This is a genomic window from Neobacillus niacini (assembly GCF_000759675.1).
Taxonomy (GTDB): Bacteria; Bacillota; Bacilli; order Bacillales; family Cytobacillaceae; genus Neobacillus; species Neobacillus niacini_A.
Map to the genome: position 1 here is coordinate 115344 of NZ_BAWM01000004.1, position 57671 is coordinate 173014.

Annotated in this window: 54 protein-coding genes and 1 other annotated feature (2 of these 55 cut by a window edge); of the genes, 1 reads left to right on the forward strand and 53 read right to left on the reverse strand. The window is 38.3% G+C overall.

Annotation, left to right across the window (positions count from 1 at the left end; genetic code table 11):
* The 9 genes from fmt to TR08_RS01660 form a co-directional block, all read right to left on the reverse strand.
* Window positions 1-775: the 5' portion of a methionyl-tRNA formyltransferase gene (gene fmt, locus TR08_RS01620; RefSeq protein WP_045515318.1), read on the reverse strand. The gene continues 170 nt to the left of window position 1, outside the view; only the first 775 of its 945 coding nucleotides appear in the window; its start codon is at window positions 773-775; its stop codon lies off the left edge, out of view.
* Window positions 772-1257, reverse strand: coding sequence for a peptide deformylase (def, locus tag TR08_RS01625; RefSeq protein WP_045515320.1), 486 nt, complete (start codon window positions 1255-1257; stop codon window positions 772-774). Before def ends, fmt begins: the two co-directional genes overlap by 4 nt.
* 118 nt (window positions 1258-1375) lie before the next feature.
* Window positions 1376-3787 carry a primosomal protein N' gene (gene priA / locus TR08_RS01630; RefSeq protein ID WP_045515322.1) on the reverse strand — a complete coding sequence of 804 codons (2412 nt, stop codon included), beginning with the start codon at window positions 3785-3787 and terminating at the stop codon, window positions 1376-1378.
* A complete protein-coding gene (coaBC, locus tag TR08_RS01635; protein ID WP_045515324.1) occupies window positions 3774-4991 on the reverse strand; it encodes a bifunctional phosphopantothenoylcysteine decarboxylase/phosphopantothenate--cysteine ligase CoaBC in 1218 nt (405 codons plus the stop codon). Before coaBC ends, priA begins: the two co-directional genes overlap by 14 nt.
* A gap of 164 nt (window positions 4992-5155) precedes the next feature.
* Complete coding sequence (gene rpoZ, locus TR08_RS01640; RefSeq protein ID WP_045515326.1) at window positions 5156-5401, reverse strand: DNA-directed RNA polymerase subunit omega; 246 nt, start codon at window positions 5399-5401, stop codon at window positions 5156-5158.
* Entirely contained in the window at window positions 5402-6016 is a 615-nt protein-coding gene (gmk, locus tag TR08_RS01645; protein ID WP_045515328.1) for a guanylate kinase, read from the reverse strand.
* An 11-nt stretch (window positions 6017-6027) separates the two neighbouring features.
* Window positions 6028-6291: an extracellular matrix/biofilm regulator RemA gene (remA, locus tag TR08_RS01650; RefSeq protein ID WP_045515330.1), complete on the reverse strand. Its 264-nt coding sequence runs from the start codon at window positions 6289-6291 to the stop codon at window positions 6028-6030.
* A gap of 59 nt (window positions 6292-6350) precedes the next feature.
* On the reverse strand, window positions 6351-7226 hold the full coding sequence (locus TR08_RS01655; RefSeq protein ID WP_045515332.1) for a YicC/YloC family endoribonuclease: 876 nt from the start codon (window positions 7224-7226) through the stop codon (window positions 6351-6353).
* A 123-nt stretch (window positions 7227-7349) separates the two neighbouring features.
* Window positions 7350-10028, reverse strand: coding sequence for a calcium-translocating P-type ATPase, SERCA-type (locus TR08_RS01660; RefSeq protein WP_045515334.1), 2679 nt, complete (start codon window positions 10026-10028; stop codon window positions 7350-7352).
* Between the two features lie 191 nt (window positions 10029-10219).
* On the opposite strand from TR08_RS01660, the gene TR08_RS01665 reads away from it, so the two are divergent.
* Window positions 10220-11929, forward strand: a complete 1710-nt coding sequence (locus TR08_RS01665; protein WP_045515336.1) for an Rqc2 family fibronectin-binding protein — start codon at window positions 10220-10222, stop codon at window positions 11927-11929.
* 31 nt (window positions 11930-11960) lie between these two features.
* Here the strand turns inward: TR08_RS01665 and pyrE are convergent, their stop codons facing one another.
* The 44 genes from pyrE to TR08_RS01890 all read right to left on the reverse strand — a co-directional run.
* On the reverse strand, window positions 11961-12593 hold the full coding sequence (gene pyrE, locus TR08_RS01670; protein ID WP_045515339.1) for an orotate phosphoribosyltransferase: 633 nt from the start codon (window positions 12591-12593) through the stop codon (window positions 11961-11963).
* Window positions 12590-13306 carry an orotidine-5'-phosphate decarboxylase gene (gene pyrF / locus TR08_RS01675; RefSeq protein ID WP_045515341.1) on the reverse strand — a complete coding sequence of 239 codons (717 nt, stop codon included), beginning with the start codon at window positions 13304-13306 and terminating at the stop codon, window positions 12590-12592. Before pyrF ends, pyrE begins: the two co-directional genes overlap by 4 nt.
* Window positions 13278-14219 (reverse strand): dihydroorotate dehydrogenase, encoded by a 942-nt coding sequence (locus TR08_RS01680; RefSeq protein ID WP_045515343.1) that lies wholly within the window; start codon window positions 14217-14219, stop codon window positions 13278-13280. Before TR08_RS01680 ends, pyrF begins: the two co-directional genes overlap by 29 nt.
* Entirely contained in the window at window positions 14216-14989 is a 774-nt protein-coding gene (locus TR08_RS01685; RefSeq protein WP_045515345.1) for a dihydroorotate dehydrogenase electron transfer subunit, read from the reverse strand. The genes TR08_RS01680 and TR08_RS01685 overlap by 4 nt, the downstream gene beginning before the upstream one ends.
* Window positions 14986-18192, reverse strand: a complete 3207-nt coding sequence (gene carB, locus TR08_RS01690; protein WP_045515347.1) for a carbamoyl-phosphate synthase large subunit — start codon at window positions 18190-18192, stop codon at window positions 14986-14988. The genes TR08_RS01685 and carB overlap by 4 nt, the downstream gene beginning before the upstream one ends.
* Complete coding sequence (locus TR08_RS01695) at window positions 18185-19276, reverse strand: carbamoyl phosphate synthase small subunit (RefSeq protein WP_045515349.1); 1092 nt, start codon at window positions 19274-19276, stop codon at window positions 18185-18187. The genes carB and TR08_RS01695 overlap by 8 nt, the downstream gene beginning before the upstream one ends.
* Before the next feature lie 4 nt (window positions 19277-19280).
* Window positions 19281-20558 (reverse strand): dihydroorotase, encoded by a 1278-nt coding sequence (locus TR08_RS01700; protein ID WP_045515351.1) that lies wholly within the window; start codon window positions 20556-20558, stop codon window positions 19281-19283.
* Window positions 20518-21462 carry an aspartate carbamoyltransferase catalytic subunit gene (locus TR08_RS01705; protein WP_045515353.1) on the reverse strand — a complete coding sequence of 315 codons (945 nt, stop codon included), beginning with the start codon at window positions 21460-21462 and terminating at the stop codon, window positions 20518-20520. Before TR08_RS01705 ends, TR08_RS01700 begins: the two co-directional genes overlap by 41 nt.
* Window positions 21463-21625: 163 nt before the next feature.
* Window positions 21626-22936, reverse strand: coding sequence for a solute carrier family 23 protein (locus TR08_RS01710; RefSeq protein ID WP_045515354.1), 1311 nt, complete (start codon window positions 22934-22936; stop codon window positions 21626-21628).
* 165 nt (window positions 22937-23101) lie between these two features.
* Complete coding sequence (pyrR, locus tag TR08_RS01715; protein WP_045515355.1) at window positions 23102-23644, reverse strand: bifunctional pyr operon transcriptional regulator/uracil phosphoribosyltransferase PyrR; 543 nt, start codon at window positions 23642-23644, stop codon at window positions 23102-23104.
* A gap of 176 nt (window positions 23645-23820) precedes the next feature.
* The gene (locus tag TR08_RS01720) at window positions 23821-24732 is read right to left on the reverse strand and encodes an RluA family pseudouridine synthase (protein ID WP_045515356.1); all 912 of its coding nucleotides are present in this window, start codon (window positions 24730-24732) and stop codon (window positions 23821-23823) included.
* A complete protein-coding gene (gene lspA / locus TR08_RS01725; protein ID WP_045515357.1) occupies window positions 24704-25195 on the reverse strand; it encodes a signal peptidase II in 492 nt (163 codons plus the stop codon). Before lspA ends, TR08_RS01720 begins: the two co-directional genes overlap by 29 nt.
* Window positions 25196-25274: 79 nt before the next feature.
* Complete coding sequence (locus TR08_RS01730) at window positions 25275-25571, reverse strand: hypothetical protein (protein WP_045515358.1); 297 nt, start codon at window positions 25569-25571, stop codon at window positions 25275-25277.
* Window positions 25572-26022: 451 nt separating this feature from the next.
* Window positions 26023-28794: an isoleucine--tRNA ligase gene (gene ileS, locus TR08_RS01735; RefSeq protein WP_045515359.1), complete on the reverse strand. Its 2772-nt coding sequence runs from the start codon at window positions 28792-28794 to the stop codon at window positions 26023-26025.
* A gap of 74 nt (window positions 28795-28868) precedes the next feature.
* Window positions 28869-29108: a binding site (T-box leader), on the reverse strand.
* Window positions 29109-29158: 50 nt separating this feature from the next.
* Window positions 29159-29674, reverse strand: coding sequence for a DivIVA domain-containing protein (locus TR08_RS01740; RefSeq protein WP_045515360.1), 516 nt, complete (start codon window positions 29672-29674; stop codon window positions 29159-29161).
* A 95-nt stretch (window positions 29675-29769) separates the two neighbouring features.
* The gene (locus TR08_RS01745) at window positions 29770-30543 is read right to left on the reverse strand and encodes a YlmH family RNA-binding protein (RefSeq protein ID WP_045515361.1); all 774 of its coding nucleotides are present in this window, start codon (window positions 30541-30543) and stop codon (window positions 29770-29772) included.
* A gap of 29 nt (window positions 30544-30572) precedes the next feature.
* On the reverse strand, window positions 30573-30836 hold the full coding sequence (locus TR08_RS01750) for a YggT family protein (RefSeq protein WP_045515362.1): 264 nt from the start codon (window positions 30834-30836) through the stop codon (window positions 30573-30575).
* 6 nt (window positions 30837-30842) lie between these two features.
* Entirely contained in the window at window positions 30843-31280 is a 438-nt protein-coding gene (locus tag TR08_RS01755; protein WP_045515363.1) for a cell division protein SepF, read from the reverse strand.
* On the reverse strand, window positions 31277-31969 hold the full coding sequence (locus TR08_RS01760) for a YggS family pyridoxal phosphate-dependent enzyme (protein WP_045515364.1): 693 nt from the start codon (window positions 31967-31969) through the stop codon (window positions 31277-31279). The genes TR08_RS01755 and TR08_RS01760 overlap by 4 nt, the downstream gene beginning before the upstream one ends.
* Window positions 31966-32790: a peptidoglycan editing factor PgeF gene (gene pgeF, locus TR08_RS01765; RefSeq protein ID WP_045515365.1), complete on the reverse strand. Its 825-nt coding sequence runs from the start codon at window positions 32788-32790 to the stop codon at window positions 31966-31968. The genes TR08_RS01760 and pgeF overlap by 4 nt, the downstream gene beginning before the upstream one ends.
* 69 nt (window positions 32791-32859) lie before the next feature.
* Window positions 32860-33129 carry a YlmC/YmxH family sporulation protein gene (locus tag TR08_RS01770; protein WP_045515366.1) on the reverse strand — a complete coding sequence of 90 codons (270 nt, stop codon included), beginning with the start codon at window positions 33127-33129 and terminating at the stop codon, window positions 32860-32862.
* Between the two features lie 103 nt (window positions 33130-33232).
* Window positions 33233-34012 (reverse strand): RNA polymerase sporulation sigma factor SigG, encoded by a 780-nt coding sequence (gene sigG, locus TR08_RS01775; RefSeq protein ID WP_045515367.1) that lies wholly within the window; start codon window positions 34010-34012, stop codon window positions 33233-33235.
* A 318-nt stretch (window positions 34013-34330) separates the two neighbouring features.
* Window positions 34331-35050 carry an RNA polymerase sporulation sigma factor SigE gene (gene sigE / locus TR08_RS01785; protein WP_045515369.1) on the reverse strand — a complete coding sequence of 240 codons (720 nt, stop codon included), beginning with the start codon at window positions 35048-35050 and terminating at the stop codon, window positions 34331-34333.
* Between the two features lie 45 nt (window positions 35051-35095).
* A complete protein-coding gene (gene spoIIGA / locus TR08_RS01790) occupies window positions 35096-36034 on the reverse strand; it encodes a sigma-E processing peptidase SpoIIGA (protein WP_045515370.1) in 939 nt (312 codons plus the stop codon).
* 236 nt (window positions 36035-36270) lie between these two features.
* Window positions 36271-37407, reverse strand: coding sequence for a cell division protein FtsZ (gene ftsZ, locus TR08_RS01795; RefSeq protein WP_045515371.1), 1137 nt, complete (start codon window positions 37405-37407; stop codon window positions 36271-36273).
* A 42-nt stretch (window positions 37408-37449) separates the two neighbouring features.
* Window positions 37450-38736 (reverse strand): cell division protein FtsA, encoded by a 1287-nt coding sequence (gene ftsA / locus TR08_RS01800; protein ID WP_045515372.1) that lies wholly within the window; start codon window positions 38734-38736, stop codon window positions 37450-37452.
* 135 nt (window positions 38737-38871) lie between these two features.
* A complete protein-coding gene (locus TR08_RS01805) occupies window positions 38872-39225 on the reverse strand; it encodes a small basic family protein (protein WP_045515373.1) in 354 nt (117 codons plus the stop codon).
* Entirely contained in the window at window positions 39225-39962 is a 738-nt protein-coding gene (locus tag TR08_RS01810; protein ID WP_045515374.1) for a DUF881 domain-containing protein, read from the reverse strand. The genes TR08_RS01805 and TR08_RS01810 overlap by 1 nt, the downstream gene beginning before the upstream one ends.
* A 52-nt stretch (window positions 39963-40014) precedes the next feature.
* Entirely contained in the window at window positions 40015-40722 is a 708-nt protein-coding gene (locus tag TR08_RS01815; protein WP_238579060.1) for a DUF881 domain-containing protein, read from the reverse strand.
* Window positions 40703-41503, reverse strand: coding sequence for a cell division protein FtsQ/DivIB (locus TR08_RS01820; protein WP_045515376.1), 801 nt, complete (start codon window positions 41501-41503; stop codon window positions 40703-40705). Before TR08_RS01820 ends, TR08_RS01815 begins: the two co-directional genes overlap by 20 nt.
* A 192-nt stretch (window positions 41504-41695) precedes the next feature.
* The gene (murB, locus tag TR08_RS01825) at window positions 41696-42604 is read right to left on the reverse strand and encodes a UDP-N-acetylmuramate dehydrogenase (protein WP_045515377.1); all 909 of its coding nucleotides are present in this window, start codon (window positions 42602-42604) and stop codon (window positions 41696-41698) included.
* A 63-nt stretch (window positions 42605-42667) separates the two neighbouring features.
* Complete coding sequence (gene murG / locus TR08_RS01830; protein WP_045515378.1) at window positions 42668-43771, reverse strand: undecaprenyldiphospho-muramoylpentapeptide beta-N-acetylglucosaminyltransferase; 1104 nt, start codon at window positions 43769-43771, stop codon at window positions 42668-42670.
* 154 nt (window positions 43772-43925) lie between these two features.
* On the reverse strand, window positions 43926-45026 hold the full coding sequence (gene spoVE, locus TR08_RS01835) for a stage V sporulation protein E (RefSeq protein ID WP_045515379.1): 1101 nt from the start codon (window positions 45024-45026) through the stop codon (window positions 43926-43928).
* 230 nt (window positions 45027-45256) lie between these two features.
* Entirely contained in the window at window positions 45257-46609 is a 1353-nt protein-coding gene (gene murD / locus TR08_RS01840) for a UDP-N-acetylmuramoyl-L-alanine--D-glutamate ligase (RefSeq protein WP_045515380.1), read from the reverse strand.
* A complete protein-coding gene (mraY, locus tag TR08_RS01845; RefSeq protein ID WP_045515381.1) occupies window positions 46610-47584 on the reverse strand; it encodes a phospho-N-acetylmuramoyl-pentapeptide-transferase in 975 nt (324 codons plus the stop codon).
* A gap of 1 nt (window position 47585) precedes the next feature.
* Window positions 47586-48041, reverse strand: coding sequence for a hypothetical protein (locus tag TR08_RS01850; RefSeq protein ID WP_045515382.1), 456 nt, complete (start codon window positions 48039-48041; stop codon window positions 47586-47588).
* 2 nt (window positions 48042-48043) lie between these two features.
* On the reverse strand, window positions 48044-49504 hold the full coding sequence (locus TR08_RS01855) for a UDP-N-acetylmuramoyl-L-alanyl-D-glutamate--2,6-diaminopimelate ligase (RefSeq protein WP_045515515.1): 1461 nt from the start codon (window positions 49502-49504) through the stop codon (window positions 48044-48046).
* 196 nt (window positions 49505-49700) lie between these two features.
* Complete coding sequence (locus TR08_RS01860) at window positions 49701-51620, reverse strand: stage V sporulation protein D (RefSeq protein ID WP_045515383.1); 1920 nt, start codon at window positions 51618-51620, stop codon at window positions 49701-49703.
* Window positions 51621-51709: 89 nt separating this feature from the next.
* The gene (locus tag TR08_RS01865; RefSeq protein WP_045515384.1) at window positions 51710-53941 is read right to left on the reverse strand and encodes a penicillin-binding transpeptidase domain-containing protein; all 2232 of its coding nucleotides are present in this window, start codon (window positions 53939-53941) and stop codon (window positions 51710-51712) included.
* Window positions 53938-54297 (reverse strand): cell division protein FtsL, encoded by a 360-nt coding sequence (ftsL, locus tag TR08_RS01870; RefSeq protein WP_045515385.1) that lies wholly within the window; start codon window positions 54295-54297, stop codon window positions 53938-53940. The genes TR08_RS01865 and ftsL overlap by 4 nt, the downstream gene beginning before the upstream one ends.
* Window positions 54298-54333: 36 nt before the next feature.
* Entirely contained in the window at window positions 54334-55266 is a 933-nt protein-coding gene (gene rsmH / locus TR08_RS01875) for a 16S rRNA (cytosine(1402)-N(4))-methyltransferase RsmH (RefSeq protein WP_045515386.1), read from the reverse strand.
* A gap of 60 nt (window positions 55267-55326) precedes the next feature.
* Complete coding sequence (gene mraZ, locus TR08_RS01880) at window positions 55327-55758, reverse strand: division/cell wall cluster transcriptional repressor MraZ (RefSeq protein ID WP_045515387.1); 432 nt, start codon at window positions 55756-55758, stop codon at window positions 55327-55329.
* Window positions 55759-55908: 150 nt separating this feature from the next.
* Complete coding sequence (bshC, locus tag TR08_RS01885) at window positions 55909-57543, reverse strand: bacillithiol biosynthesis cysteine-adding enzyme BshC (RefSeq protein ID WP_045515388.1); 1635 nt, start codon at window positions 57541-57543, stop codon at window positions 55909-55911.
* Window positions 57544-57622: 79 nt separating this feature from the next.
* On the reverse strand, window positions 57623-57671 hold the end of the coding sequence (locus tag TR08_RS01890) for a DUF3397 domain-containing protein (RefSeq protein WP_045515389.1). 344 nt of this gene lie beyond the right edge of the window; the window shows 49 of its 393 coding nt (coding positions 345-393); the start codon falls outside the window, past its right edge; the stop codon is at window positions 57623-57625.

A 57671-nucleotide genomic window follows, 5' to 3' on the forward strand; every position in this document is an offset into this window, starting at 1 on the left:
GCACCTCACTTTTGTTACCTGTAACCTTTTCTGAGCGCCAGATCTTTACAGTTTGACCATCAAGGGTTGTAAAAGCAACCGGCCATGGATTTAATCCACGAATATGATTATAGATTTCTTCACCTGTTTTGGACCAATCTATTTTTTCTTGCTCTCGTTTAATATTATAAGCAAATGTTGCTTTGTCATTATCCTGTGGAATAGGCGTTAAATTTCCATCTAGCAGCTTTGGCAGGGTTTCGGATAACAAGTCTGCACCAGCCTTGCTTAGCTTTGTATGAAGAGTGCCAACATTGTCTTCTTCGGTAATCTCTACCTCGACTTGTGTTAATATATCACCTGCGTCAAGCTTTTCTACCATATACATAATGGTAATCCCTGTTTTGTTTTTGCCTTGGATTAGGGCATAATGAATGGGTGCTCCACCCCGAAGTTCCGGAAGAAGAGAGGCATGGACATTAATACAACCATGTGTGGGAGCTTCTAATATTTCTTTCGGCAATATTTGTCCAAAAGCAGCTGTAATGATTAAGTCTGGGCTCAGAGAAAGGATCTTTTCCATTTCATCTTTTTGACGAATTTTTTCAGGTTGATAGACAGGGATTCCATGCTTCAATGCTTCGACTTTCACAGGCGGGGGTGTTAGCACTTTCTTTCTGCCTACAGGTCTATCTGGCTGGGTAACCACTCCTATAACCTCATAACCGTCATCTATAATTCTTCGTAACACGGGTACTGAAAAGTCTGGAGTACCCATAAAAACGATTCTCGTCATTCACTTTCTACTCCTTTTAACTCATTTTCTTCGAGATATCGGTTTACCTTCGAGGTGAATAATATCCCGTCTAAATGATCAATTTCATGTTGTATCGCCCGAGCGAGAAATTCCTCCGCTTCGAGCGTATATTTTTTTCCTTTGCGATCAAATGCCTCAATCATTACATAATTTGGTCTGGTAACTTCTCCAAAAAGGTCTGGGAAGCTTAAACACCCTTCTGTACCCGTTTGCTCTCCAGATGTTTTTAAGATGCGAGGGTTAATCATCTCAATCGTACCTAATTCATCATCAATATCAACGATAGCAATTCTTTCATCTATCCCAATTTGTGGGGCAGCTAGTCCAACACCATCGTATTCAATCATGGTGTCATACATATCATCCAGCAATTTTGCAAGTTTTCTGTCAAACTTCACAACTTGTCTGCATTTTTTTTCAAGTACCTCTGCTGGGTACGTAACGATTTTTTGTATAGCCAAAGGTGTTCCTCCATCTAAATCGTAGTCGTCCGATTTTTTTATCTTTATTAGTAATTACTATACATTTTCACCCAAATTACTATATCATAACCTTTTATATCAACGATATTTGCTTAACTTACATTAAAATAAACGGGTTCACATCAATAGAAACAAGTAATCCGCTCTTCGGGTCTGCTTGATACTGGTCGAGTATCGCTTTTAATGTCTTATTAAGCTCTGGTTCACGCTTATATTTTATTAGGCAATGATAGCGGTATCGATTATTGATCCTTGGGATGGGTGAGGCAGCAGGTCCTAAAACTACTGCACGATTTGATATGCGAGATCGGACAAAAGCTGCAATTTTTTCTGTTGCCGAAACGACAGTCATTAACTGTTCATGACTGATTGTTATTAAAGCCAAATAATAAAAGGGGGGATAATGATGTGCTTTTCTCATCATCATTTCCCTATTATAAAAGAGGTCGTAATCCTGTGTTCCAGCAAGCTCAACACTGTAATGCTCAGGAGTATAGGTTTGAATAATGACTTCCCCGGGTAATTCATGGCGCCCCGCCCTTCCGCTAACTTGTGTTAATAGCTGAAAGGTTTTTTCTGAGGAGCGGAAATCTGGTAAATGAAGCATCGTATCAGCAGAGAGAACACCAACAAGCGTGATATTTGGAAAATCCAGCCCTTTCGCAATCATTTGTGTCCCTAATAGAATATCGGCTTTCCCTTCATGAAATTCCTTTAATAGCCTCTCATGTGATCCCTTTTTCCCTGTTGTATCTACATCCATACGAATTACTTTTGCCTCAGGAAGAATTTTACCGAGTTCATCCTCTACCTTTTGTGTTCCTGTACCAAAGTAGCGGATATAATCACTTGAACACTCAGGACATTGGTTAGGAACGTAGCTCTCATATCCACAGTAATGACATTTCATTTGGTCCTTAACCTTGTGATAAGTTAATGAGATATCACAATTAGGACAATTCATCACATACCCGCAATCCCTGCACATAACAAATGAAGAGTGACCGCGTTTATTTAAAAATAAAACCGACTGCTCTTTTCTTTCAATTCTCTCTTTTAGTAATTCAAATAACTTTCTCGAAAACATTGAGCGGTTACCTGCTCTAAGTTCTTCTCGCATGTCAATAATCTCAACCGCGGGAAGTGCTCTCTTATTCATTCGATTTGGAAGAGATAATAGTTTGTATACCCCTTTTTGCGCTCTTGCAAAAGACTCAAGCGCTGGAGTAGCACTCCCTAGTACAACTGGGCAGTTATTTTTTTGTGCTCGTTCAATTGCCACATCTCTCGCATGATAACGCGGCATTTCTTCCTGCTTATAACTTGTTTCATGTTCCTCATCGATAATGATGATTCCCAGGTTTTCAAAAGGAGCAAAAATCGCTGACCTAGCACCGACAACGACCTTAACCTCTTTACGTTGAATCTTCCGCCACTCATCATATTTTTCACCAGCAGATAGCCCACTGTGCAATACTGCAACTAAATTACCAAAACGTCCCTTAAAGCGATTTACCATTTGCGGAGTAAGTGCAATTTCTGGTACAAGTACTATTGCTTCTCTGCCTTTTTCAATTACATCCTGAATGGATTGTAAGTAAATTTCCGTTTTCCCACTGCCAGTTACTCCATAAAGTAAAAAAACCTCATGGAGTTTATTTTCAATGGAATCTAGTATTGGTACAATGGCTCTTTGCTGGTCCTCTGTTAAAGGCAGTGGCTCAGTACGTGTAAAGGTCCGATTTTCATAGGGATCTCGATACACTTCCATATCCTGTTCGGAAAGAAATTTCTTTTCTACTAGCGCTTTTACTGTTGCAGAGGAAATGTTTAATTGTGCTAACAATTGTCTAAGTTCCACCTGTTCAGTATTTTTAACAAAAAACCTTAATACTTCCTTTTGTTTTTCCGCCCTTTGCGGCAGGCTATTAAGTGCTGCTTCTAAATCTGCTGAAGAAAGAAGCGGGATAACGTATTTTAATTCCTTTTTCTTTAGTCTTTCTTTCACAACATAAATGACTTCTAGATGACCTTTAGCGGCCTCACTTTGGAGGATGGGGACAAGCCCATTCTTTAATGCGTCATCCCAAAAAATGGCTTCCTGATTATTAAATGCCTCTTGAAGCTGTAAAGGTAATTCATCTAGTTTAACACCTATGGAAAGTTTTACCTTCTTTTCGTATTTCGCTTTTAAGGCAGCTGGGAGCATTGCCTGATATGCATAAATTTTAAAGCACAACGTATTTTCAGTCAGCCAATTACCAAGCTCAAGTAACTCCTGATTAAGAACAGGTTCTAAATCCATCGGTTCGATAATTTCTCGGAGTTTCTTAAATTCTGATTCTGCTTTTATCTCTGTAACAAAACCTTGAATTTTCCTTGGACCAAAGGGGACAATTACCCTCATTCCTGGCTGAATAGTCTCAAGCCAATGGGCTGGAATGAGATAATCAAACTCCCTATCCGTTTGTTTTGCAGGCACATCAACAATAACACTAGCAACTTCCATTTGGTTCCATATCCTTTGGTAATGCTGCGATTTCTTCGATAATTTTGTGAGCAACATCTAGCTTTGACATTAAAGGTAAATCTATCTTGCTTCCATCACGCTTAAAAAGCGTCACTATGTTTGTATCCATTCCAAATCCAGCACCTTCTGATTTTACATTATTGGCTACAATCATATCTGCATTTTTGGTCTTTAATTTTTTTATTGCGTATTCTTCAACATTCTCAGTTTCAGCTGCAAATCCAATTAGTATTTGGCTTCCCTTCTTTATTCCCAGCTCAAATAAAATATCTTTCGTTCTTTCGAGTTCAATCACTTTCTCCCCAGGCTGCTTTTTCATTTTATGTTCAAATGAAACTTTAGGAGTGTAATCAGCTACAGCTGCTGTTTTAATTATAATATCAGCGTCTTTATAATTCTCCATGACGGCATGATACATATCTTCCGCACTCTCAATCTTAATTAAATCCACACCTGGTGGAGGAGATAAATGGACTGGTCCAGAGATTAATATTACCCTTGCTCCCTCTTTCTTCGCTGCTTCTGCCAGAGCATATCCCATTTTCCCGGTAGAATGATTCGTGATAAAACGGACGGGGTCAATTTTTTCCCTTGTTGGACCAGCAGTAATTAAAACGTTTTTCCCGTTTAGCTTCAAAGAACTTTTATTTAAAAAATGCTGTTTTATTAAGTCGACAATTTTTTCAGGTTCCTCTAAACGTCCCTTACCTACATAGCCACAAGCTAAATAGCCCTCACTTGGTTCTATAAATTGATAATTGTAAGAGGCTAATATTGAAATGTTCTTTCTTACTGCCGGATGGTCATACATATGTACATTCATCGCTGGAGCTATCCAAACTGGCGCAGTTGCTGCAAGTAAGGTTGTTGTAATCATATTATCAGCCATACCATTTGCAAGCTTGGCTATCGTATTTGCTGTCGCAGGTGCAACTAGAATTAAATCTGCCCAATCAGCTAAATCGATGTGCGCTATCACATTCGGATTTTTTTCTTCAAAGGTATCGGTATACACTTCATTGCGGGATAACGCCTGAAAAGTTAAAGGGGAGACAAATTTTGCAGCAGAGTCACTAAGTATTACTTTTACCTTAGCACCTGCCTGGACTAGTTTGCTTGTTAATGCCGCTGCTTTATATACTGCTATTCCACCTGATACACATAATAAAATCTTTTTATCCATCGTTTTCGTATCCCCCACATCTAATCCAAAAGTATCATTTCTTTTATTATGCTAGAATCACTTTGTTTTTTCATCTTTTTCATCTTAGTTTCTATAAAAATTGTCTTTTTTTGCGATAAAAAATAAAAAGGCTGACATCCTCTGCTGTCAGACCTTTCTGATTATTACTTGCCTATATTGCTATCTTTTCCGTATATAGCACCTGTTTCCGATTTTTTTGGAACCCGATAGGTTAGTTCTCCACTGTAAATTTCCTCTAGAGCCTTCCCTACATGTTTATAGGAAACATATTTAGATAATCTCTCGTCCTTTGTTTGCTGCATAGAACGAGCACGTTTTGCTGCAACGGAAACAAGTGAGTACTTTGAGTCAATTTTGTTAAGTAATGAATCGATAGAAGGATATAACATTTATTCAACCTCCAGTAATTTTTTATATCGGTGTTCCACACGTTCTCTGCGACAATGTTCAGCGACAACGATTGCTTTCACACGTTCACATGCCAACTCTACTTGATCATTTTCTACGACGTAATCGTATAATTCCATCATTTCAATTTCTTCGCGGGCAGATAACATCCGATTGTTAATCAACTCTTCTGTTTCTGTTCCTCTGGTAACAATCCGATTCTTTAACTCGGAAAGACTTGGCGGCATTAAGAAGATAAATAAACCTTCTGGAAACTTCTCCCTTACTTGTCGTGCTCCCTTTACTTCGATTTCTAAGAAGACATCTTTCCCAGCATCTAAGGTTTCACGAACATAATCTACAGGTGTACCATAATAGTTCCCTACAAACTCAGCATACTCTAACAGTTTACCTTGTTTAATTAATTCTTCAAATTCTTCTCGGGACTTAAAAAAATAATCTACCCCATTTACTTCGCCAGGGCGAGGTGCACGTGTTGTTGCGGAAATTGAGTATTCAAAAGCCGTGTCCGGATGGGAAAATATTTCTTTTCTAACAGTTCCTTTTCCGACACCAGAGGGACCAGAAAATACGATAAGCAATCCTTTTTCCTGCATTTTCTATAATCCTACCCTTCATCAATAATTTCATCACGGTCTGCCAGTCGATGGGCAACCGTTTCAGGCTGTACCGCTGATAAAATGACATGGTCACTATCCATGACAATTACTGCACGAGTACGTCTTCCATATGTAGCATCAATTAGTGAACCTTGATCTCGGGCATCTTGGATAATCCTTTTAATCGGAGCAGATTCGGGGCTTACAATTGAAATTATCCGATTGGCAGATACGATATTTCCAAAGCCAATATTAATCAATTTAATCGACATGATTATCATCCAATCATCAATAATATATTTTGGTCGTGTCAAACACTTTCTAAACACATTTATTCAATATTTTGAACTTGTTCTTTCAGCTTCTCAAGCAAACTTTTTATCTCTACTACTTTTTTAGTAACATTTGAGTCATTTGCTTTTGAACCAATTGTATTCGCTTCCCTATTCATTTCTTGAACGAGAAAATCAAGTTTTCTGCCAATTGGCTCGTGTTCGTCTAACGTTTGCTTAAATTGCTGAATGTGGCTATTTAACCTAGTTAATTCTTCATTGATATCAATTTTATCAGCAAATATAGCTACCTCGGTTAATACACGTGTTTCATCAATTTGTCCCTGTACTAGTTCCTCTATTCTTTTCATTAATCGTTCTTTATATGCTGAGACAACTAGGGGAGCGTATTCTTTCAGTTCATCTAAATTTGTATCTAATTGTAATAAAGAAGTGAGCAGATCCTTTCTTAGCTCTTCTCCTTCAGTTAAGCGCATTTGTTTACATAGTAAAACAGCTTCTTCTGTTGCATTTAGTACTAAATTTTCCAACTCTTCATTTCCAGCATCATTTTCTTCGATATGTAAAAATTCGTTACGTGTCAATAAATCCTGAAGTAATACTTTTCCTTCAAGATTGAATTTATCACGTGCTTGTTTGATAAATAGGTAGTACTCTTCGAGCAGCTTCCAATCAACCTGAATTTTCCGAGTAACTGCACCTTCCCCTTCTATCATTATATAAACTTCAGCTCTGCCGCGACGGAGATGCTGATTCAATTTTTTCTTTATCTGATCTTCAACCTTTAATAGCTGCCTCGGCATCCGAACATTAATCTCACTAAAACGATGATTGACTGTTTTTACTTCTACATTTACAGAAAAAGAGGCTGAGGCAATCCTGCTTCTCCCAAAGCCCGTCATACTTATAACCATCAAGGACACTCCAATCTACTGAAGATGAGCGGTTAACGTACTATGTAAAGTATATTGTATTATTTCGAAAACAAACAAAAGGTAATAGAGTTATCTCTACTACCTTTTGGATTATAACATACTTTATTTTGTTTTTCTTAACAAAAATGATCCTGCTAGTAAAAAAGTTGGAATAGACGATAGACCAATAATCAAAAGCCAGTCCTTTGCTAAGATTGGTAGCGTGTGAAATATTGGTTGGAATGGCGGGTAGTATATCACTGCAACCATCAAAGCAAGCGATGAGACAACTGCCCAAACTAGGTATTGATTCCCAAATGGATTTCTTGATAGGACAGACTTTTCACTTCTACAATCAAAAACATGAATGAGCTGTGCCATAACAAGTGTTGCGAATGCGATGGTTTGTGCATAGGGCAGATTTGCAGGATTCTGATTATAAACAATCATAAAGGCTAGCAGGGTTACTATTCCAATTAGAAAACCCCTTGAGACAACTTTCCAGCCTAATCCTCGAGCAAACACTCCCTCATTTGGACTACGTGGTTTGCGCTTCATTACATCCTCTTCAGGTCTGTCAAGCCCTAGTGCCATTGCCGGCAGCCCGTCAGTTACTAAATTAACCCAGAGAATTTGAATTGGGACGAGAGGAAGAGGCAGTGCTAATAACATTGCAAACAACATAACCAATATTTCACCTACATTTGAAGCTAGTAAGTATCGGACAAATTTTCGTATATTTTCATATATATTTCGACCTTCTTCAATTGCCGATTTTATTGTCGCAAAATTATCGTCCAACAATACAAGCGAAGAAGCTTCTTTAGCCACATCTGTTCCCGTAATCCCCATTGCAACGCCAATGTCTGCAGCTTTAATGGCTGGAGCGTCATTTACTCCATCACCTGTCATCGCGACAATATGTCCTCTATTTTGTAAAGCCTTAACTATTTTCAATTTATGCTCTGGGGAAACGCGTGCAAAAACGGATACGTCATCTACTATTTCCTCAAGCCCTTCAACCGACATGGTTGATAAAGCATTTCCATCGAGAACCTTGCTTTTCTTCGTTAATATCCCGAGCTGTGCAGCAATGGCTTTAGCTGTAATGACATGATCACCCGTTATCATCACCGTTTTTATTCCGGCTTCATTACACTCCTTCACAGCGTCTTTCACTTCAGGTCTTGGCGGATCGATCATTCCTTGAACACCAATAAAGGTTAATTTCTTTTCTGCTTCCTGTTCACTTAAGATAACAGTATTAGCGGGAATTGGTTTAAAGGCAATCGCGATCGTTCTTAGTGCTTTTGAAGCAAGGTTATTAATAGCCTCTTGAACCTGCCCCTGGACATTCTGACCAAGATATTGTGTTTTGCCATCCCAGAGGATGGATTCACTCTTTCCTATAATTACATCCGGTGCACCTTTTGTTACAATAAAATTCCTGCCTTGCTTATCTTTAACATGCATACTCATCATTTTTCTTACAGAGTCAAACGGAAATTCTTTGACTATTGTAAATTCATCCAATAAATTTGTGCGATCCAACCCAGCTTTCATTCCACTAACTAGCAATGCACCCTCTGTAGGGTCTCCGTCAAGAATGTAATCCTCGTCCTTAATAACTAATTCTGAATGATTGCAGATCATCCCAAAAATAAGCATTTGCTGTAAAGCTTTCTCATCTTTTGGATGAACACGAGTATTATCACGGTAAAAATCTCCCCGCGGTTGATACCCAACCCCTTCAACTGTCCAAGTGTGACCTCCGCTCCATAAATGGGTCACCGTCATTTTGTTTTGCGTCATTGTTCCCGTTTTATCAGAACAGATAACGGATGCACAGCCAAGTGTTTCTACTGCTGGCAGTTTTCTGACTATGGCATTTTTCTTAATCATTTTTTGGACTCCAAGAGACAATGCAACCGTTACAATTGCAGGTAATCCCTCAGGAATAGCCGCAACTGCAAGGGAAACACCTGCTAAGAACATGGTATAAAGTTCATGTCCCTGTATGACTCCAATCGCAACCACAAGAACCGTTAATAATAAAGCAACCGTAATTAAAATTTTTCCCAGCTGCTCTAATCGGCGCTGTAAAGGCGTATCTTGTGTTTCGGCATTTTGGAGTAAATCAGCAATTTGTCCCATCGCTGTTTTCATCCCTGTACCAATAACTACTCCGACACCACTTCCCCTAGTGATCATCGTGCCCATAAAAGCAATGTTTTCCATATCACCAATACCAGGGTTTACTGTTTTTAAACGATTTATGTGTTTAGTGACAGGCACAGACTCACCAGTGAGGGCTGACTCTTCAATTTCTAAACTTCTCGATTCAATAATCCGTACATCGGCACCAATTCGATCTCCACTTGAAAATTTTATGATATCTCCGACGACAATTTCTTTAGAAGGGATTTTAATCCACTGTCCTGCCCGTAATACAGAGACCTGTGGTGCTGATAATTCCTTTAGTGCCTGCAGGGATTTTTCAGCTCTTCTCTCTTGAAAAAATCCAAGGAAACCATTAATAATTACTATGGCAATAATCGCAATTGCATCAATATACTCGCCCAGCAATCCTGATAATAGCGTGGCAGCTAGCAGTACTAAAACCATAAAATCTTTAAACTGACTAAAAAATAAGAGTAAAGCAGATTGCTTTTCCCCTTCCTCCAATTCATTAAGCCCATGCTGGGCAATTCGTTTCTTTACGGCTTCTGGTGATAATCCAGAAGAAAAGTCGGTATCTAAGACCTTTTCTACTTGATTTATCTCCATCTCATGGAATTTCATCCGACCATCTCACTCCCCTTAATTGTCTAAGACATACTCTAAAGAAAGCTTATTCAGCCTCGTCCCAAAAAATGCTATGATAATTAAGACGAGTTATTGATAACTGAATGAACAAGTTAAAATGAGACATACTCTAACTCTGTAAGCTATACTAAAGTGAATAAATATGTTTGTAGTAAAGGATGTTTTCCATGTCATTTGATGGTTTATTTACAAAAGCAATGGTTGATGAACTCGCGCGAACCTTAAAGGGCGGAAGAATTAATAAAGTACACCAGCCTTATAAAAATGAAGTAATCCTAACAATCCGTGCAAATGGAGTGAATCAAAAATTATTATTTTCCGCACACCCCAGCTACGCACGTGTACAGCTCACAAATGAAGCATACGAGAATCCTAGTGAACCGCCAATGTTCTGTATGCTGCTAAGAAAGCATATTGAGGGCTATATATTAGAGGATATATATCAGGTTGAAAATGATCGAATGATTATATTTGAAATTAAAGGACGAAATGAAATCGGAGATGTAAGCTACAAGCAGTTAATTATTGAAATAATGGGCAGGCACAGTAATATTGTACTGGTTGATAAAACCCGAAATATTATTCTCGACAGCGTGAAGCATGTTTCGTTTGCGGTAAACAGTCACAGAGCGATATTACCAGGTCAGCCCTATATTTATCCACCGGAACAAAATAAACAAAATCCATTCTTGGCAGTTGAAGATGATGTATTGAGAAAGATTGATTTTAATAGCGGTAAGCTTGACCGGCAAATTGTAGAGCATTTTGCTGGAACTTCACCATTATTCGCGAAAGAAGTTATTTTCCGAAGTGGCATTGCCAACCGGACAACTGTCCCACAGACGTTCATTCAAATGATACAAAGGATTCAGATTGGAGAGCTATCACCTGCTATCATGTCAACGGGGAATAAGGAAGTGTTCTACTTATTTCCACTCGCCCATATCAAAGGAGAAGTAAAAAGCTTCTCAACCTTAAGTGAGATGCTTGACCGCTTTTATTTTGGAAAGGCTGAGCGGGACAGGGTTAAACAGCAAGGAAATGATATTGAGCGGTTAATCATCAATGAAAAAGAAAAGAATGAGAAAAAAATTGAAAAGTTGGAGAGCACATTAAGAGAGGCTGAGAAAGCCGACCAGCTCCAACGCTTCGGTGAACTTTTGACAGCAAATCTCTATGCAGCCAAAAAAGGGATGAAAGAAATAGAAGTAATTGATTATTACGATGAAATGGGCGGCAAAGTTGCAATACCATTAGATCCGCGAAAAACGCCTTCAGAAAATGCCCAAAAGTATTTTTCTAAATACCAGAAAGCAAAAAACTCTGTTTCTATCGTTATCGAACAAATTGAAAAGGCACGTGAGGAAGTGATATACTTTGAAAATTTACTTCAACAGGTGCAGTCGGCGTCCCCTAAAGATATTCAAGAAATTCGCGAAGAACTCGTAGAAGGAGGGTATATCCGTGACCGCCAAAGACGAAATGCGAAAAAGATATCCAAAGCCAAGCCAATTCTTGACCACTACTTTTCATCTGATGGAACTGAAATTATTGTTGGAAAAAACAATAAGCAAAATGATTATTTGACCAATAAACTTGCTGCAAGAGATGAAATTTGGCTTCATACCAAGGACATTCCTGGCTCGCATGTTGTCATCCGAAGTAAAGAACCATCTGAAGGAACTATCAATGAAGCGGCGAAATTGGCTGCCTATTTTAGTAAAGCCCGAAACTCTAGTTCCGTACCAGTAGATTTTACAAAGGTACGGTATGTTAAGAAGCCTAGCGGTGCAAAGCCTGGTTTTGTTATCTATGATAATCAACAGACAGTATATGTAACACCTGAAGAGGAAATGGTTCTTAAACTTAAGAAATAATAAAAATGCCCCGGATTCCGGGGCGTTTGTTTTATTCGAATCTTTTACTCCAATCTGCTGGGGCTTTACTCCAGGATAGTAAACTTTCTTGATCGTCTTTGCTTATATAACCCTTTTCAATGGCTACCTCAACAAGCTTTGTAAAATCAGTCAGGGATTCGCTTTTAATCTCTTCTTGTGCGAATGCTTCCTTCCCCTTTTCCAGCTCATATGTAAAAATGGAAACCACGCCAAGCACTTCACATCCTGCTTCTCTTAGTGCTTGGACGGCTGTTATGACACTGCCTCCGGTGGATATTAAATCTTCTACCACAACAACCTTTTGACCTTTTTCCACTTTACCTTCTATCTGGTTACCTTTGCCATGACCTTTTGCCTTCGACCGGACGTAACACATTGGTACGTTTAATAATTCACTTACCCAAGCAGCATGTGGAATCCCCGCGGTTGCAGTACCAGCAATTACTTCTGCATCAGGATAGTTCTTTAGAATAATAGATTGCATCCCTTGTGCAATCTCTTTTCTTACTTCCGGATAAGAAAGAGTTAGGCGGTTGTCACAATAGATTGGTGAGCGTAATCCTGAAGTCCAGGTAAATGGTTCGTTTGGTTTCAAAGCAACTGCATTGATAGATAATAATTTTTCTGCTATTAATTTTTTCATACTTGAGCACTCCTCCATGCTTCCATCCATTTTTCATAGCTCTTCACTGGATTATTTGACCTAGTGATGGAGCGACCTACAACAATCGACGTAACACCCGCATTTCTTGCAAATTCAGGTGTGGCAATCCGTTTTTGATCTCCTGAATTGTCTTCCTCCATCCTTATACCAGGGGTAACCGTGTAAAAGGTCTCACCCAGTGCTTCCCGAATAGATAACGCCTCCCATGCAGAGCAAACGACTCCATCTAAACCTGATTCTTTTGCTAATGAGGCATAATGAAGAACGGATTGTTCAAGAGAGGCTGAGATAAGCTGCTCTTTAATCATTTGCTCTTCGGATGTGCTTGTTAATTGTGTAACTGCTATACAGGCTGGGCGCTTACGTCCTGCAGCCGTACCTTCATCTAAACCTTCTATAGCCGCAGACATCATCTCTCTGCCGCCGGCAGCGTGCACGTTTACAAGGTCGCATTCTAGTCTTGCAAGACCCTTCATCGCACTTTTCACAGTATTCGGAATGTCATGAAGCTTTAAATCTAAGAAAATTCGATGACCATTCTCTTTTAAATAATGAACGATTTCAGGACCTTCCTGATAAAATAGCTCCATCCCAACTTTTACAAAAAGCTGCTTACCGTTAAAAGGTTGTAAAAATTTCTCAACTTCATTACGATTTGCAAAATCAAGCGCGATGATGAGTGAGTTGTCCATTTTCCCGCCAGCTCCTTCCCCTGCATTCACTGATGTGTTCAAAACCTAATTGATCTAAAAGTAAAGGTAATTCTTCGATGATGGTTGGACACACGAAAGGATCCACAAAATTTGCTGTACCTACTGCAACCGCACTTGCCCCAGCATAAAAGAATTCAATAACATCTTCAGCAGACTCAATTCCACCCATCCCAATAATAGGGATATTTACAGCTTGACTTACCTCATAAATCATTCGTAAGGCAACCGGTTTAATCGCTGGTCCAGATAGCCCCCCAGTACGGTTGGATAAAATCGGCTTACCTGTTTTAATATCCAGTCTCATTCCAACAAGCGTATTAATCATGGTTAACCCATCAGCCCCGCCATCTTCTACTGCTTTTGCCATTTCCACAATATTAGTTACGTTTGGCGATAGCTTAACATATACCGGTACCTCAGATACATCCTTCACTTTGCGCGTTAACTGCTTTGCCACTTCAGGGATCGTACCAAAAGCGATACCCCCTGTTTTAACATTGGGGCAGGAAATATTTAATTCTAATGCATGGACATTGGGAGCTTTAGAGATGCTTCGAGCAACCTCAACATAGTCCTCTTCAAGCGAACCTGCGACATTTGCAATAATTGGTACATCAAACTGAGATAACCACGGCAATTCATTGCTCATCACCTTTTCTAATCCGGGATTTTGAAGACCAATGGCATTCAACATCCCTGCTGATGTCTCTGCCACCCTCGGGGTTGGATTCCCGAATCTGGGTTCTACCGTTGTTGCTTTAATCATAATAGCACCGAGTTTGCTCAAATCATAGAATTGGCTATACTCCTTGCCAAAACCAAAGCAACCGGAAGCAGGCATGATTGGGTTTTTTAATGTTAAACCAGGTAACTCCAGGTTCAATTTGCTCATAGTACTACCTCCCCGGCACGGAATACCGGACCATCACTGCAAACTTTTTTATAAGATATATCAACTAGCTCATTGCTGGTTTTGCATACACATGCAAAACATGCCCCGACCCCGCAGCCCATTCTTTCTTCTAAGGATAAAAACACCTTTTTATGAGAATACCCTTTTTCAATTGCTTTTAGCATAGGGGTTGGTCCGCAGGTGTATAGACAATCAAAATCTAATTCGTTGATAACATCTGTTACATAGCCTTTTTTCCCGTACGAACCATCAACAGTTGTAATATAGGTCTCACCATTTTTCAAGAATTCTTTTTCATAAAATACTGCAGAAACTGTTTGGAACCCATGGACATGGATCACCTTAACTCCTTTAGCAATAAGCTGATTAGAGAGCTCATATAGAGGAGGGACCCCAATCCCTCCGCCAACCAATAAAGCTGTATCCCCTGTACTCACTTCATTGACAGGAAACCCATTTCCTAAGGGACCGAGTATATCTAACAGCATCCCCTGACTTTTTTCAGCCAGGAGTGTAGTCCCTTTCCCTTCTTTTCGATAGATCATGGTAAATTGTGAATTCAATCTATTAAAGGATGAAATACTTATTGGTCTTCGTAAGAGCGGATCCAGTGCCTTGTCAATTCGAATATGCACGAACTGACCAGGTGCGGTTATCTCATTCACTAAATCAGCTTCAACCGTTAATTCAAAAATATCTTTTGCAATCTCTTCTTGGGAGATGATTTTACATAATTCTTTTCTTATCATGCAAAAACAGCCTCCTTTTCCTCGGCAGCCATGGCTTCAGCTGAAAAATTCATTGACTCTATCACTTTCAGAATGGCATCTGCTGTATCTAATGACGTTAGACATGGAACTCCATTTTCAACTGCTTCACGACGGATTCTAAAGCCATCACGTTCTGGCTGTTTTCCCTTTGTAAGTGTGTTGATTATGAATTGAGCTTCCCCATTATGAATCACATCGAGCAATGTTTTTCCTTCTGAGCCAATCTTTCCAATTACTTTAACTCGGAGACCAGCAGACTCTAGTACGGCCGCTGTACCACCCGTTGCCATAAGTCGGTAGCCGTTTGCTGCAAATCGTTTCGCAAGCTTCAATGATTCTTGTTTGTCTTTATCTGCTACTGTAAACAAGACAGTACCAAATTTTTGAATTTTCATACCAGAAGCTACTAAACCTTTGTAAAGTGCTTTTTCCAGCGTACAATCTTTTCCCATTACCTCGCCAGTTGATTTCATTTCAGGACCGAGTGTTATATCAACATTTCTTAACTTAGCAAAAGAGAAGACTGGAACTTTTACATAAACACCTTTCTTTTCAGGAACAATTCCTGGTGTGTATCCCTGTTCAGTTATGGAAACACCCAAGATCGCTTTTGTGGCAATTTTAGCCATTGGAACATTGGTTATTTTGCTTAAAAACGGAACAGTACGACTGGAACGTGGATTTACTTCAAGGACATATACTTGACCCTTTGATAATACATACTGAATATTTAACAGACCTACGATGTTCAGACCTTTAGCCATTTTTTCTGTGTATTCAACTAGCGTTTGTTTCACACTATCTGATAAAGTTTGTGGCGGATAGACGGCAATCGAATCCCCAGAATGGACCCCTGCACGTTCAATATGTTCCATAATTCCAGGTATCAACACATTTTCACCGTCACAAATGGCGTCCACTTCAATTTCCTGACCCGTTAAGTAGCGGTCTATTAACACAGGATGTTCAGGATTGATTTTAACGGCATTTTCCATATAATGAAGCAGTTCTTCTTGGCGATAAACAATTTCCATCGCTCTGCCGCCGAGTACATAAGATGGGCGAACAAGGACAGGGTAGCCAATTTCATTTGCAATCCCAATTGCTTCTGCTACCGATAATGCTGTTTTTCCTAACGGCTGTGGAATATTTAGTTTTTCAAGAGCTTGTTCAAATTTATCCCTATTTTCGGCACGATCTAAATCCTCTAAGCTTGTTCCAAGAATTTTTACTCCATTTTCTGCTAATTTTGCAGCTAGATTAATCGCTGTCTGTCCGCCGAATTGAACAACGACACCAATAGGATTTTCTAGATCGATAATACTCATGACATCCTCAATCGTTAAAGGTTCGAAATAAAGTTTATCGGAGATACTGAAATCCGTCGAAACCGTTTCTGGATTGTTATTGATAATAATTGCTTCATATCCTGCTTCTTTAATCGCTTTAACAGAATGAACGGTTGCGTAATCAAATTCAATCCCCTGCCCGATGCGAATGGGACCAGAGCCGAGAACGATAACACTTTTTCTATCAGTTACAATCGATTCATTTTCTTCCTCATAGGTTCCATAATAATAAGGTGTTTCTGACTCAAATTCAGCTGCACACGTATCCACCATTTTATAAACTGGAATCAGCCCATAATCTTTGCGCAGGCTGTAAATATCCGCTTCCTTTTGTTCCCAAAGTTCGGCAATCTTTTTATCAGAAAAGCCCTTTTGTTTGGCTTCCTTAAGAACTTCCATATTCATTGAATTAGCAGTTAGTTTTGTTTCTAAGTCAATGATTCCCTGAAACTTGTGTAAGAAAAATAAGTCAATTTGGCTCCATTGGTGAATGGTTTCAACTGTTATACCTCGCTTAATTGCTTCTGCGATGTAAAAGAGTCTTTCATCTCCAGCTTTGCAAATTCGTTTTTCTAGTAATTCATTACTAATATCCGCTGCACCATTTAACTCGAAATGGTGTACACCAGCTTCTAGCGAGCGAATTGCTTTTAATAAAGATTCCTCAAATGTACGGCCAATCGCCATCACTTCACCCGTTGCTTTCATTTGCGTTCCAAGTGATCGGTTCCCTGATTCAAATTTATCAAATGGCCACCTAGGGATCTTGGTAACGATGTAATCAAGAGCAGGTTCGAAGCTAGCGTACGTTTTCCCTGTTACAGGGTTAAGCATTTCATCTAATGTTAAGCCTACTGCAATTTTTGCTGCAAGTTTAGCAATCGGATAACCTGTTGCTTTTGAAGCAAGAGCCGAAGAACGGCTTACCCTTGGATTCACTTCGATTATATAGTAGTTAAAGCTATATGGGTCTAGTGCAAGCTGAACATTACAGCCGCCTTCTATTCCAAGTGAACGAATAATTTTAAGTGAAACATTTCTTAATAACTGATATTCTCTGTCACTTAATGTTTGACTAGGTGCCACTACAATCGAGTCACCTGTATGAACACCAACAGGATCAATGTTTTCCATATTACATACAACAATCGCATTGTCATTTCCATCACGCATTACTTCGTATTCGATTTCTTTATAACCGGCAATACTTTTCTCAAGCAAGCATTGATTGACCGGACTGCTTTTTAAACCACTTGTTACAATTTCGTTAAGCTCTTCTGAATTATGGCAGATCCCGCCGCCAGTCCCGCCAAGCGTATAAGCAGGACGTACAATGACTGGGAATCCTATTTTTTCAACGAATGCATATGCTTCAGCTAATTCATGGATAATTTCACTATCTGGAACAGGCTCTTTAAGTTCATTCATGAGACTTCGAAATAAGTCACGGTCCTCGGCTTGTTTAATCGCTGATAATTTCGTTCCTAGGATCTCGACCTCACACTCATCCAACACTCCGGAATTTGCTAATTCAACAGCAAGATTAAGACCTGTTTGACCGCCAAGAGTTGCCAAAAGTGCATCAGGTCGTTCTTTACGAATGATTCTACTTACGAATTCTTCTGTTAATGGCTCAATATAGACAGCATCTGCAATCTCTGTATCTGTCATGATAGTCGCTGGATTTGAGTTAACAAGTATTACGCGATAACCTTCTTCTTTAAGTGCAATACAAGCCTGGGTGCCTGCATAATCAAATTCTGCTGCCTGGCCGATGACAATTGGTCCTGAACCAATGACTAAAATGGAGTTTATATCTGTACGTTTAGGCATGTTGTGTAACCTCCTGTTTTTCAGACTCGATCATTGCAAGAAACTGATCGAATAAATGGTTTGCGTCTTCAGGTCCTGGTGAAGCCTCTGGATGGTATTGAACAGTAAAGGCAGGATAATCTAAATGCTTTAAGCCCTCTATTGTTCCATCATTTAAAGCGATATGACTAACAACAAGTCTTGTATCCTGTAATGACTTGTCATCAACCGTAAAACTATGGTTTTGTGCCGTTATTGCAATTTTCCCAGTTGTTAAATCTTTAACAGGGTGGTTTGAGCCGCGATGACCGAATTTCATTTTGATAGTATTGGCTCCACATGCCAGCGCAAATAATTGGTGTCCAAGACATATTCCAAATAAAGGTACCATGCCTAAAACTTGCTTAATCATATGGATGGCCTCAGGAACATCCTTGGGGTCCCCAGGTCCATTAGAAAGCATAATTCCGTCTGGCCGTAATTGAAGGATTTCATCTGCGGTTGTATGATAGGGAACCACCACAACATCACAATTCCGTTTATTTAATTCTCTTAGAATGCCGTGCTTCATTCCGAAATCAACGAGTACAATTCTTTTTCCACGCCCTGGACTTGGGTAAGAATTTTTTGTAGAGACTTTTCTGACTTGATCAATTGGAAGCTTTGTCTGCCTTAGCTTACTAATTACTTCATTTGGATCACTTTCAATCGAGCAGATTGCGCCTTTTAATGTCCCAAACTTACGGATAATCCTCGTTAATTTACGTGTATCAATACCTGCAATTCCAGGAATTTTTTTCATTTTAAAATATTCATCTATCGTAAATTCACTTCTCCAATTGGAAGGGAATTCTGTTGCATCTTTCACAATAAAGCCTTTCACAGCCGGGTTAATCGTTTCAAAATCGTCTCGGTTAATCCCGTAATTACCAATCAATGGATAAGTCAACATAACAATTTGACCGCAATAGGATGGATCAGAAAGTATTTCTTGATAGCCCGTCATTCCTGTATTAAAGACGACTTCTCCAATAGTATCCATGTGACTTCCAAACCCTTCACCGATAAAAATCGTTCCATCTTCTAAAATTAGCTGTGCTTTCATGCTGTTACACTTCCTTTTCCCATACTATTTTGCCGCTCGCGATTGTCAATTGCGGCCAGCCCTTACAAGCCCAGCCTGCAAATGGAGTATTTTTTCCTTTAGATAAATATTCTTGTGGGTCAATGACTCTTTCTTCCTGCAAGTCCAAAAGAACAATGTCTGCAGGAGCTCCTACTTCAATGGTTCCAAATGGAAGTGAAAAGCTGTCTGCCGGCTTTTTCGTCAAAAACTCAATTAACTGTTCTAGTGTCATAATGTTCTTTAAGACGAAATGTGTATAAAGCAATGGGAATGCTGTTTCCAAACCGACAATTCCAAAAGGAGCAAGCTCCATTCCCTCACCTTTTTCTTCACTTGTATGCGGTGCATGATCGGTTGCAATAAAATCAAGTGTTCCGTCTAACAGTCCTTCAATTAACGCATCCCGATCAGAAGAATCGCGAAGCGGTGGATTCATTTTATAATTGGGATCAAGTCCTGGGATATCATCTTGTGTCAATATTAAGTGGTGTGGTGTTACTTCCGCAGTGACATTAATTCCCGCTCTCTTTGCATCACGTATCACACGGACCGATTCTTTGGTACTAACATGGCAAACATGATAATGGCACCCTGCTGCCTCAGCAAGTAATACATCCCTGGCTATCTGGACAGACTCACAAACGGATGGAATTCCGTTTAATCCATTCCTCTCCGAAAAAGACCCTTCATGCACACAACCCTTATTTATTAATGTGTCTTCTTCACAATGGGCAACAATGGCTACATTCTCTTCAGCTGCCTTACGCATTGCTTTTAACATCATCTCAGCAGACTGAACGCCGACACCGTCATCAGTAAATGCAAATGCTCCTGCATTTTTTAACGCTTCAAAGTCTGTTAAGTCTTTTCCAAGTTGTCTTACTGTGATTGATGCATAAGGTAAAACCCTTACGTTTGCTGTTTCTTCGATTCGTTTCTGCACCCATTCCATTTGTTCTTTAGAATCTGGAACTGGTCTTGTATTCGGCATTGCTGCTAAGGTTGTATATCCACCTCTAGCGGCAGCGAGTGTACCCGTCGCAATCGTTTCTTTTTTCTCGCCGCCGGGCTCGCGGAGATGGACATGTAAGTCGATAAATCCTGGTGATACCAATGTCCCTGTTGCGTCAATTTTTCGATCTACATTAGCTTCCATTTGATTCTCTATTTTTGTGATGATTCCATCTTCTATTAAAATATCCCCTTGTTTACTTTGGCCATTAGATGCTATGTAACTGGCGTTCTGAATAAGTAGTTTCATTCTCATACACTCCTTTTATGCTTTCTAGTGACCTCTTTAAGACAGCCATTCTTACATATACTCCATTTTCCATTTGCTTAAAAATTCTTGACCGTTTACATTCGACTAAGCTATCAGCTATCTCAACATTTCGATTTACTGGTGCGGGGTGCATAATTATACTACGAGACTTCATGTTCTGTTCTCTTTCCAAGGTTAGACCAAACTGTCTATGATAATCTGCTGCTGTATAGCTTCCCTTCTTTTGGTGGCGTTCATGCTGAACACGAAGTAGCATGACTACATCAGCCTCGACTACTGCTTCATCAATTGGTCTAAATCTGGCTGCACTTAGACTATGTTGATCAAACCATTCCTCTGGACCAGAGAAAATAACATCTGCTCCTAATCTTGTGAGTGTATCTGCATTCGAACGTGCTACTCTACTATGCCTTATGTCACCTATGATGGCAATTTTCAAACCTGTAAACCCACCAAACTCCTGATAGATAGTTAAAAGGTCTAGAAGTGATTGTGTAGGATGATGACCGCACCCATCTCCTCCATTAATAACTGGTATCGAAATTTTTCCAACAAGTTCATCAAAGTAACGATCTTGCCCATGGCGTATAACAATGGTATTAACGCCAATAGATTCAAGTGTTTTTACCGTATCGTAAAGTGTTTCTCCTTTTTGTACACTTGAGGTTTGGACTTCAAATGGAATAACATTTAAACCTAATCTTCTTTCTGCCACTTCAAAACTTGATTTCGTTCTTGTACTTGCTTCAAAAAATAAGTTTGCTGCAAATAATTGCTCTCCTGATCGCCATTTCATTCCTTCAGCAAAATTCTGTGCATCTGTTAAAATTTGATAAATCTCTTCAACTTTTAACTCATTTGTGGTTAGCAAGTGATTTAACATGCTATTCCCCCATCTCTCAATTTGGTAAAAAAAGACCCTGATTTAAGGAAATCAGGGTGCAATAAAATCTAACAAAGTCCATAAATGTGCAGACACATTACAATGGCACTCAGTATTACACCCTTATAGCCTCTCTGGACTACTTTTAAAAGGTTGATTACTCTTATGCAGTTTTTTGATTATCTTTTTCTACTGTTTGGTTAAACATATCTTCACTTACTGGCTCTCTGCCAGGAAGGATTAGGTGTAGAAGAACGCCGGCTATTGCAGCAAATGCCATTCCTTGAATTTGAAAGGATTCTGAAACTTTTATAAATGCTCCGCCAATTCCGATGACAAGAATGACCGATGATATCACCAAGTTACGATTATTACCAAAATCAATTTTACTGTCAACGAGCATCCGTAAACCTGATGAAGCAATAATTCCAAAGAGCAGGATGGAAACCCCACCCATTACAGGCGTTGGGATTGTACTGATTAATGCCGTTATTTTTCCGATAAATCCAAAGATAGTAGCAAGAACTGCCGCACCCGCAATGACATAGACACTGTATACTCGAGTTATTGCTAGGACACCGATATTCTCTCCATAAGTTGTTTTTGGTGGTCCGCCAATCAATGCAGAAATAATAGTTGCTGCTCCATCCCCTAAAATGGAGCGGTGTAAACCTGGTTCTTTAATGTAATCTCGCCCAACAACTTTACTTAGTACAAGCTGGTGTCCAATATGCTCTGAAAGAGTAACAATCGCGACTGGTACCATTAGAAGTGCTAAGTCCCAAGTTATTTTAACCTCGTAGCTTACAAATGGAATGATGAATTCAGGCATTTCAAACCAACTTGCTTCCAACACTGGCTTAAAATCAACAATCCCGATTGCAAAAGAGTAAAGATAGCCGACAACTATACCTGCCAGAATTGGGATTATGCTTAACATTCCGCGCATGTAGATGGTACAAATAATGGTTGCTGCTAATGTTACCAAAGCCGCAGAGAAATGTATCAAGCTATATTCACCTGCTGGATTATTCATTGCCATACTAACAGCTGTACCAGCAAGTGCTAAGCCGATAACAATTATGACTGGACCGACAACGATTGGAGGTAGCAAATTCATTATCCAGCGATGACCTGCTTTACTAATCACTAGAGCTACAATTCCGTAAACCAGACCTGCTAGGAAGGAGCCAATCATTGCGCCGCCTGGACCAGCTGTTGCTTTTGCTGCAATGACTGGAGCAATAAAAGCAAACGAGGAACCAAGGTACGCGGGTACCTGCCATTTTGTTATCATTAGGAAAGCGAGTGTTCCTAAACCACTTGATATCAATGCAATTGCCGGGCTTAATCCTACAAGATAAGGAACAAGAATGGTCGCTCCAAACATTGCAAATAAATGCTGTAAGCTTAAAGTGAGCCATTGTGCAGGATTGGGAATCTCTTTCACGTCTAAGATTGGTTTATTGTTCAATTGTTTCTCCCCCACAATCTTTTTATTTATTAGTGCGCATTTTTCTCAAAAAAAATCCCTCTTTGTCCATGAGTGTACAAAGAGGGTATAGAAATGCCGTAATAACCGAGCCGGCAAGTTCCCCCCTTTTCAGCCTCACAGGACTGTATTTAAAAGGGTTACTATTTACTTTTCAAAGATACTTACTTGGTCAAGCTTATCGACTTCTAGTAATTCAACTACTACCTTTTCACTGCTTGAAGTTGGAATGTTTTTACCAACATAATCTGCTCTGATAGGAAGTTCACGGTGTCCACGGTCAACCAGAACAGCAAGTTGTATTGAAGAGGGACGACCTAGATCCATAATAGCGTCCAGCCCTGCTCTAACAGTTCGACCTGTATATAAAACATCATCAACGAGAATAACTTTTTTATCTTTCATTTCGACTGGAATATCTGATCCCTTAACGAGTGGTTCTTGATCTTCTGTTTTCTTAGTTAAATCATCCCGATATAAGGTTATGTCCAATTCGCCAACAGGTATCGGTTTACCTTCAATCTCTTCGATTTTGGCAGCAAGTCTCTCCGCAATGAATATTCCCCTGGTCCTGATACCTACAAGTACACAATCCTCAATCCCTTTATTTTTTTCAATGAGTTGGTGCGCGATTCTAGTTAATGCCCTTCCAATTGCTTGTGCGTCTAATAATACTGCTTTTTGGTTCATTATTTACACCCGCCTATTATAATAAAAAAACCTCTCACCTTGAGGTGAGAGGTACAAGAGTTAATTAGTTTGGGCATAGGTATCCCAACCAATTTATCCGTTTCCTTCTCAGCCTCACTGGACTGATTTAAAGGCATATTCAACTGTTGTTATCGTACTTTAATTCGACAAATATGTCAATGATTATTTCGCAATTGCTCTAATACCTCATCAAATTCTTTTGGTAATGGAGCTTCGAATTCTAGGTATTCGTTGGTTCTAGGGTGGTTAAATCCTAGAATTCCAGCATGTAATGCCTGTCCATTTATATCCAATGTTTTTTTCGGACCATACTTGGGGTCACCTGCAAGCGGATAGCCAATGTATTTCATATGAACACGAATTTGGTGTGTCCTGCCGGTCTCCAGTTGACACTCCACAAAGGTAAAATCCTTTAACCGTTCAATAACATGGAAATGGGTAACAGCATGCTTCCCATTATCCACGACGGTCATACTTTGCCGATCCTTTGTATCTCTTCCAAGCGGTGCATCAATCGTTCCAAAATCGTGCGGTATCACTCCATGTACAATAGCTCTATACTTACGAGTAACGGTCTTTTCCACTAATTGGTTAACAAGCTTTTCGTGGGCCATGTCATTTTTAGCAACCATTAATAGACCAGATGTATCTTTATCAATGCGATGAACGATACCAGGTCTTAGAACACCATTTATTCCTGATAGATCTTTACAATGGGCCATTAAACCATTAACAAGTGTCCCTGTTAAATGTCCAGGTGCTGGATGAACCACCATTCCGCTTGGTTTATTAACCACTAAAACATCCTTATCCTCGAAATAAATATCTAAATCCATATCCTCTGGAATTACGTCAAGCAACTCTGGGTCTGGAATACTAATCTCGATTTCATCATTTAAACTGCATTTATAATTTGTTTTGATTGTTTGTCCATTTACCAGGACATTTCCTTCTTTAATCCATTGCTGAACCTGTGTTCTTGACCATTCTTCATCTAAAGTTGAAATAACCTTATCAATTCGATCGCCTTTTTGTTGTTCAAGAATGGTGTGTACCATTTTCTCCATATGATTTCTCCTTTGTTTCACGCTCATCACGTAGCATTTGAATCATTAATAATACTACGCCAATGACTAAAGCCGAATCCGCAATATTAAAAACTGGGAAGTTATAATTGAAAATATACGTATGAATAAAATCAACAACTTCTTTACGAAGCAAACGGTCGATAAAATTTCCTATTGCTCCGCCTAGCATAAATGCTAAGGAAACACCTAACAGCCACTTACCTTTTGCTTCTTTTTGAATGTAATAAATGATCGCAATAATTACTATAGCGGTAATCACATAGAAGAACCACATCTGTCCTTGCAGGATCCCCCATGCTGCTCCCCGATTTCGGTGAGAAGTAATATACAAAAAATCCTCAATTATTGGGATACTTTCACCAAGATACATTTTTGTGACGATCAACCATTTCGTCACTTGGTCTAATAAAATAATAAAAATTGCGATTAAATAATAAAACACTAAGGAATACCCCCATCTCACGCGTTGACTTTACTCCTTAGCATTTTAGCATAATCTTCAGCGAAACGACAATGTAACGTTAGAAAAACGTAGAATTAATTGGTTTTCTATAAAAATGCTCCAAAATTTCTGTATCCCTAGATGACTTTATCGTTGGCATTATTTTCAAAAGATTATCGGGTAATGGTTCACCAGAAGTTTCACACTGCCCAAAATTACCCTCTTCTAACTTTTGAATGGCAGTAGAAATATCCGCCAGTTCATCCTCTAATATCGTGATTATCCAATCATTTTTTTGCTTATTTTTCAATGATCTTAAAATTTCTAATTGTGTTTTACGGAGTTCCCAAAACAGCTGTTCCTGCATTGCATTCATAGTTGTAACCTCCGTTAAGTCATTTCTTATATTATCTCTCCATAAATCGTACCGACTCGGGAAAACATTTGACATCAACAACAACAATTAACTGAAAAGGTTAAAAAATGAAAAAACCCCATGAATTTATCATGGGGAATTCCTTTTAAATATAGGAAAGTATTTTGAACTTAGTTTACTGTCTAGCGCAAGCGGACCTAGCGGCTAGTGTCCTTCGCTCTCCGCCCTACGCTAAGTAAAGCACGAATGCGCCTACGGCTCTTCGTGTTTCCTTTATCTCAGTTGGAGCGCTCCACAAGGAACGCTTCGGCAGCGTAAACTTCGCACGAAGGAAAAGCGTTAGCTTTTACGAGGAGGCCATACGCCGCTGACCACTAAGGAAAGCTCCTTAGAGTAATCATCGCAGGAACAAGCTGTACTTTAGCTTGTTCCGAGGGCGCTTGCTCTTTTCTTATGCTAAGTGTGTATAGTTTCCTTTAACCACTTCTGCACAACGTGGGCAAAGTGTAGGGTGCTCTGAATCTTTACCGACTTCAGGTGTCACAACCCAGCATCGTTCACATGTTTCACCTTCGGCTTTGGTAACAACAATAGCAGCTGTATCCAATTTAATTGCATTTTCAGGTGCTTGATCATAGCTTCCTGCGACTTCAAATCCAGAGATGATAAATAATTGTTGCACATTCTCATAAATAGAGTCTAACAAGTTTTTCGTATTATCATTCACATATAAGGAAACCTTTGCAGTTAATGACTTACCTATAACCTTTTGATTTCTAGCTTCTTCTAGTGCTTTTAAAACATCATCACGAAGCTTCATGAATGAAGTCCATTTTTCTTCTAAAGCAACTGCATTATTTAGTTCCTGGTATTCTGGCATATCTGTTAATTGAACACTTTCTTCCGTAACAGCAGGAATGAATTTCCATACCTCGTCTGCAGTATGCGAAAGAATTGGTGAAACTAATTTTGTTAATGCCAGCAGCGATTCATATAAAACCGTTTGAATTGCACGACGCTCATGATTATCAACGGCTTCAATATATAAAACGTCCTTAGCAAAATCAAGATAGAATGCACTTAAATCAAGGGTACAGAAATTATTTACCGCATGATAAATTCCGGCAAACTCGTAATTTTCATAAGCATTTCTTACAGATTTAATCAGTTTATTCAGTTTCACAAGCATAAACTGATCAACTTCACGTAAGTTTTCATATGCTACCTTGTCAGTGGCAGGATCGAAGTCCGCTAAATTTCCTAATAAGAAACGGAAAGTGTTGCGGATTTTCCGATATACTTCTGCAACTTGTTTGAGAATAGCGTCTGATACACGAACATCTGCCTGATAATCAACCGAAGCAACCCAAAGTCGTAAAATATCCGCGCCTAATTGTTTCATAACCTTCTCAGGTAAAACAACATTTCCTAAGGACTTACTCATCTTTCTTCCATCACCGTCTAAGGCAAATCCATGGCTTAGGACACCTTTATAAGGAGCTTTCCCTGTTACTGCAACGGCAGTAGATAGTGAAGAGTTAAACCAGCCTCGATATTGGTCTGATCCTTCTAGATATAAATCAGCTGGTCGGACTAAATCCTCTCTTTCTAAAAGCACAGCTTGGTGCGATGATCCGGAATCAAACCACACGTCCATGATATCTGTTTCTTTTGTAAATAATCCATTCGGACTTCCTGGATGTGTAAATCCTTCTGGCAGAAGGTCCTTTGCTTCACGCTCGAACCAAATATTTGAACCAAGTTCCCTAAACAAACCTGAAACATGTTCAATCGTTTCATCTGTTATGATTTCCTCACCATTTTCAGCATAGAATACTGGAATAGGAACTCCCCAGACCCGCTGACGTGAAATACACCAATCCCCACGGTCACGGACCATATTAAATAGTCGGGTTTCACCCCAAGCTGGTACCCATTTTGTTTCTTTAACCGCTTGAAGCAGGTCATTTCGGAAGTCTTTTATTGATGCGAACCATTGAGCTGTGGCTCTAAAAATAACTGGCTTTTTTGTTCTCCAATCATGTGGATAGGAGTGAGTAATAAACGAAAGCTTTAAGAGAGCTCCTGCTTCTTCTAATGCTTGAGAAATTGGCTTGTTTGCCGCATCATAAAATAATCCTTCAAAACCTGGTGCTTCACTAGTCATTACACCTTTATCATCAACAGGGCAAAGTACTTCAAGTCCATACTTTTGGCCAACATGGAAGTCATCCTCCCCGTGTCCAGGTGCTGTATGAACGCACCCTGTTCCAGCATCAGTTGTAACATGTTCACCTAGCATTACTAAGGAGTCACGGTCATATAATGGGTGTGCTGCAAGGATATTCTCTAATTCATTTCCTTTTACCTTTTGAATAACAGCCGCATCTTCCCAGCCTATTTCCTTCGTTACTGCTTCAAGAAGGGCTTCTGCTACTAAGTATTTGTTTCCGTTCACTGCAACTACTACATAAGTTAGGTCTGGGTGTACCGAAATTCCTAAGTTAGCTGGAATCGTCCAAGGTGTAGTCGTCCAGATGACAATTTGAACATCTGTATCAAGAACCCTTTTTCCATCCTTAACTTTAAATCCTACATAAATGGAAGGTGATTTTTTATCCTGATATTCAATTTCAGCTTCAGCAAGAGCTGATTCGCTTGAAGGGGACCAATATACAGGTTTAAGACCTTTATAGATATAGCCTTTTTTCGCCATTTCTCCAAAGACTTTAATCTGTTGCGCTTCATATTCGGGCTTAAGCGTAATATATGGGTTTTCCCAATCACCACGAACTCCGATACGTTTAAATTGTTCACGCTGATTGCTAACTTGTTCAAGGGCATATTTTGTACAAAGCTGACGGAATTCAGCTACCGTCATCTCTTTACGTTTTACTCCTTTATTTGTCAAAGCCTGCTCAATTGGCAAACCATGTGTATCCCAGCCTGGAACATAAGGTGCATGATAGCCGCTCATCGACTTAAAGCGTACAATAAAGTCTTTTAATACTTTGTTTAGTGCGTGACCCATATGAATATCACCATTGGCATATGGAGGTCCATCATGAAGCACAAACATTGGACGCCCGGCAGTACGCTCCTGAACTTTTTTGTAAATATTCATTTCATCCCACTTAGCCTGAATATCAGGCTCTCTTTGTGGAAGATTGCCACGCATTGGAAATTCAGTTTTTGGCATTAATAACGTATCTTTATATTCCATTTTCTTATTCCTCCTGTAATACTCATCATAAACAGAATTGCCAATAGACAAATAAAAAAACCCTCTCATCCCATAAAAGGGACGAGAAGGTTTTATTCCCGCGGTACCACCCTGATAAATAGTCCAAAAATCTACTATCCTCTTTAAGATTCGTAACGTGAATAACCCGCCATAACTTAATCTTCTTTAGAAAAGAGTTTCAGTCTGGGACTCAAGGGTGATCTTCCAATTTCTCACTTTTCCCAGGCTTCCACCATCCCCGGTTCGCTAACAAAAGTTTTGAAAAATTGTACTGTCCCTCTCATTGTCATTACCATTCTTTATTTACCTATTAAAAAATTATATGCGAAATAATACCAATTCGTCAAGCTAAGGAATCTTCCTCTTGATGTATCTTAAGTTCAGTTGCATCAACCTCATACTCTAATAAATGATCCCAGTCATCCGTATTTAGCATATCTAGCTGGGCTTCAATCAACATTTTAAAACGAGTACGGAATACTTTTGATTGCTTCTTCAAATCCTCGATCTCCAGAGCAATTTTTCTAGCTTTAGATAGCGACTCATTTACAATACGATCGGCATTCTTTTCTGCTTCCTTTATTATAAGCTTGGCTTCTTTTTGTGCATTGCGTTTTACATCCTCACCAGCTTCTTGAGCAATAACAATAGATTTGTTTAGGGTTTCTTCAATATTTACAAAGTGACCTAGACGGTCCTTCATTTCATTTAGACGTTCTTCCATTTCTTTCTTTTCACGAAGGACTAATTCATAATCCTTAATGACTTGATCTAAAAATTCATTTACCTCGTCTTCATCGTAACCACGAAAACCTTTATTAAATTCCTTATTGTGAATATCTAACGGCGTTAACGGCATGTTGCCACCTCCAAGAATCTTTCTTCTGTATGTATTAAGTATATAAAGCAAATATTCGACAATGTTTTCGAAATTCCTGCAAAAAAAAATAAAATTTATTTTTGCTTTCCGACAACCATTCGCCACTTATCCTTTTTTGTTCTTCCTTCAATAGACAAAATTTTCACTCTGCCATAGCCTCTTAATGAAAACAAATCACCTTCCGCACATTCAAAAGAATGATTTTCAATCGATGTCCAGTTCACCTTTACCAATCCTTGTTGAATGAATAGCTGTGATTTTTGCCTGGATATATGATGAATCCCAGAAATAATCGTATCGAGCCGTAAAGAGGACACTGTGATGTCCTGCTCCATCCATAAATTATCTGCCGTAATTGCTTCATCAAGAGCTAACTCTTTTAATCGTATAGAGGCCCTGCCAATTGATTCTAGATTATTTTTAATATAGTCACTGATTTCCGCAGCAGAAAAAAATTGAACTCGTCCATTTTTCATTACTATGTCGCCAAATTTCCCACGTTTTAATCCAAGGGACATGAGTGAACCTAGAACTTGGGGGTGTTCGATCGAAACAAACTTAATAGGATACTCGATTTCAAAGAGATTAATTTGAAATTCCTCTTCCGTTGGTATCAGGTAATCCGGCATGATGAGTGCTCTTTTTCTTTCACTTCCAGAAACCCCGCCAAAAAGCTGATATTTTAAATTTCCATTCTCACCTATTAGGACCTTTAAAATATGCTGCTCTCTTGGATCAAGAAAATCCGTAAGTTTAGATGTATAGCTGGAATCAACATAATCCTTCCAATGTAATACTTGATCAATAAATTCCCGTTCCTCCGGGCGAAAATGCTGATAAATATTCATGTTAAACTCCTCAGGCCTATTAGACTAAATTACGAAATTAAGGTTTGCAAAACCCTTAAGCCTTGCGGGGCAAAAGATAATACAAAAAACGCAGCTAAAGGAGAAAGGTCCATCATACCAATTGGTGGAATAATTTTTCTAAAAGGTTCTAGAAATGGTTCACATAGCTTACCAAGAATTGTCCCAATCTGCGAGTCTCTCATATTCGGGAACCAGGATAATAGGATATAAATGATGAGCATCCATTTATAAATTCCAAGTAATTGGACCAAAAAGTTAAAAATCATATCCATTTCTTTTTACCACCTCGTATCTAGATATTCTTGTTCCTTCACTAATTCAGAAATATTGCCAGAAATCTCAACATTATCAGGAGTACATAAAAATATACTGGACCCTATTTTTTGAATGTCTCCACCTAATGCATAGACAGCTCCACTCAAAAAATCGACAATTTGTCTTCCTTCTTCGTGACCAATTCGCTGAAGATTTACGACAACAGCTCGCCGGTTTTTTAAATGGTCGGTAATGTCTTGGGCTTCTGCATATACTCTTGGTTCTACTAAAATTACTTTTGAGGCCTTTTGGATACTCTGCAAACTTACAACATTTTGAGGTTTCAATGGCTGTTGTTTTTGAGGCTTTATGGGTTCGACCTTTTCAAATTCATCCTGAGTATTATCATCGTAGTCCTCATCTAAAAAGAAAAATGTTTTTAATTTCGATTTAATCGTCATCTTTTCTCCTCCTCACCAGCCACACCGACAAGTGCATTTCCAATTCTAATCATTGTTGCTCCCTCTTCTATAGCTATTTCAAAATCGTTTGACATCCCCATAGAAAGCTCTGTACAAGGGGCATAATCAAGATTACAATTCTTTATTTGTTGACGGAGCTCTTTTAGCTTTCGAAAACAGTTTCGAAGTTGTTCTTCATCATCCGTTAACGGGGCCATCGTCATTAAACCTTCAATACTAATGTTTTCATACGGGCGAAGGTCTTTGATAAAATTTAATACCTCTTCAGGAGCTAGTCCATGCTTTGATTCTTCCTGTGAAACATTCACTTGGACTAGGCATTTAATCTTTTTCACTGCACGTTTACTAATTTCCTCTGCTAGTGAAATTCGATCTAAAGAGTGAATATATTCTACCTTATCAATAATATTTTTAACTTTGCGTGTCTGCAGGGTGCCAATAAAATGCCATACGGGCATGTCCCCTAATACTTCCCACTTTTTTAAAAGTCCATCATCTCGGTTTTCACCTAGATTTATTATACCAGCTGTGAGCGCCTCATTTGCTCTTTCAATACTGACATATTTGGTAACGGCAATCAGTTTCACTTCATCAGGAGTCCGATTTACCCTTTGACATGCATTGCTTATTTGCTGACTGATATGTATGAGATTTTCTGCAACCTTCATTCGGAGGTCTCCTTCCATCCTATATAACTTAACATCCTTCCTGTTTTACCTTGGTCACGGCGATGAGAAAAAAATTCAGACTGGTCACAACTTGAGCATAGTTTAGAAATTTGAATGTTTTTTTCAGGGACCCCGCTCTTAAGAAGAATCATTTTATTCAGTTCTCGCAAGTCTAATGTATATTGACCAGCTTTTATTGTATTATATGGTTTTTTTTCGACATCTTCTAGTGTATTTTCTACAAAGTTAATTACATAATCATTAACAATATAACATTTTTCACATATGGACGGACCTATAGCTACAAAAATTTGATTAGGAGCGATTCCTTCCTCTCTCCATTTCTCTACCATTTTCCGTGCTATTTCATTTACTGTTCCCTTCCAGCCTGCATGTGCAGCACCAATCATCCTGTGATCAGGAGAAATAAAAAAAAGAGGGACACAATCTGCATAGCAAAGAGTTAATAAAATTCCCTCTTCATTCGTATAAAAGCCATCGGTCCCCTTAAAAGCATTGTCATAGGTATCTGCACCTGTACCACGGTCAGCTTTGGTAATTTTCCTAATTACAGTATCATGGGTCTGTTCAGCGCCTACCCAATGATTTAGTGGAAATTGGATAAGGTTAGCCAACTTGTTCCTGTTAGAACAAACAGCTTCCACCTGATCTCCAACATGAAAGCCCATATTTAGATTTTCAAAAACTCCTATGCTGCTGCCGCCTTTTTTGGTGGTTAATCCAGCAACAAGCCCCGGATTCATTTCCATCCAGTTTCTAATTGAGAAATATGATTGATTATGATGTGCAAAGGGTTCCATACTCAACCTCGTTTGTTTTTTTCTAGTTTACCATGAATCGTTTAATTGGTCACCGTAAGAAGATGATAACTATACTTCCATTTCTTCCGCAGACTTTTCTTCAATAGTCTTGAATCTTACCAATATTACATCCTGACCAATTTTAATAATATTTCTCCACGGAATAACGATATCTTCTTCCCGTCCAAAAAAACCTAAAACTTTACCGTTACCAGTAACGATAACCGCTTCAATTTTACCTGTGGAAAGATTAATTTCAATATCACCAATGTTTCCAAGCTTTTTGCCATCAGACACATTTACAACATCTTTAATCTGAAATTCAGAAATTTTCACCATCTCTCTCACTCCCACCATTTTGATACTAATGAAAATATATGATTTGATTGGTCAATTTATCTGTATTTAATAGAAAAAATAAAACTGCCCCTAAAGGGCAGCTTTAACTTTGAATATTTTTATTCATTTGTTTGATGGCAGCTTTTTCTAGCCGAGAAACCTGCGCTTGTGAAATCCCGATTTCGTCGGCTACTTCCATTTGCGTTTTGCCCTGGAAGAATCGTTTTCTTAAAATTAACTTTTCTCGCTCATTTAATCGGCGCATACCTTCTTTTAATGCAATTTCTTCAATCCAGTGAATATCTTTATTTCGTTCATCACTTAATTGGTCCATCACATAAATAGGATCGCCGCCATCGTTATAGATTGGTTCAAACAAGGACACTGGATCTTGGATAGCATCTAATGCAAATACTATTTCTTCGTGAGGGACTTCTAATACTTTTGCAATCTCCTCAGCAGTTGGTTCCCGTGAAGTTTCACTCATTAATCGTTCCCTTACTTGTAGCGCCTTATAAGCGATATCTCTTAAGGACCTCGAAACGCGAATTGGATTATTATCGCGCAGGTACCTTCGTATTTCGCCGATAATCATTGGTACGGCATAAGTGGAAAACTTAACGTTTTGACTTAAATCAAAGTTATCAATCGATTTCATAAGCCCAATACAGCCAACCTGAAACAGATCATCAACAAACTCGCCACGATTGTTAAACCGCTGAATAACACTAAGAACGAGTCGTAAATTTCCGTTGACGAGTTTTTCTCGTGCTGTAATATCGCCCTCTTGCATTTGCTTGAAGAGTAATCTCATTTCTTCATTTTTTAATACAGGAAGTTTTGATGTATCTACGCCACAAATTTCAACTTTATTTCGAGTCAATCCCTTTTCCCTCCTCATAGGAGTTGCTGTACAAAAAACAGTATCTCCTTGAGCAGGAAAAATATGCACTTGTACTTTCTAAGGAATAGCCCTGAAATTGTCGAAAAATACGATTATGACTTTAGTTTCAAAGGTCTTTCAGCATGAAAAAAATTCTTTTTTTTCCATTGTCCAGCTCCAGCGCCTAGCCCCTCGAGTCATAAGCCAATCGCTTCGGAAGGCAAAGAGCGCCTTTGTCAGCGCTCGTCTTATGCTTGTCGTGGCTGGGAAAAAATGAACTGCTTTTTTCCTTGAACCAGGCGCTTCCGCTTTTCTTCATCAAACCATTTTATTAAATTCTTTTCTTAATCTTTTAATAATTCTTTTTTCCAACCTGGATATATACGATTGAGAAATCCCAAGCATATCGGCTACATCCTTCTGTGTTTTTTCTTCACCATTGGTTAGACCGAAGCGCAGCTCCATGATTTGCTTTTCCCTATCCGTTAATTGGTGCAATGCCTTGGTTAATAATTTTCTGTCTACATTTGCTTCTAAATCCTTCGTAATAATATCATCATCTGTTCCTAATACATCAGATAATAATAATTCATTTCCGTCCCAATCGATATTTAATGGTTCATCAAAGGAAACTTCAGATCTTATTTTATTGTTTCTGCGCAGGTACATGAGGATTTCATTTTCAATACATCTGGATGCATATGTAGCCAGCTTAATTTTTTTCTCAGGATTAAACGTATTGACCGCTTTAATTAAACCAATGGTTCCAATACTAATTAAGTCCTCAATGTTAATTCCAGTATTTTCAAATTTCCTAGCAATGTAGACAACAAGTCTCAAATTACGTTCTATTAATATCGATCTAGCTGCCTTATCACCACCTGGAAGCTTATTTAAAAGCAGCTCTTCTTCATCCTTACTTAAAGGAGGCGGTAAGGCTTCGCTGCCGCCAATATAATAAACTTCATCACTTTTAATTCCTAATTTGATTAGTATCTTATACCAGTAGTAGGATAAGCGAAGTCTCCATTTTTTCACGCAAGTTCCTCCTTCTAAAATATGTTTTTTACGAGTATAGTATTATTAGCTTACTTTCACCGAATCACTATGTTGTTTTGGTCCGGTGAGCATTTTGGGATGAACAATGCATTGAAAGGCATCATCGGCAGATAATTGCTGCACAGTAAACGAAACTAGACCTTTTTCGCATAAATAACTCTCTCCTTTTGTATCAATAATAATTGAGTCTGGCTTAACAGCAACAATGAGCTGATGCTCTTGTCCTACCACCCGGCAAGGGACAATCCTTAGCCTATTTTGCCAATCGACCGGAAACTCTACATTTCCGAGAATCAGAGATTCTGAATCGGTTGCCATTTTTATTATCGGTTCGGCCATGCCTTCTATCATATTCTTAATGGAGACAAACATAACAGGAAGTTTTGATAATGGATCATAAAGCTGATTTCCGCTGTCGACAAGCCCCTTAAAAGTAAAAGATTCAGTATTTATTTTTAAGGTGACATTAACAATCTGATCAAATTGAATCTTGGTCATTTCCATACTCTCAATATTCCTTTTTGAGAAATGCCAAGCAATTGGAAAACCTAGCAAAACAAAAAGCCAGCTGATTGGATCACCAAACCCCGTAACACTTGCAATCATTACTTTTGTTGACATTTGAGAATCAAATTGGACAAAATAATGAGCTCCTATTAATGCTCCTCCTATAAGAAATGTGGTTACATAAAGAGTCATTAATGCCTTAATGAAAAATGATAATCGTTTATAACCAAACACAATTAAAACCATTACGACCGAAAAGAGAAGCTTCGAAATCGGATGATTAGAAATGGTATGTAATGGTGTAAACGAAAATAATATGATTAATGAACCAATAAAACCGCCTGCTAATACCCTCCATATCCGAATTTGTCTTTTTAAAAAAATGGCTGATAGATACAGGAGAAGGCTATCAAATAACAGATTAAGGGCCCAAATAACATCTAAATATACAGACAACCAGCTTCCCCCTTTTAATGTCAAAAGCATTTAGTAGCTCTATGGATTATACATAAGGGTGTATTAGCATTCTTTTCTATTATTCTGTTTAGGAAAAAGTATAACCTACTTTATGGGCTAAAGTGTGTCACTTTCTGTAATGAAAAAACAGAAATTTTCACTATTAACAACGTATTTTGTCTAATTAAATTTAAACAAAAAAGACATGGTCCAAATGGACCATGCCTTTTTTGTTATTATCTTCTACGGTTCCTGTTACGTAGGAATGTAGGAATATCTAATGTTTCCTCTTGAGGAGCATTGTTCTGACGAACAGGTTCTTGTGGAGCTTCTTCTCGTTTTTGCTCTCTCTTTACCGTTCCCATTTGGGGTTTTGCTTGTCCAAACGCTGGGCGAGTAGTTGGCTTTGGTTGGATTACTTCCTCATTAAAGCCCGTTGCAATAACTGTAACAATGATTTCATCTTTATGATTTTCATTAATTACAGATCCAAAAATCATATTTACTTCCTGATCGGATGCAGTCGCTACAATATCAGCAGCTTCTTGAACTTCATATAGACTCAAGTTACTGCCACCAGTAATATTCATCAGGACCCCTTGTGCACCATCAATAGAAGTTTCTAACAATGGAGAACTAATTGCTTTCTTAGCTGCTTCAGTTGCACGGTTTTCACCAGTTGCCATACCAATTCCCATTAACGCTGATCCTTTGTTTGACATAATTGTCTTCACATCTGCAAAGTCCAGGTTAATAAGACCAGGTACCGCAATTAAGTCAGAAATACCCTGAACCCCTTGACGAAGCACATTGTCAGCTTCACGGAAAGCCTCAAGCATCGGTGTACTTTTATCTACAATTTCAAGAAGGCGGTCATTCGGGATCACAATCAATGTATCCACTGCCTCTTTCATTGCACCAATACCTCCTGCGGCTTGGTTAGAACGCTTTTTACCTTCAAAAGTAAACGGACGTGTTACAACACCTACAGTTAAAGCTCCTAAATCACGGGCAATTTGTGCAATAACAGGAGCCGCTCCTGTGCCTGTTCCGCCGCCCATACCAGCAGTTACAAATACCATATCCGCACCACGTAGTGCGTCTTCTAATTGCTCTTTACTCTCTTCTGCCGCTTTCTTACCCACTTCAGGATTAGCCCCTGCACCAAGACCTCTTGTTAATTTTGACCCAATTTGCATTTTCACTTCTGCTTTTGAAAGGTTTAGTGCTTGTGCATCGGTATTAACCGCTATAAATTCTACTCCTTGAACACCATGTTCGATCATTCGATTTACCGCGTTGTTTCCGCCGCCGCCTACCCCAATTACTTTTATTGTAGCAAGAGAATCTAAATTTGTATCAAACTCTAACATGACAAATCCTCCTAATTCGTCGATATTCCTTTTCGTGTTTGCCTATTCGAAAAAGAGACCAAGGAATTTTTTTACTTTTGATGACATCTTATCTTCCGGATGTTTTTCTGCTTTTGCTTTTGGCTGTTGTTGTTGTTTTTGAATTTTCTTCTCGATTGGTTCAGAAACAGGTGCTGAAGCGACGAAGGTCCCACCTGGTAATCTAGCATTCTTGTATGCATATTTAATTAAACCAACCGCAGTTGTATATTGAGGCTCTCTTACTCCAATATAATTGGGAACGGCTTTCCGAACTGGACTTTGAAAAATCGATTGAGCTAGTTCTAATACGCCTTGCATATTTGCGGTGCCACCTGTAAATACAAACCCTCCAGGTAAATCATTTATACCTAAACGTTTCAGTTCATGAGCAATCAATTCAAAAATTTCTTCCATTCGAGCTTCTATTATTTCAGAAACATATAATTGATTAAATTGTTGATGTTGATCACTTCCGATAATTGGCACACTAAAGAACTCATCTTCTGAGGCATCATCGTAAAATGCATGTCCATATTTTACTTTGATTTTTTCAGCATCCTCGGTTGATGTGTGTAATACCTTAGAAAGATCATTAGTAATTAGGTCTCCGCCTACTGGTATTACACTTGTTTCTGCCAAAAATCCTTGTTCAAAATAAGCAATGGTTGTTGAACCGCCACCTAAGTCGATTAAAGCAACCCCTAAGTTTTTCTCATCTTTTGATAGTGCATACTCTCCAGCTGCAAGCGGCTGTAGAATAATATCGGTGATTTCTAATCCAGCACGCTCAACACATCGCAAAGTATTCGTAATAATTGCATTGGACCCCGTAATAAGTGTCCCTTCTACTTCCAAACGGACTCCTATCATACCACAAGGGTTATTAATTTCATCCTTACCATCAAGGATAAATTGTTTTCTGATAACCCCGATAATTTCTCTATCTTGAGGGATAGATACAACTTGGGCCTCTTCTATAACACGTCTCACATCTTCATTCGTGATTTCACGGTTTTGACTGGAAACTCCTACAATTCCTCGACATGGCTCAAGAGCAACCTGATTGCCTGAAATTCCAACAATCACTTGTCTTATTTCCATTCCAATCATTCTTTCAGCTTCTTCAATAGCACGTTTAATTGAATGAACGGTATCATTGATGTCAATGATAGATCCCTTACGTAATCCTTCAGACTTTACGTTCCCAACACCAATTATATTTATAGAGTCGTTGACAATTTCACCAATGATTACTTTTACACTGGATGTACCGATGTCAAGACTTACGTATATTTCATTGCTGTTCATTCTTTGGCACCTCCTTAGCATTCCTTCAGTCGAACAACAATTTTTTTCACAAGATATAATAATAAGTACACACCTATATCTTATAAAATTATTCGTCACAACTAAATAATTCCCTTTAAAAAAATCAATTTTTTTCTAATTTTTATTTTTGTTAGTTGACCATTTTGTCAATAATATTCTTCTAATTACGGCTATATTTTGAAATAAGCGAACACCAAAGGCAAAAACAGCTGCTAAATACAAGTCTACACCAAGATGAACACCTAGAAAAGCTAAACTTGCGGCAAGTAAAATATTAAAAAAGAATCCAGAAACAAAGACTTTTTCATCATATATATTTTGCATGTGCGCCCTTATACCGCCAAATAAGGTATCAAGAGCTGCCAAAACAGCAATAGATAGATAATTCGAATACTCTTCAGGAATCCTAATATCAGTTAATAGTCCCAGAAAGATTCCGACAATTAATCCTAATAGCGGAAGCCACATTATGTATTCCCTCCTTCATTCGCCTTCAATGACTCTAAATATCGAATCCGAATAGGATTATCATATGCTGGAATGGAAATTTCAGGATTTGGTTCCGAAACAGTAAGCTTGAGGTTTTCGATGAAAAATTCTTCCGTAGCTTTCGACGCTTTCATCTGATTATATAATTTTTCTGCCGTATCTATATGATCAACGGCAACTATAACTTCAATTGGTAACCTTGACAATGCGTGACCATCAATTTTTGTTTCATTGTTAATATCCCTAATGACAGTTGTATTAATAATTCGCTGCCCATCAACAGATACATATTTGGCATTATACATATTCAATTCATTTAATAACCTTTTTAGAAGTTCAGGTGACACCGATGTCGATATCTCTGCCCCTACTTGAATTTCCTCAAGTATTGGTTCAATCCTTAATATTAAACCGGGAGCTGTTACTTTTGTCATTCCTGCCTCAATCTTCAATTCTTGGATGGTATCAAGTAATGCCTGTTCCTTACTTCGCTTCTGCTTTGACTCATAGGCAAGTAATTTTTCTTCAATCGAACGAATTTCACTCAATAATTCAGATTGTAATTCTTTCTCTTGCAGTACTGCCTCGCGAAGCTGCCATAAATCACGAGTATCACGTTCAACAGGTTTTTTTACTGTTTGAAATTGGATAGCAATCATAAAACCTATCACTGCAGATATAGCAATAAAACTGATATTTTTTTTATGCTTGTCCACTTTTTTCACCTTACCTTGTATTTTTATCTTCACGTGGACATATTTGAATTTCTTATGATTGTCCTAAAATTGGATTTAGGATTATTTCGCTCTTTTTTTCTAAACTAAAGACAATATTATCGTTAACGAGTTGATCTTTCACACCACCGGTAAGGTTCAATGCAGAGGCTAATACCTCTGGTTCGCCAATAGCTGTAATCACAAATGGCGCTGGATGTTGAATGCCATCAACCGTAATAACGGGTCCGTTACATATAATATAGGAATGGCTTGTTAATCGCTGACCATTGATGGCAATGGCTGCAGCACCTGAGATATAAAGCTCATTAATAACTTTAAATACATGGTATTCATGTACGAGATAGTTATTAATATTGTCTTCCTTCGGGTCATACGCACCATCTGAAAGCTGGACCATCACCCCTTGTCCCTTAACCTTAACCTTACCTAAGAACATCCGGTATTTTTCTGCGTCTTCAGCAAGGGTTACAAAGGCTTCCGCTTCTTTTGAAAGATCTTTTTCGTTTTCTAGGACCTTATCTTGCTTTTGGTTTAATTCCTTTTGCAGCTTACGATTTAATTCCTCTAATTCAATCAGTTGATTTCGAAGGTCTATTGTTTTTTCCCATTGTTTACTCGTTAAATTTGTATTTTTTTGATTAATTTCTTTTTGAGTAAAATGATAGGAAAATGCAATCATAAACCCAAGAACAAGGCATACTAGGGATAAAATAACATGCTTACCCTTCACCTTTATCATTCTCAATTTCCAATTCCTCCGATTCGTTCGCTTCCAATTCATAGGCCTTAAAATATGAACCTACCTCTAAATCGATAATACCCTTAATGCTCGGATCTAATTGACTTATGATCGAAGGATAATGTATCATTTTTTCCGAAAAACTTCGTAATGTGGCACTTACTTCAAAACCATCGTTCATAAATAAAGAAATATGATACTGGTCTGTTTTTTTCGGAGTATAGTGTATTTCAGAGATAGCATTAAGAACCTCAACCGGAAGTTCTTCAAGTGCTTTAACCATTTCTTTAAGGATAGCATCCTCTTTAAATTTGAAAAGGATTGGTGCACTAACAGGTATTTCAGAGACTTCCCTATCCTTAAGGACCTTTCCATTTTCCATTACTGGAAAATAGATGTTATCTGATTCAAGATAGGCAATTTTATTACGTTCTTGGACCTCTATCATTACAGTATTTGGCCACTTTATTGTTACTTCTGCTTGTTTAATAACATTCATCTTTTGGAGATTTAACGCAATCGTATCTTTCTTTACACTCCAAATATTTGTTTTTTTAGATATCTCAGTGATTTTAATAATCTCATCTGTGGACAGCAATTCATTTCCTTTAATGGTAATCTTTTTTACATGACTTAATGGCGATTGTACATAAGCGACAACGGCGATCATGGTAAAGAACAAAAATAGAAGAAAAATAAGCCTTCTGTTAGCTTTACGCCGTCTTTGCTCTTTAAGCTTTGGAATTCGATCCTCAAGAGCGACAATCTTACCTTTATCCATACACTTCCCTCCATTAAGAATAACGCTTAGCATGTCCTAAAAGAAAACCTATTAAATACTACCCGCTTTTCTTCGCCTAAAAGCAAAACAACGGCACGAAAAATCATGCCGTCATTCTTTTTCTCAGTTTTTTTCCATATTTATAATGAGTAATTATAACACAAATATTGTAATTAGTACGACTAATTCGTTTTACTTTCGCCCAATAATTTCTACCTCAGTTTCTATTTTAATTCCATATAAATTTAGAATTTTATCTTTAATATACTGAATTAAATCTAGAACATCCTTGGCAGTTGCATTACCGGCATTTACAATGAAATTTCCGTGCATATCTGATATTTTCGCACCGCCAATTTGAAAACCTTTTAAACCAGCATCCTCAATTAATTTACCAGCATAGTTTGGCAGCGGGTTCCGAAAAATACTTCCTGCACATGGAAAATTCCATGGCTGCGTTTCTTTGCGATAATCTTTATTTTTTTGCATCTGTGAAACAATGGCAGTCCTATCACCTTTTATTAGCTGGAATTCTGCTTCTAAAACGATACCTGGACGCTTCTTTTGAAGGACTGATGTCCTATATGTGAACTCCATTTCATCCTTGGACAACCATTCAATCGCTCCATCTTCAAACAAAATGTGAGCCTTTGTTAATATCTTACTGATATCTGAACCATGTGCTCCTGCATTCATATATACGGCGCCGCCAACTGACCCAGGGATACCACTAGCAAATTCAAGTCCTGACAATCCTTTTTTGGATATCAAGGTAGATAAGCTTACTAAAGAATGACCACCGCCAACCGTAATCGTTGATTCATTTATGGATAGATGGTCTAAACCAGAGCCTAATTTAATGACGACACCCTCAATCCCTTTATCAGAAACAAGTAAATTCGATCCTCTGCCAATTGCCCTCCATGGGATTTGCCGCTCCTTAATAAAGGTCATTACTTTTTGGATATTTTCCAAAGAAGATGGCTCAATAAAAATGTCAGCAGGACCTCCAATTTTCATCGTAGTATGCTGGGACAGCAGTTCATTTCTTTTCACTTTGCCAATATTTAAATCTTGAAATTCTGTTAATAATCCGTCCATTCCTATCACCCTATCTTTCAAAACAAACGTATAGTTTTAGTTTATGCTAAAAACCTCTTTGGGCTACTTTTGTTTTCCTTTTACTTGCTGTTTCATAAGTTTATATAGTCTTTGAGCAGAGTCGGGAACTCCTAATTTCTTTGCTTTTATTTTCATCATCTTTAAGTTTTCATCATCTAACAAAATTTTGTCTATATGCTGAATGAGACTTTTGCTGTTTAAATCTTTTTCGAGGAGTAATTCTGCTGCACCGTGATCACTTAGTGATCTAGCATTTTTTTCTTGATGATTATTTGTAACATACGGACTTGGGACGAGAATACTTGGAATTCCTAATGATGTAATCTCAGCAAGCGTCGTTGCTCCAGCTCTTGAAACAACTAAGTCAATTCCTGAAAGAACCTCAGGCATGTTATGAATAAAGGGCTTAATCACTACGTTTTTCGGATTCCCAACAAGTTCAACTTCATTTTGCACGTCATCAAAATGTACATCACCAGTAATATAAAGTACTTGATAAGGTTTTTCACCAAATTCCGAAAGCGCCTTAACAACAGAATCATTTATAGGTCTCGCACCACGGCTGCCTCCGAAAATTAGAACTGCCGGCATGGTAGTACTTAAACCTGCTGACAGTCTTCCTCTGATTCCATCTTTACCATTTACTTCCGAAGCTCGAGGATTTCCAGTAAACACCACTTTCTCTTTTGGAAAATAGTCCCTTGCTTCCTCGAAACAAATTGCAATCCTGTCTACGTATCTGCTTAAGAATTTGTTTGTCAGCCCAGGTACACTATTCTGCTCGTGGACAATCGTTGGGATATTTAATTTAGCAGCCGCATACACAACGGGACCACAAACATAACCACCTGTTCCAATTACAATATCAGGTTTGAATTCTTTTAACATTTTTTTACTGTCCCTAGCACCTTTTAAAAATCTTAAAATTGTTTTGATATTATCCAAGGATAATTTTCTTTTGAATCCGGTAATATGGATGGATTTAAAAGGAATCTTTTCCCGAGGAACAATTGTACCTTCCAACCCGGTCTTTGTCCCTATGTATAAAAACTCAGCATCTTTGTTTTCTTTTTGTATTTCTCTTATGAGAGCAAGAGCTGGATAAATATGGCCTCCAGTTCCCCCGCCACTTACAACTATTTTCATATGTCCACCCCAAATTAAAAAATGCTTTAAGCTAATTTCTTATCCTATCTTACTATAAAATTAACAGAAGATAAGGATTGAAAAAAGAATGTTATCTAATTGTAAACTAACGAATGAAATAAATAAAAAGACCCTGCCTCAGGAACAGGGTAATTTAATATCTAGAATAACGGCTTATATTTAAAAGAACTCCTATTGCCATCAACATTAATGTTAGAGAAGATCCACCATAACTTAGGAACGGCAGGGTGATTCCGGTAACAGGCATTAAACCAGTGACAACACCGATATTAATCATAACCTGAATGGCGACCATTGAGATAATACCAACTGCCAGAAAGCTTCCATATAAATCCGGTGCCCCGAGGGCGATACGTATTCCCCTCCATAATAACAATGCAAATAAAAGTATGATGAAGGAGCCGCCAATAAAGCCTAATTCCTCAGACAAAATCGCAAATATAAAATCAGTTTGTGGTTCCGGCAAGTAAAAGAACTTCTGCCTGCTTTCCCCAAGTCCAAGACCAAATAGTCCACCAGGACCAATTGCATAAAGCGATTGGATAATTTGAAATCCACTCCCTAACGGGTCCTGCCATGGGTCTAAAAATGAGGTTATTCGTTTCATCCTATAGGGTGCTGAAGCAACCAAACCCACAAAACCAGCTACGCCTATTAACCCTAAAAAAGCAAAGTGTCCTACCCTCGCGCCAGCAATAAATATCATAACCACACATGTTCCAATCATTACTGTTCCTGTACCTAAGTCTGGTTGCAGCATGATCAAAGCAAAGGCAATAAAAGCAAGACCTAATGAAGGAACCAGCCCTTGACGGAAGGAGGTTATCAACTTCTGTCTCTCAGAAAGAAACTTGGCTAAAAAGGCGATCATCGCAAGTTTCATAAACTCTGATGGCTGGATGGAAAAGGCTCCTACTCCGATCCAGCTTCGCGAGCCATTTCGAACATTTCCAACACCTGGAATGAGGACGAGTATTAGCAGCACAAAACAGGTAATCAAGATGACCTTTGACCACTCTCTCCATGTCCAATAATTAATATTCATAATAAAAAACATGGCTGCAGTCCCAACACCAGCAAAAAGCGTTTGCCTTTTTGCAAAGAAGAAAGAGTCATCAAATTTATATTCCGCCCATACCGCACTTGCACTATAAACCATAATAAGCCCTACTGCTAATAACGTAAATGTAACAATTAATAATATAAAATCAGGAGTTGTTCTCTTTGTCGGCACACCTAACACCTCGAATAGCAAGTTTTAGGGCTCTCGTACTATCAGAAGTTTATAACTTCCATAGTTGTCCAGCTCCAGCGACTAGGAGCTCGGGGGCATAAGCGAATCCAACGAGAAGGTTACAGGACAACCTTCCCGTCGGCTCGTCTTATTCCTGTCGCTCCTGGGAAAAAATGAACTGCTTTTTTCCTTGGACAAGTCGCTTCCGCTTTTCGTTGGACAAGCCGCCCTTACTTAAGCTTATGCACCGCTTCGATAAAAATGTCTCCCCTGACTTCAAAAGTTTTAAATTGATCCCAGCTTGCACATGCAGGAGATAACAAAATAACGTCGCCTGGCTCTGAATATCGAAAAGCTACAGGCACGGCCTTTTCAACATTATCGACAGTGTTAATTTGTTTTATTCCTGCTTCTAATCCGACCCGCTCAATTTTAGCTGAAGTTTGACCAAAGGTAATTAACGCTTTAACATTTTTCAAATATGGCAGTAATTCATCAAATTCATTTCCACGATCGAGTCCTCCAGCCAAAAGAATAATTGGCGTTTTAAAAGCTTGTAAAGCATTAATCGTTGCTAAAATATTTGTTGCTTTTGAGTCGTTATAAAACTTTCTTCCAGCAATTTCTGTAACGTACTGAAGGCGGTGTTTAACCCCAGTAAACGTTCTAAGAACAGTATGAATCGCTTCATTCCTTACACCGGTTAACTTTGCTGCAGCCATTGCTGATAAGATATTTTCAAGATTATGGACTCCAGGCAGGGCGATTTCATCCACAATTATTACTTTCTCTCCATTAAAACAAATCCAACCATCACTAATATAAGCACCTTCATTAAGGACACGCTTTGTTGAAAATGGAATTGTAGCAGCTTGAGATTGAGCTGCAATTTCCCGCACTTCTTGCTGATCTGCATTATATATAAAGTAATCTGCTTCAGTTTGATTTTTAGTTATATTGGCTTTTGCTTTATAGTACTCTTCCCTATTTCCATGATAATCCAAATGAGCATCATAAAGATTTGTAATTATTGCTATCTTTGGATTAAAGGTCTCTATCCCCATTAATTGAAAAGAGGATAATTCAATAACAATATTATTTTCTGCTGTCGCTTCCTCTGCCACACCAGACGCTACCGTTCCAATATTACCGGCAATTAAAGGATTCTTCTTGCCTTCATTCAACATTTCAAAAATTAGTGTTGTCGTGGTGGTCTTTCCATTTGTCCCCGTGATCCCTATGAAAGGTGCTTCAGATATTTGGTAAGCAAGCTCCACCTCTGTTAATACAGGGATTCCTTTCTCAATAGCCCCCTCAATGATTGGGTTTTGGTAAGGTATGCCGGGATTTTTAACGATGAGTTCGAAGCCTTCATCAAGTAGTTCAACAGGGTGTTCACCACAGATGACTTTAATACCCTGCTCTAACAACCCTTGCGCTTCAGGATTTTCTGATAATAGCTTTTTATCATTTACTGTCACGAATGCACCAAGCTTATGTAAAAGCGCAGCAGCTGTTACCCCGCTTTTTGCTAAACCAAGGACAAGAATTTTTTTATGAAGATACGTATTTACCTGCTTCAATTATAACCACACCTCAATATAGATACCTAGTATCGCTAATATTAATCCAACACTCCAAAAAGTTACAACAACCTTCCATTCCGACCATCCAATCAGCTCATAATGGTGATGGAGTGGACTCATTCGAAATATTCTTTTACCTGTTGTTTTAAAAGAAATCACCTGTAGAATTACCGATAATGTCTCAATTACAAATACTCCACCGATAATGACTAATAGTAATTCTAACTTGGTTAGAATGGCGATGGTTGCAATCGCACCACCAAGTGCTAGTGAACCTGTATCACCCATAAACACCTTTGCAGGATGGGCATTAAAAACTAAGAAACCTAAGACTGCCCCTGCTACAGCAACTGAAAAGATAGCCACTTCCATTTGGGATTGATTCCAGGCTAGGACAGCATATGCCCCAAATGCAATCGCAGCTGTGCCTGATAGTAATCCGTCCAATCCATCTGTCAAATTGACTGCATTTGAGAACCCTACCAGCCAAAAAACAATGAAAAACACAAAAAACCAGCCTAGTTCAATGGAATAATTACTTCCAGGAACGGTGATTTCCGTGGGAAACCCATTTTGTTTATAAACAAGATAAAAAATAACGGAAATAATAATTTGCCCTAACAGCTTTTGTCTAGAGGTTAATCCTAGATTACGCTTTAGTGCGACTTTAATAAAATCATCCAAAAATCCAAGTAATCCAAAACCAAAAGTCACAAGAATTAGTAAGTAAGTTTTAACAGTTGGTTCAGAAAACTTACCTGTCATGACAAGAGTGGTAATAATAATTGAAAATAATATCATAATTCCACCCATCGTTGGTGTACCTGTTTTTACTTGATGGGATTTGGGACCTTCCTCCCGAATGCTTTGTCCAAATTTCAACCTTCTTAAGAAGGGAATAAAAATTGGAGACAGCAGCACTGTAATAAGAAATCCCATTAAAATTGTGAAAAAAATAACTTGCTCCAGCATTTTATCCCCTCCTCTCTAAATTATTATCCGGATTTTTCATAGATATCTTTTCCAGCATTACAGCTATATCATATGTTTCTTTATTTTCTTTGAGAAGTTTTTTATTAAAAAATACAAATTTAGTCATATTCATTTTCTCTTCTTTATCTCCGTCTATTTTTTCAATGTAAAATCGTAAAAGATCTCTAACACTCTCAATTGGGTTATCAGTAAAAAAGAGTGGAAAGTGATTGGGTGTATATTTGGGCACCTGTTTCTTTTTATCCCAAATGGCGGCAATGGCTCCGTTGGCAATTGCCTCTAATAGTTCCCCAGAATCATCGTTTAACGGTATAAATAGCCCTTTTGTCTGCACGAAATCGGCATTGTCAGTTACCGTAACATATAAATGATTCACTTCTTTTATACCCTTTATATCAGAGAATAACTTTACTAAATCATTAAACGCTAAATACATTTCTAACTCCCCTCGATAGCTTCCCGAGCAACCTGTCGGTCATCAAAATCAAAAATATTACTGCCAATGATCTGGTATGTTTCGTGACCTTTACCTGCAATTAAGATTACATCACCTGCAGTTGCCTGGTTAATTGCCGTTACAATGGCTTCTTTTCTATCAGGAATTGTGATGTAGCTTTTTCCAAGGACACCATCTTCCATATCTCTTAATATTGCTAAAGGGTCTTCACTCCTTGGGTTATCCGAGGTAAATATCGGATTTGTAGCATAACGACAGGCAATCTCTGCCATTAATGGTCTCTTCGTTTTATCTCGGTCTCCACCGCAGCCCACTATTACAAAGACTTTCTTATTAGCAAAACTTTGTATTGTTTTCAATACATTTTCTAAACTATCTGGTGTGTGGGCATAATCAACAATTACGGTAAATTTTTGATCTGCATTTACTAGCTCAAATCTACCGTCTACTCCTTTAACACTCTCGATCGAATCGATAATATTTTGCATTGGAATCCCTGAAACAAACGCAGTTGCGATACTAGCTAAAACATTATAAACACTAAACTTCCCAATTAATTGTATGTTAATGGAATAACTCATCTCTTGTATTACTATTTCAAAGGTAGTCCCCGCAGAAGTCATATGAATATTTCTTGCATGGAAATCTGCCTCATTATCAATTCCATATGTTATTACATGAGCTGCAGTCGATTTTCGATACATTACAGAAGCTGAATCATCTGAATTTAGGATAGCAAATTTCGGTTTATTAGCGTCAAATGTGTTTCCTAGTTGTGAAAATAATAGGCTCTTAGCATGCATATAGTCATCCATTGTTTTATGGTAATCTAAATGATCTTGGGTGAGGTTAGTAAATACGGCTATATCGTAATCACAACCATGGACTCTACCCATATGTAAGGCATGCGATGAAACCTCCATAATTGCTGTATCCACACCTGCATCTAGCATTTGTTGGAAACCTTTTTGGAGGACAAGACTTTCTGGTGTTGTATTTTTAGTTTCAATCTTCTGACCACCGATTTTTGTATACATTGTTCCGATTAAGCCTGTAGTACGATTTACATCAGAAAATATTTTTTCAATTAAATGACTGGTGGTTGTCTTTCCATTTGTCCCTGTTATTCCGATTAAATGCAGTTTTTTTGTTGGATGTTGATAAAAAGCATCAGCGAGTACTGCCATCGCTCGAGTTGTATCATTAACGATTATAACGGGTACTGAAAGCGGCAGTGCACGCTCAGCAAGTACTGCGACAGCACCATTTTTCACCGCTTCTTCTGCAAAATCATGCCCATCAACCGTATATCCTTTAATACAAATAAATAAGCTGCCCTTTTGCACCTTTCGATTGTCGTTTTCAATCGAAGTGATTTCTGGATTAGTCCCTTGATAAGGAACGAGGAGGTGCAAATGTTGAAGTAAATCCTGTAGTTTCATATACTCAAATCCTCTCTTGCCTTTTGCGAAATTACCATTTTTTACACAAAAAAATTCTCTCATAAAAGATTCACCTTATTTTACAGCAAAACAATATAGAATGCCATTTATCCTTGAGATTACCATTTCATTTTTTCAAAAAAACAGGCGGCGGAAAACATTCCGACCGCCTGACTCAATGAGTTATTACTCATTATTATTCATCTTTACCAAAATAAAGTCTAATAGTTGAACCTTCTTTTACTTTTGAACCGGCTTCAGGGGACTGTCTTACAACAACATCACCTTCACCACTAGCATCAATTTTAAGATTAAGCAGTTGTTCTGTGATCTCTAACTTTGTTAAACCGGTTAAGTCGGGAAGTGTAATCAATGGCCTATCAGGCCATTTTATTTCTTTTTCAATTTGATCTTTTCGAGGTTCTACCCCCATTGCCATAAGACCATCCTTCATAATACTGCCGACGATTGGAGCAGTAACGGTTCCCCCGAAAATAAGTCCACCTTTCGGATTATCAACAGCCACATAAACAACGATTTGAGGATCATCTGCAGGAGCAAAGCCCATAAATGAAACGATAAAGTTATTTTCCAAATATCTTCCGTTTTGAGCTTTTTGAGCCGTTCCTGTTTTACCGCCAATCCGATAGGAATCAACAAATGCCCTGAATCCTGTACCTTGGGCAACTACACTTTCTAGTGCATGACGAACTTCTTTGGATGTCTCTTCGGAAATAACTTTCCGTTTCTTGACTGGAGTATTTCTCATGACCACTTCTTTCGTTACAGGGTCAATTAACTCTTGTGCTATATATGGCTTATATAGAATCCCGCCATTAACTGCTGCCGCAACCGCTGCAACCTGTTGAATTGGGGTCACTGATACCCCTTGACCAAATGCAGTGGTCGCTAATTCAACTGGACCCACTCGATTTAAATTAAACAAAATCCCTGAGCCTTCTCCAGCTAAATCTATCCCTGTTTTCTGCCCAAAGCCAAAATCTTTAATATATTTAAACAAAGTGTCTTTACCTAATCTCTGCCCTAATTCCACAAAACCAGGGTTACATGAATTTTGAACAACCTCAAGGAATGTTTGGCTTCCATGCCCCCCTCTTTTCCAGCATTTCAGCCTTGCTCCGGCAACTTCTACGGAACCTGGATCATGGAAATGTTCCTTTTCTAAATCAACCTTGCCTTCCTCTAAAGCTGCTGCAAGTGTGATGATTTTAAAGGTCGAACCAGGCTCATAGCTTGACCACACAGGCAGGTTTCTGTTGTACACCTCTTGTGGAACGTTTTGAAAATTAGCTGGATCAAAGGTAGGACGGCTCGACATACCTAAAATTTTCCCATTATTCGGATCCATTGCAATCGCTATGATTCCATCTGGATTATATGTTGCTTCCGCAATATCTAGCTCTCTCTCAATTATCGTTTGAATTTTTGTATCAATTGTAAGCTTTAAATCAAGTCCATCTACGGGCTGCTCATAATCGTCAGCCATGTCATTCATTCTTTCACCTTTAGCATTGGCGTAAAACTTAACAGAGCCTCTTTCACCACTTAGCTCTTTATCGTAGTAAAGTTCTAATCCCATTAGCCCCTGGTTGTCCACCCCAGAAAATCCTAGAACATGAGAAAGATAACTTCCGAATGGATAATGCCTTTTTGAATCTTCTCCTATATATACCCCTTCAAGCCCTAAAGCTCTGATTTCTTTTGCTTTTTCATGAGAAATCTTTCTTCCTTCTTTTATTCTAACAATGGATTCACCCTGGGTAATTTGGCGATAAGCATTTTCTTTTGGGATATTTAATACTGCTGCAAGTTTCTCCGATGTTCCAGCAGGGTCCTTGACCTGTCTTGGTACCACATATACAGTTGGAGCACTGACATTAGTTGCTAATGGTACACCATTTCGGTCTATAATCTCGCCGCGCTCTGGTTCAAAAGGAATATTCCTGCTCCATGATCCCTTAGCTTGACTAGTCAACATATCACCTAGAACAAACTGCACATAACCAAGTCGGACATCAATGATAAAAAAGATTAGAATTCCTACGAACATTGCAATCATTAACCTTTTACGGACTGTTACATTTGAAACACGCATAAAATGAACGAGCCTCCTTTATCCTACTCGTTCATTTATATGCTTGTACTAATTTGAATAGAACGATTACTAATACTGTTCTATCGCTATTAATCCTTTGGGAGATTATCTAATTCTTCATCAGGTACTTCGGTGTTTTCTTCCGCCTCTTTTGCTTCCATTTCTAGTTTTTCTTCAGTGGTTTTTAAATCAACGATTAGAAAATCATCCTTTTGTAAGGAAGCACCCTCTTTAATATTTTGCTTAACAACATATCCGCTGCCTGTGGAATTTAGTTTCATTCCAGATATTTTAGCAACCTTCATCACGTCCCTGAGAGACCATCCCGTCATATCCGGGGCAATTAATTTTCCATCTGTTTGGATAATTATTTTCTCACCTTCTAGAACGTTTGTATCCGCAGCAGGAAGCTGACCTGTCACTTTAGAACCTTTTCCTACAACAACGACATCTAGACCAGATTCCTCGAGTTGTTTAACTGTTTCGGTTACACCTTGATCATTTAAATCAGCTAGTTTCGTAGTTGAAGCTTTTTCTTGCTGTGAAGGCTGAATATTTAAATAATGTAAACTATTTTTCATCACAGGATTAAAAACCATTGAAACTGGGATAGACCCCATAGAATAGTGGTCTATTTTCGGTTGTTGAACAGCAACGTATACAATTAACTTTGGATCATCTTTAGGGGCCATTCCTAAAAATGAAAAAATATAATCCTCTTGTCCATCTAAATAGCCGCCATTTGGATCAGGGATACTTGCTGTACCTGTTTTTCCAGCAACACTATATCCATCAATTTGATAACGATTCCCCGTTCCCGTTTCTTTGTTTGAAACAACGGTTTCGAGAATATCAAGGACTTCCTTCGCGGTTTCAGCCGAAATTGGTGTGGAAACAACCTCAGGTGTTACATCTCTAATTACTTCACCCGTATCGTGATTGACGATTTTGTCGATTACTTGCGGCTTCATCATTTTCCCGTTGTTAGCAATCGCAGTCGCCGCTTGGATTTGCTGTATAGGGGTTATGGCTGTACCTTGTCCATATGCGGTGGTTGCCTTTTCAATTGGCCAAGTATATTGAATTTTCCCTGAAGTTTCAAATGGCAGGTCAATCCCTGTTGGTTTATCAAAGCCGAATTTTGTTAAATACTCACGGAATTTTTCAAATCCTAATTGTTCATTTGCAATTTTTGCAAAAGCAACATTCGAAGAGCGCTGGACTCCTTCAAGATATGAAATGGTCCCCCAGCCAGTTCCATTGTGATCATGAATTGCCTTGTCTTTCGATGTGACCCTATAAGAACCAGATTGGTATAAATCATTGGGATTAAATTTATTTTCTTCAATTGCGGCTGCAAGCGTGAAGATTTTCATCGTTGAACCAGGTTCAAAAGAGGTTTCTATTGCTTCATTATGCCAACTGTTATCAATTCCTTCTTTTGTTTTCGGATGAAAGGAAGGTCTTTGTCCCATGGCTAAAATATTGCCTGTTTTGGGATCAGCAACAATGGCAATGATTTTCTCTGGTTTATATTCCTCTACAACTTTGTTCATAGCGTCTTCTAAGAATGTTTGGATCTTTTTGTCAATGGTTAAATAGACATCGTTTCCGTTCTCGGCAGGGGTAACCTTCTGTTCTCCGTTTGGAAGCAAATATCCCCATAAATCACTTTCGTAATTAATTTTTCCATCCTTACCTGTTAACTCTTTGTTTAATGTCTTTTCAATCCCCATTTTTCCAACGTAATTATAGGTTCCATCCTCCTCATCAATTCTGTCAGCATAACCAACTAGATGAGAAGCAAATATTCCATTCGGATAAAACCTTTTCGAGTCACGTTTAAACGTAATCCCCGGAAGCTTTAGTGCCTCAATTTCTTTTTTAGTTTGATGAGAAATATCTCTTCCTGCTTTCCCAAATTCAACCTGAAACTGATTTTTTGTTAAAATGCTATAAATCTTGGATTCTTCCATATCAATAAACTTCGCCAATTCCCTTGCTGTTTTTTCTGGATCAGTCACATGGTTAGGCTTTTTTGAATTGGTTGTCATCTTTTTATCCAAAATCGCAATTAAATTATAAGAGGTTGTATCCTCGGCGATTACCTCCCCTTTCTGGTCATAGATTACACCTCTTGCAGCTTCCAAATTACCTGTTCTGCTGTATTTTTGCTGAGCTTTTGCTGCGAGCGGCTGTGACCCGACCTCACCTGTAATTTGAATGGAAAAATATCTAAAGAGCAATATAAAAAAGAGCAGGCCGAATATTACAAACAATCCGGCTGCTCCGAAATTCATATATGGCTGTTTCTTGTTCATTTCTCGTGCACAACCTTGACGTTATTTTCGTTTAAAACAAGCCCCATTTGTTTAGCTTTTTCCCAAATCCGCTCATAGGTACTAAGCTCACTTACTTGTACTTGCAGGTCACTGTTTACCTTTTCTAATTCATTAATTGACGTTTGGACCTCTTGAATCTCCTTATTTACCTGGTAAATTTCCGCTTGATTCGAGATGAGGTGGACGGCACCAAAACAAACCAACCCTGTAAATACTACTCCGATTATTTTCTCCCCAGGTGTAAGCCAGTGCTTTTTTGTTTTTACAATACTTTGTTCCTGTACTGTCCGTTCTTCATGCTGTTGTTGCTGAAATTTCCTGGCAAGACTACTCATTCTTTCCCCTCCACAAAGTTATTTTATTATTTCTTTTTATAGTTTTTCCGCAATCCGCAGTTTAGCAGATCGAGCACGATTATTATGTTCTAATTCTTCTTCAGATGGAAGAATAGGCTTCCTGTTAATTAACTTCATAATTGGTTTAAATTCGTCAGGAATCACAGGTAAACCATGCGGTAAATCAGGTATTTCACTTGCCTTTTTAAAAGCCGCCTTACAAATCCGGTCTTCTAAAGAATGGAAGGTAATAACACTGATCCTTCCTTCTGGATTAAGGATATCAATTGCTTTTTGCAAAGACTTCTCGAATACAGCTAATTCATCATTAACGGCGATTCTTACTGCTTGGAAAATCCTCTTAGCTGGATGTCCGCCCTTTCTTCTTGCAGGGGCCGGAATCCCTTCCTTGATAAGGTCAACCAATTCAAAGGTGGTTTCAATTGGCTTAATCTCTCTTTTAGCCTCAATTTTTCGGGCTATTTGCTTAGAGAATTTTTCTTCTCCATAGCGAAAAAAGATCCTAACCAAATCCTCGTAAGACCAATGATTAATGACATCATAAGCTGAAACATAAGCTTTATTGTCCATTCTCATATCCAGCGGTGCATCATGATGATAACTGAAGCCTCTTTCTGGAGTATCTAATTGAGGAGAGGACACCCCAAGGTCATATAGAACACCGTCAACTTTTTCAATCCCAAGCTTTTCAAGTTCTTCCTGAAGGTATAAGAAATTGCTTTTAATTATTGTTAGTTGCTCACCATAGATGGACAATTTCTCTTTTGCATTTGCAATAGCTATTTCGTCTTGATCAAAGGCAAACAATTTTCCATTATCAGTAAGTTTTGAAAGTATCAAGGTACTGTGCCCAGCCCCGCCTAAAGTACAATCAACATAAATGCCGTCGGGTTTAATATTCAATCCGTTAACAGCTTCATCTAGTAATACAGTTGTATGTTCAAACATAATTATCACCTTTTCCAATCGAACGATATAAAACGGTGTTATATTAAAATAACTTGTCCATTATATATCAAACCCAATCATATTTTCAGCAATTTCGGCAAAAGATTCTTCAGACTCTGTGAAATAGTTTTCCCAAATCTGTTTGCTCCAAATTTCAATTCGATTGGAAACCCCTAAAACTACACATTCTTTTTCCAATTTCGCATACTGAAGCAATGGTGCCGGAATATTTATTCTTCCTTGTTTATCTAGTTCACTCTCAGTTGCACCAGAAAAGAAGAATCGGGTAAATGCACGGGCATCTTTTTTCGTAAGTGGCAGACCTTTAAGTTTTTCTTCGATCAGTGCCCACTCTGTTAATGGGTAACCAAAAAGACATTGATCCAAACCGCGCGTGATGATAAACATTTCTCCAAGTTCATCACGGAATTTGGAGGGCACAATCATCCTGCCTTTATTATCAATGCTATGATGGTATTCACCCATAAACATACCCGGTACCCCCACTTTCTATATAAAATGTACCACATTCCCCCACTTTCCTCCACCTATTTTTAATTATTCTTTCTAACTTCCATAAATCCCTTTTTATCCAGTAAATTTTCTCAAAAAAAAAGAACCTTCACCTCTGGTGAAGTTCCTCTAAAGTTTTATTACCTTATGCCGACCATCAAATTCAAATTCAAGTTCCATTAATTCTTTAATAAAATTAGTTCCATACTGATTTAAATAATAGAAAATATTCCAAACCCGCTCTTGGGGAAAACCATCTGGACGTAATGATAAATCAATACGGTTAAACTTACTAAGAATCACTTCGTACTTTGATTTTACTGAGTCCTCTAGTTTTGTTTCCATGAATCCAATTTGCTTTAATAAATAATTTTCATTTTTCTTTAATAACGGTAACAAACTTCTATCAAGCTGATTTGTTTTCTCTTCTATACGTTCATACTGCTTAAATAACTGTGATTTTAGTGCCGAAAATAATTCAGAAACCTCTTTATCCTTAATAGACTCTAGATATTGCTGTCTTTCCTCCACACTACCTCTCATTAATACCGCTGAAAGTTCTAAGTTCAACTCATGAATATCGCTTTCAATAGCTCTTTCCAACAAGGTTATGTTTAATCTTGGCACAATCGGAGGCATTTTTATCTTAAAATACTCAAAGACAAGTTTTAATTCAGCCCAATAAGAAATTTCTCCTGGTCCTGCTATAAATGCGAGTGTTGGGAAAAGCCACTCTTGCATTAATGGTCTTGTCACCACATTATTACTAAGTTTTGCCGGATCCTGAATGGCAATTTCGATTAATTCCTCTTTTGTAAAGGAAACAACTCCACTTTTCCCCACAAAACGATTACTTTCCGAATCAAATTCAAGCAGTATTCGTTCATTATATTTTGGATTGTAATAAAACAAATTGGCAGCTTTTTCATTTGAATCGATCGTAATTGGAAATCCATTTTTACCAATGACACTTTGCTGTTCAAGTAAATAATTTGTAATTTCCCTATGCTGTTCAATTTGTTGAGAAAAATTCTCTTTTTGCAGGAGACGGAAATTACTATCACCTGAATCCACAATTAACAAGCCATAATCTTTAAAGAGCTCCATGACAATGTTGGCAAAAAAGTCCACAAACGTTGAAGATTTCATTAAGGTTTCTTCGGCAAAGTTCATTAGTTTTTTTGTATGATTGGTCTCACCGAAATTTTCGATTAGATTATTTACCCATATTCGGCAGGTTTCCTTATTAAGAATAATATCTGAAACCATTTTCTTTTGTTTAACCTTTTCTGGGTAAGACCATTTGTCTACTCTTTGCTCTACCGGCAGAAACACATGATTAACCTCATGATAATCATGGTCTTCTCCAGCTATCCAGAAAACAGGGATGACTGGTACACCAAGCTGCCTCTCTTTTTCCTCTGCTAATTTAATTATCGAGATGATTTTATGTATCGAATAAAGAGGTCCTGTAAGGATACCTGCTTGTTGACCGCCAATGACAACTACACTATTCAATTGTTTTAGTTTTGCAAGTGAATTATTTACTGCTTCTGATGATGGAAAACGCTCCATAAATTTCTCAATGTGATCAGCTACTTCCTCACGAGGAAAGTGTCGATTGCTTAATTCATCTAACCTCTCCTGATCTTCTGCAAAGTCATTAAACCGATAATGGAAAAAAGGCAAAATATCAGGTGATTGATCTAAATAATTAGAAGCAAAGCGATTCGTTGCTGATAATGAGAGATTTAAAATCTCCATTTAAGTACTTCCTTTCTAATCAACCATATTCATTCCATATGAGTATAGCATTATCCATCCTAATAAAAAAAATCTTTGCTTAAGAAAACGTAAAAGTTAATGCACTCCGCAGTATACCAAATACAGTT

Coding starts and splice junctions, on each gene's coding strand:
- priA (WP_045515322.1), bottom strand. CDS start 3,787: ATGGAAGTTGCTAGTGTTATTGTTGATGTGCCTGCAAAACAAACGGAT.
- coaBC (WP_045515324.1), bottom strand. CDS start 4,991: ATGGATAAAAAGATTTTATTATGTGTATCAGGTGGAATAGCAGTATAT.
- rpoZ (WP_045515326.1), bottom strand. CDS start 5,401: ATGTTATATCCTTCTATCGATTCATTACTTAACAAAATTGACTCAAAG.
- gmk (WP_045515328.1), bottom strand. CDS start 6,016: ATGCAGGAAAAAGGATTGCTTATCGTATTTTCTGGTCCCTCTGGTGTC.
- remA (WP_045515330.1), bottom strand. CDS start 6,291: ATGTCGATTAAATTGATTAATATTGGCTTTGGAAATATCGTATCTGCC.
- TR08_RS01655 (WP_045515332.1), bottom strand. CDS start 7,226: ATGGTTATAAGTATGACGGGCTTTGGGAGAAGCAGGATTGCCTCAGCC.
- TR08_RS01660 (WP_045515334.1), bottom strand. CDS start 10,028: ATGAAATTCCATGAGATGGAGATAAATCAAGTAGAAAAGGTCTTAGAT.
- TR08_RS01665 (WP_045515336.1), top strand. CDS start 10,220: ATGTCATTTGATGGTTTATTTACAAAAGCAATGGTTGATGAACTCGCG.
- pyrE (WP_045515339.1), bottom strand. CDS start 12,593: ATGAAAAAATTAATAGCAGAAAAATTATTATCTATCAATGCAGTTGCT.
- pyrF (WP_045515341.1), bottom strand. CDS start 13,306: ATGGACAACTCACTCATCATCGCGCTTGATTTTGCAAATCGTAATGAA.
- TR08_RS01680 (WP_045515343.1), bottom strand. CDS start 14,219: ATGAGCAAATTGAACCTGGAGTTACCTGGTTTAACATTAAAAAACCCA.
- TR08_RS01685 (WP_045515345.1), bottom strand. CDS start 14,989: ATGATAAGAAAAGAATTATGTAAAATCATCTCCCAAGAAGAGATTGCA.
- carB (WP_045515347.1), bottom strand. CDS start 18,192: ATGCCTAAACGTACAGATATAAACTCCATTTTAGTCATTGGTTCAGGA.
- TR08_RS01695 (WP_045515349.1), bottom strand. CDS start 19,276: ATGAAAGCACAGCTAATTTTAGAAGATGGAACGATTTTTATCGGTGAA.
- TR08_RS01700 (WP_045515351.1), bottom strand. CDS start 20,558: ATGAAACTACTTATTCAGAACGCCAGTTACATAGCATCTAATGGCCAA.
- TR08_RS01705 (WP_045515353.1), bottom strand. CDS start 21,462: ATGTTAAATCACTTGCTAACCACAAATGAGTTAAAAGTTGAAGAGATT.
- pyrR (WP_045515355.1), bottom strand. CDS start 23,644: ATGAACCAAAAAGCAGTATTATTAGACGCACAAGCAATTGGAAGGGCA.
- TR08_RS01720 (WP_045515356.1), bottom strand. CDS start 24,732: ATGGAGAAAATGGTACACACCATTCTTGAACAACAAAAAGGCGATCGA.
- TR08_RS01730 (WP_045515358.1), bottom strand. CDS start 25,571: ATGAATGCAATGCAGGAACAGCTGTTTTGGGAACTCCGTAAAACACAA.
- ileS (WP_045515359.1), bottom strand. CDS start 28,794: ATGGAATATAAAGATACGTTATTAATGCCAAAAACTGAATTTCCAATG.
- TR08_RS01740 (WP_045515360.1), bottom strand. CDS start 29,674: ATGCCGTTAACGCCGTTAGATATTCACAATAAGGAATTTAATAAAGGT.
- TR08_RS01745 (WP_045515361.1), bottom strand. CDS start 30,543: ATGAATATTTATCAGCATTTTCGCCCGGAGGAACGGGAATTTATTGAT.
- TR08_RS01750 (WP_045515362.1), bottom strand. CDS start 30,836: ATGGATATGATTTTTAACTTTTTGGTCCAATTACTTGGAATTTATAAA.
- TR08_RS01755 (WP_045515363.1), bottom strand. CDS start 31,280: ATGACGATTAAATCGAAATTAAAAACATTTTTCTTTTTAGATGAGGAC.
- TR08_RS01760 (WP_045515364.1), bottom strand. CDS start 31,969: ATGAAGGTTGCAGAAAATCTCATACATATCAGTCAGCAAATAAGCAAT.
- pgeF (WP_045515365.1), bottom strand. CDS start 32,790: ATGGAACCCTTTGCACATCATAATCAATCATATTTCTCAATTAGAAAC.
- TR08_RS01770 (WP_045515366.1), bottom strand. CDS start 33,129: ATGGTGAAAATTTCTGAATTTCAGATTAAAGATGTTGTAAATGTGTCT.
- ftsZ (WP_045515371.1), bottom strand. CDS start 37,407: ATGTTAGAGTTTGATACAAATTTAGATTCTCTTGCTACAATAAAAGTA.
- ftsA (WP_045515372.1), bottom strand. CDS start 38,736: ATGAACAGCAATGAAATATACGTAAGTCTTGACATCGGTACATCCAGT.
- TR08_RS01805 (WP_045515373.1), bottom strand. CDS start 39,225: ATGTGGCTTCCGCTATTAGGATTAATTGTCGGAATCTTTCTGGGACTA.
- TR08_RS01815 (WP_238579060.1), bottom strand. CDS start 40,722: ATGATAAAGGTGAAGGGTAAGCATGTTATTTTATCCCTAGTATGCCTT.
- TR08_RS01820 (WP_045515376.1), bottom strand. CDS start 41,503: ATGGATAAAGGTAAGATTGTCGCTCTTGAGGATCGAATTCCAAAGCTT.
- murB (WP_045515377.1), bottom strand. CDS start 42,604: ATGGACGGATTATTAACAGAATTTCAAGATTTAAATATTGGCAAAGTG.
- murG (WP_045515378.1), bottom strand. CDS start 43,771: ATGAAAATAGTTGTAAGTGGCGGGGGAACTGGAGGCCATATTTATCCA.
- mraY (WP_045515381.1), bottom strand. CDS start 47,584: ATGCTGGAGCAAGTTATTTTTTTCACAATTTTAATGGGATTTCTTATT.
- TR08_RS01850 (WP_045515382.1), bottom strand. CDS start 48,041: ATGTATTTAGCGTTTAATGATTTAGTAAAGTTATTCTCTGATATAAAG.
- TR08_RS01855 (WP_045515515.1), bottom strand. CDS start 49,504: ATGAAACTACAGGATTTACTTCAACATTTGCACCTCCTCGTTCCTTAT.
- TR08_RS01860 (WP_045515383.1), bottom strand. CDS start 51,620: ATGCGTGTTTCAAATGTAACAGTCCGTAAAAGGTTAATGATTGCAATG.
- TR08_RS01865 (WP_045515384.1), bottom strand. CDS start 53,941: ATGAACAAGAAACAGCCATATATGAATTTCGGAGCAGCCGGATTGTTT.
- ftsL (WP_045515385.1), bottom strand. CDS start 54,297: ATGAGTAGTCTTGCCAGGAAATTTCAGCAACAACAGCATGAAGAACGG.
- rsmH (WP_045515386.1), bottom strand. CDS start 55,266: ATGTTTGAACATACAACTGTATTACTAGATGAAGCTGTTAACGGATTG.
- mraZ (WP_045515387.1), bottom strand. CDS start 55,758: ATGTTTATGGGTGAATACCATCATAGCATTGATAATAAAGGCAGGATG.
- bshC (WP_045515388.1), bottom strand. CDS start 57,543: ATGGAGATTTTAAATCTCTCATTATCAGCAACGAATCGCTTTGCTTCT.